The 55,154-nt window shown below is 65.2% G+C and carries 60 protein-coding genes (2 of these 60 cut by a window edge); 19 read left to right on the plus strand and 41 right to left on the minus strand.

All coding sequences use genetic code 11. From position 1 onward, the window contains the following. Nucleotides 1-1,275: the 5' portion of an outer membrane beta-barrel protein gene (locus tag E4K64_RS26830; RefSeq protein WP_135166162.1), read on the minus strand. It extends 480 nt beyond the left edge of the window; only the first 1,275 of its 1,755 coding nucleotides appear in the window; its start codon is at nt 1,273-1,275; its stop codon lies off the left edge, out of view. Nucleotides 1,276-1,468: 193 nt separating this feature from the next. On the opposite strand from E4K64_RS26830, the gene E4K64_RS26835 reads away from it, so the two are divergent. Further along, the gene (locus tag E4K64_RS26835) at nt 1,469-2,476 is read left to right on the plus strand and encodes a KpsF/GutQ family sugar-phosphate isomerase (RefSeq protein ID WP_135166163.1); all 1,008 of its coding nucleotides are present in this window, start codon (nt 1,469-1,471) and stop codon (nt 2,474-2,476) included. 136 nt (nt 2,477-2,612) lie between these two features. Here E4K64_RS26835 and E4K64_RS26840 read toward each other — a convergent pair whose 3' ends face one another. Continuing rightward, nucleotides 2,613-3,164, minus strand: a complete 552-nt coding sequence (locus tag E4K64_RS26840) for a carboxymuconolactone decarboxylase family protein (protein ID WP_135166164.1) — start codon at nt 3,162-3,164, stop codon at nt 2,613-2,615. A 73-nt stretch (nt 3,165-3,237) separates the two neighbouring features. Here E4K64_RS26840 and E4K64_RS26845 point away from each other — a divergent pair, with 73 nt between their 5' ends. After that, the gene (locus E4K64_RS26845) at nt 3,238-3,600 is read left to right on the plus strand and encodes a winged helix-turn-helix transcriptional regulator (protein ID WP_135166165.1); all 363 of its coding nucleotides are present in this window, start codon (nt 3,238-3,240) and stop codon (nt 3,598-3,600) included. Nucleotides 3,601-3,714: 114 nt separating this feature from the next. Here the strand turns inward: E4K64_RS26845 and E4K64_RS26850 are convergent, their stop codons facing one another. The 3 genes from E4K64_RS26850 to hemH form a co-directional block, all read right to left on the minus strand. Next, entirely contained in the window at nt 3,715-4,158 is a 444-nt protein-coding gene (locus tag E4K64_RS26850) for an NfeD family protein (RefSeq protein WP_135166166.1), read from the minus strand. A gap of 54 nt (nt 4,159-4,212) precedes the next feature. Further along, nucleotides 4,213-5,217, minus strand: a complete 1,005-nt coding sequence (locus E4K64_RS26855; protein WP_135166167.1) for an SPFH domain-containing protein — start codon at nt 5,215-5,217, stop codon at nt 4,213-4,215. Between the two features lie 214 nt (nt 5,218-5,431). Further along, nucleotides 5,432-6,469, minus strand: coding sequence for a ferrochelatase (hemH, locus tag E4K64_RS26860; protein WP_135166168.1), 1,038 nt, complete (start codon nt 6,467-6,469; stop codon nt 5,432-5,434). A gap of 82 nt (nt 6,470-6,551) precedes the next feature. Here hemH and E4K64_RS26865 point away from each other — a divergent pair, with 82 nt between their 5' ends. Beyond that, nucleotides 6,552-6,950 (plus strand): MAPEG family protein, encoded by a 399-nt coding sequence (locus E4K64_RS26865; RefSeq protein WP_135166169.1) that lies wholly within the window; start codon nt 6,552-6,554, stop codon nt 6,948-6,950. Between the two features lie 33 nt (nt 6,951-6,983). Here the strand turns inward: E4K64_RS26865 and E4K64_RS26870 are convergent, their stop codons facing one another. Genes E4K64_RS26870 through E4K64_RS26880 form a run of 3 tightly spaced genes read right to left on the minus strand, consistent with a single transcriptional unit; the run spans nt 6,984 to nt 10,836 of the window. Further along, nucleotides 6,984-8,117: a nickel/cobalt transporter gene (locus E4K64_RS26870; protein WP_209311990.1), complete on the minus strand. Its 1,134-nt coding sequence runs from the start codon at nt 8,115-8,117 to the stop codon at nt 6,984-6,986. Beyond that, on the minus strand, nt 8,114-8,755 hold the full coding sequence (locus E4K64_RS26875) for a DUF1007 family protein (protein WP_135166171.1): 642 nt from the start codon (nt 8,753-8,755) through the stop codon (nt 8,114-8,116). Before E4K64_RS26875 ends, E4K64_RS26870 begins: the two co-directional genes overlap by 4 nt. Then, on the minus strand, nt 8,755-10,836 hold the full coding sequence (locus E4K64_RS26880) for a M3 family metallopeptidase (protein WP_135166172.1): 2,082 nt from the start codon (nt 10,834-10,836) through the stop codon (nt 8,755-8,757). The genes E4K64_RS26875 and E4K64_RS26880 overlap by 1 nt, the downstream gene beginning before the upstream one ends. A 140-nt stretch (nt 10,837-10,976) precedes the next feature. Here E4K64_RS26880 and E4K64_RS26885 point away from each other — a divergent pair, with 140 nt between their 5' ends. The 5 genes from E4K64_RS26885 (at nt 10,977) to E4K64_RS26910 (ending at nt 15,826) form a co-directional block, all read left to right on the plus strand. Next, on the plus strand, nt 10,977-11,231 hold the full coding sequence (locus E4K64_RS26885; RefSeq protein WP_045004054.1) for a hypothetical protein: 255 nt from the start codon (nt 10,977-10,979) through the stop codon (nt 11,229-11,231). A gap of 690 nt (nt 11,232-11,921) precedes the next feature. Then, entirely contained in the window at nt 11,922-13,064 is a 1,143-nt protein-coding gene (locus E4K64_RS26895; protein WP_126259440.1) for a type III PLP-dependent enzyme, read from the plus strand. A gap of 132 nt (nt 13,065-13,196) precedes the next feature. Beyond that, the gene (locus E4K64_RS26900; protein WP_135166173.1) at nt 13,197-13,784 is read left to right on the plus strand and encodes a GNAT family N-acetyltransferase; all 588 of its coding nucleotides are present in this window, start codon (nt 13,197-13,199) and stop codon (nt 13,782-13,784) included. 145 nt (nt 13,785-13,929) lie between these two features. Beyond that, nucleotides 13,930-14,319: a RidA family protein gene (locus E4K64_RS26905; protein ID WP_135166174.1), complete on the plus strand. Its 390-nt coding sequence runs from the start codon at nt 13,930-13,932 to the stop codon at nt 14,317-14,319. 64 nt (nt 14,320-14,383) lie between these two features. After that, nucleotides 14,384-15,826 carry a homospermidine synthase gene (locus E4K64_RS26910; RefSeq protein ID WP_135166175.1) on the plus strand — a complete coding sequence of 481 codons (1,443 nt, stop codon included), beginning with the start codon at nt 14,384-14,386 and terminating at the stop codon, nt 15,824-15,826. A 133-nt stretch (nt 15,827-15,959) separates the two neighbouring features. Here the strand turns inward: E4K64_RS26910 and E4K64_RS40585 are convergent, their stop codons facing one another. From E4K64_RS40585 to E4K64_RS26965, 11 genes are all read right to left on the minus strand, one after another. Further along, entirely contained in the window at nt 15,960-16,292 is a 333-nt protein-coding gene (locus tag E4K64_RS40585; RefSeq protein ID WP_167772277.1) for a hypothetical protein, read from the minus strand. Nucleotides 16,293-16,393: 101 nt separating this feature from the next. Further along, nucleotides 16,394-17,110, minus strand: a complete 717-nt coding sequence (locus E4K64_RS26920; RefSeq protein WP_135166176.1) for an MgtC/SapB family protein — start codon at nt 17,108-17,110, stop codon at nt 16,394-16,396. Between the two features lie 30 nt (nt 17,111-17,140). Then, nucleotides 17,141-18,160, minus strand: a complete 1,020-nt coding sequence (locus tag E4K64_RS26925) for a WD40 repeat domain-containing protein (RefSeq protein WP_167772278.1) — start codon at nt 18,158-18,160, stop codon at nt 17,141-17,143. Beyond that, a complete protein-coding gene (locus tag E4K64_RS26930; RefSeq protein WP_126259434.1) occupies nt 18,160-19,206 on the minus strand; it encodes a CobW family GTP-binding protein in 1,047 nt (348 codons plus the stop codon). The genes E4K64_RS26925 and E4K64_RS26930 overlap by 1 nt, the downstream gene beginning before the upstream one ends. Before the next feature lie 55 nt (nt 19,207-19,261). Beyond that, complete coding sequence (locus E4K64_RS26935) at nt 19,262-20,125, minus strand: metal ABC transporter solute-binding protein, Zn/Mn family (RefSeq protein WP_135166178.1); 864 nt, start codon at nt 20,123-20,125, stop codon at nt 19,262-19,264. A 2-nt stretch (nt 20,126-20,127) separates the two neighbouring features. Further along, nucleotides 20,128-20,997, minus strand: a complete 870-nt coding sequence (locus E4K64_RS26940; protein WP_135166179.1) for a metal ABC transporter permease — start codon at nt 20,995-20,997, stop codon at nt 20,128-20,130. Between the two features lie 6 nt (nt 20,998-21,003). After that, nucleotides 21,004-21,759 (minus strand): metal ABC transporter ATP-binding protein, encoded by a 756-nt coding sequence (locus tag E4K64_RS26945; protein ID WP_167772279.1) that lies wholly within the window; start codon nt 21,757-21,759, stop codon nt 21,004-21,006. Between the two features lie 2 nt (nt 21,760-21,761). Further along, nucleotides 21,762-21,986, minus strand: a complete 225-nt coding sequence (locus E4K64_RS26950; protein WP_135166181.1) for a hypothetical protein — start codon at nt 21,984-21,986, stop codon at nt 21,762-21,764. Nucleotides 21,987-22,027: 41 nt separating this feature from the next. After that, on the minus strand, nt 22,028-22,528 hold the full coding sequence (locus E4K64_RS26955) for a hypothetical protein (RefSeq protein WP_135166182.1): 501 nt from the start codon (nt 22,526-22,528) through the stop codon (nt 22,028-22,030). Next, complete coding sequence (locus E4K64_RS26960) at nt 22,525-23,136, minus strand: permease (RefSeq protein ID WP_135166183.1); 612 nt, start codon at nt 23,134-23,136, stop codon at nt 22,525-22,527. The genes E4K64_RS26955 and E4K64_RS26960 overlap by 4 nt, the downstream gene beginning before the upstream one ends. Before the next feature lie 273 nt (nt 23,137-23,409). Beyond that, on the minus strand, nt 23,410-24,006 hold the full coding sequence (locus tag E4K64_RS26965; protein ID WP_028134201.1) for a superoxide dismutase: 597 nt from the start codon (nt 24,004-24,006) through the stop codon (nt 23,410-23,412). Between the two features lie 245 nt (nt 24,007-24,251). Between E4K64_RS26965 and E4K64_RS26970 the strand changes: the two genes are divergently transcribed. Further along, a complete protein-coding gene (locus E4K64_RS26970; RefSeq protein WP_135166184.1) occupies nt 24,252-24,779 on the plus strand; it encodes a GNAT family N-acetyltransferase in 528 nt (175 codons plus the stop codon). An 80-nt stretch (nt 24,780-24,859) separates the two neighbouring features. Continuing rightward, on the plus strand, nt 24,860-26,245 hold the full coding sequence (locus tag E4K64_RS26975) for an MATE family efflux transporter (RefSeq protein WP_167772286.1): 1,386 nt from the start codon (nt 24,860-24,862) through the stop codon (nt 26,243-26,245). 86 nt (nt 26,246-26,331) lie between these two features. Here E4K64_RS26975 and E4K64_RS26980 read toward each other — a convergent pair whose 3' ends face one another. After that, nucleotides 26,332-27,477 carry a DUF3095 domain-containing protein gene (locus E4K64_RS26980; protein WP_135166186.1) on the minus strand — a complete coding sequence of 382 codons (1,146 nt, stop codon included), beginning with the start codon at nt 27,475-27,477 and terminating at the stop codon, nt 26,332-26,334. 209 nt (nt 27,478-27,686) lie between these two features. Between E4K64_RS26980 and E4K64_RS26990 the strand changes: the two genes are divergently transcribed. Next, a complete protein-coding gene (locus E4K64_RS26990) occupies nt 27,687-28,085 on the plus strand; it encodes a hypothetical protein (RefSeq protein ID WP_135166187.1) in 399 nt (132 codons plus the stop codon). 104 nt (nt 28,086-28,189) lie between these two features. Here the strand turns inward: E4K64_RS26990 and E4K64_RS26995 are convergent, their stop codons facing one another. The 10 genes from E4K64_RS26995 to E4K64_RS27040 form a co-directional block, all read right to left on the minus strand. After that, nucleotides 28,190-28,393 (minus strand): hypothetical protein, encoded by a 204-nt coding sequence (locus E4K64_RS26995; protein ID WP_135166188.1) that lies wholly within the window; start codon nt 28,391-28,393, stop codon nt 28,190-28,192. Nucleotides 28,394-28,519: 126 nt separating this feature from the next. Further along, nucleotides 28,520-29,242 (minus strand): SDR family NAD(P)-dependent oxidoreductase, encoded by a 723-nt coding sequence (locus E4K64_RS27000; protein ID WP_135166189.1) that lies wholly within the window; start codon nt 29,240-29,242, stop codon nt 28,520-28,522. After that, nucleotides 29,235-30,617: a class I adenylate-forming enzyme family protein gene (locus E4K64_RS27005; RefSeq protein ID WP_167772280.1), complete on the minus strand. Its 1,383-nt coding sequence runs from the start codon at nt 30,615-30,617 to the stop codon at nt 29,235-29,237. Before E4K64_RS27005 ends, E4K64_RS27000 begins: the two co-directional genes overlap by 8 nt. Then, complete coding sequence (locus E4K64_RS27010) at nt 30,604-30,849, minus strand: acyl carrier protein (RefSeq protein WP_028134192.1); 246 nt, start codon at nt 30,847-30,849, stop codon at nt 30,604-30,606. The genes E4K64_RS27005 and E4K64_RS27010 overlap by 14 nt, the downstream gene beginning before the upstream one ends. Before the next feature lie 140 nt (nt 30,850-30,989). After that, nucleotides 30,990-32,795, minus strand: a complete 1,806-nt coding sequence (locus E4K64_RS27015; protein ID WP_135166191.1) for a long-chain-acyl-CoA synthetase — start codon at nt 32,793-32,795, stop codon at nt 30,990-30,992. A 305-nt stretch (nt 32,796-33,100) separates the two neighbouring features. Next, nucleotides 33,101-33,364: a DUF3551 domain-containing protein gene (locus E4K64_RS27020; protein ID WP_135166192.1), complete on the minus strand. Its 264-nt coding sequence runs from the start codon at nt 33,362-33,364 to the stop codon at nt 33,101-33,103. 33 nt (nt 33,365-33,397) lie between these two features. Beyond that, nucleotides 33,398-33,670, minus strand: a complete 273-nt coding sequence (locus E4K64_RS27025; protein WP_135166193.1) for a DUF3551 domain-containing protein — start codon at nt 33,668-33,670, stop codon at nt 33,398-33,400. Between the two features lie 127 nt (nt 33,671-33,797). After that, on the minus strand, nt 33,798-35,675 hold the full coding sequence (htpG, locus tag E4K64_RS27030; protein WP_135166194.1) for a molecular chaperone HtpG: 1,878 nt from the start codon (nt 35,673-35,675) through the stop codon (nt 33,798-33,800). A 123-nt stretch (nt 35,676-35,798) separates the two neighbouring features. Continuing rightward, complete coding sequence (locus tag E4K64_RS27035) at nt 35,799-36,233, minus strand: hypothetical protein (protein WP_135166195.1); 435 nt, start codon at nt 36,231-36,233, stop codon at nt 35,799-35,801. Nucleotides 36,234-36,507: 274 nt separating this feature from the next. After that, nucleotides 36,508-37,122, minus strand: a complete 615-nt coding sequence (locus E4K64_RS27040) for a nuclear transport factor 2 family protein (RefSeq protein WP_167772281.1) — start codon at nt 37,120-37,122, stop codon at nt 36,508-36,510. A 183-nt stretch (nt 37,123-37,305) separates the two neighbouring features. Between E4K64_RS27040 and E4K64_RS27045 the strand changes: the two genes are divergently transcribed. Then, nucleotides 37,306-37,779 carry a TonB family protein gene (locus E4K64_RS27045; RefSeq protein ID WP_167772282.1) on the plus strand — a complete coding sequence of 158 codons (474 nt, stop codon included), beginning with the start codon at nt 37,306-37,308 and terminating at the stop codon, nt 37,777-37,779. Nucleotides 37,780-37,843: 64 nt separating this feature from the next. On the opposite strand, the gene E4K64_RS27050 is transcribed toward E4K64_RS27045, so the two are convergent. Continuing rightward, nucleotides 37,844-38,650 carry a response regulator gene (locus tag E4K64_RS27050; protein ID WP_167772283.1) on the minus strand — a complete coding sequence of 269 codons (807 nt, stop codon included), beginning with the start codon at nt 38,648-38,650 and terminating at the stop codon, nt 37,844-37,846. Nucleotides 38,651-38,858: 208 nt separating this feature from the next. On the opposite strand from E4K64_RS27050, the gene E4K64_RS27055 reads away from it, so the two are divergent. Beyond that, nucleotides 38,859-39,092, plus strand: coding sequence for a NepR family anti-sigma factor (locus tag E4K64_RS27055; protein WP_164718820.1), 234 nt, complete (start codon nt 38,859-38,861; stop codon nt 39,090-39,092). Beyond that, nucleotides 39,092-39,640: a sigma-70 family RNA polymerase sigma factor gene (locus E4K64_RS27060; protein ID WP_018316216.1), complete on the plus strand. Its 549-nt coding sequence runs from the start codon at nt 39,092-39,094 to the stop codon at nt 39,638-39,640. The genes E4K64_RS27055 and E4K64_RS27060 overlap by 1 nt, the downstream gene beginning before the upstream one ends. A gap of 91 nt (nt 39,641-39,731) precedes the next feature. Here E4K64_RS27060 and E4K64_RS27065 read toward each other — a convergent pair whose 3' ends face one another. From E4K64_RS27065 to E4K64_RS27100, 8 genes are all read right to left on the minus strand, one after another. Beyond that, entirely contained in the window at nt 39,732-40,433 is a 702-nt protein-coding gene (locus tag E4K64_RS27065) for a nitroreductase (RefSeq protein WP_135166199.1), read from the minus strand. Between the two features lie 134 nt (nt 40,434-40,567). After that, entirely contained in the window at nt 40,568-41,812 is a 1,245-nt protein-coding gene (locus E4K64_RS27070) for an acyl-CoA dehydrogenase (protein ID WP_135166200.1), read from the minus strand. Nucleotides 41,813-41,926: 114 nt separating this feature from the next. Beyond that, nucleotides 41,927-43,171, minus strand: coding sequence for an acyl-CoA dehydrogenase (locus E4K64_RS27075; RefSeq protein WP_135166201.1), 1,245 nt, complete (start codon nt 43,169-43,171; stop codon nt 41,927-41,929). Between the two features lie 121 nt (nt 43,172-43,292). After that, the gene (locus E4K64_RS27080) at nt 43,293-44,420 is read right to left on the minus strand and encodes an acyl-CoA dehydrogenase family protein (protein WP_135166202.1); all 1,128 of its coding nucleotides are present in this window, start codon (nt 44,418-44,420) and stop codon (nt 43,293-43,295) included. Between the two features lie 155 nt (nt 44,421-44,575). After that, entirely contained in the window at nt 44,576-46,447 is a 1,872-nt protein-coding gene (locus E4K64_RS27085; RefSeq protein ID WP_135166203.1) for an AMP-binding protein, read from the minus strand. Between the two features lie 42 nt (nt 46,448-46,489). After that, complete coding sequence (locus E4K64_RS27090) at nt 46,490-47,296, minus strand: enoyl-CoA hydratase/isomerase family protein (protein WP_135166204.1); 807 nt, start codon at nt 47,294-47,296, stop codon at nt 46,490-46,492. 211 nt (nt 47,297-47,507) lie between these two features. Then, nucleotides 47,508-48,266, minus strand: a complete 759-nt coding sequence (locus tag E4K64_RS27095; protein ID WP_135166205.1) for an SDR family NAD(P)-dependent oxidoreductase — start codon at nt 48,264-48,266, stop codon at nt 47,508-47,510. A 65-nt stretch (nt 48,267-48,331) separates the two neighbouring features. Further along, entirely contained in the window at nt 48,332-48,934 is a 603-nt protein-coding gene (locus E4K64_RS27100; protein ID WP_135166227.1) for a TetR family transcriptional regulator, read from the minus strand. Between the two features lie 209 nt (nt 48,935-49,143). Here E4K64_RS27100 and E4K64_RS27105 point away from each other — a divergent pair, with 209 nt between their 5' ends. Both E4K64_RS27105 and E4K64_RS27110 read left to right on the plus strand, forming a co-directional pair. Beyond that, on the plus strand, nt 49,144-50,316 hold the full coding sequence (locus tag E4K64_RS27105; RefSeq protein ID WP_135166206.1) for an acetyl-CoA C-acetyltransferase: 1,173 nt from the start codon (nt 49,144-49,146) through the stop codon (nt 50,314-50,316). Between the two features lie 155 nt (nt 50,317-50,471). Beyond that, complete coding sequence (locus E4K64_RS27110; protein ID WP_135166207.1) at nt 50,472-52,016, plus strand: acyl-CoA synthetase; 1,545 nt, start codon at nt 50,472-50,474, stop codon at nt 52,014-52,016. Nucleotides 52,017-52,128: 112 nt separating this feature from the next. Here E4K64_RS27110 and E4K64_RS27115 read toward each other — a convergent pair whose 3' ends face one another. Continuing rightward, entirely contained in the window at nt 52,129-52,671 is a 543-nt protein-coding gene (locus E4K64_RS27115; protein ID WP_135166208.1) for a methylated-DNA--[protein]-cysteine S-methyltransferase, read from the minus strand. A 136-nt stretch (nt 52,672-52,807) separates the two neighbouring features. Here E4K64_RS27115 and E4K64_RS27120 point away from each other — a divergent pair, with 136 nt between their 5' ends. Further along, nucleotides 52,808-53,626, plus strand: a complete 819-nt coding sequence (locus E4K64_RS27120) for an alpha/beta fold hydrolase (protein ID WP_135166209.1) — start codon at nt 52,808-52,810, stop codon at nt 53,624-53,626. A 2-nt stretch (nt 53,627-53,628) separates the two neighbouring features. Continuing rightward, nucleotides 53,629-54,441 (plus strand): alpha/beta fold hydrolase, encoded by an 813-nt coding sequence (locus E4K64_RS27125; protein ID WP_135166210.1) that lies wholly within the window; start codon nt 53,629-53,631, stop codon nt 54,439-54,441. A gap of 69 nt (nt 54,442-54,510) precedes the next feature. Here the strand turns inward: E4K64_RS27125 and E4K64_RS27130 are convergent, their stop codons facing one another. Next, complete coding sequence (locus E4K64_RS27130; protein ID WP_135166228.1) at nt 54,511-54,966, minus strand: carboxymuconolactone decarboxylase family protein; 456 nt, start codon at nt 54,964-54,966, stop codon at nt 54,511-54,513. A 99-nt stretch (nt 54,967-55,065) separates the two neighbouring features. Between E4K64_RS27130 and E4K64_RS27135 the strand changes: the two genes are divergently transcribed. Continuing rightward, on the plus strand, nt 55,066-55,154 hold the 5' end (the start) of the coding sequence (locus E4K64_RS27135; RefSeq protein ID WP_135166211.1) for a sigma-70 family RNA polymerase sigma factor. 769 nt of this gene lie beyond the right edge of the window; the window shows 89 of its 858 coding nt (coding positions 1-89); its start codon is at nt 55,066-55,068; the stop codon falls past the right edge of the window.

The following is a 55,154-nucleotide window of genomic DNA, read 5'->3' on the forward strand; positions in this document are numbered from 1 at the left end:
ATAGCCGCCGTTCGAATCGCGGAAGTAACCGTTGCGATCGGCGGCCTGATCGTGGACGCGGGTGTCGCCCTGGATCTCGACGAACGGCTTCAGCCCGGGCTTCAGATCGTAAGAGAAGCGCCCGACGCCGCCATACTGGTTGAAGTTACGGTCGTCGTTGCTGAAGGTCGCCCCGTCGGTAAGTTTCGAGTCCGTGTAGGTGGTGCGATCGACGGTGGCGCCGGCGGCGACCTGGAAGCGATTGAAGGTCTGGTCGAAGCCGACGGTGGTGCCATAGGCGGCGTAAACAGGATATTTCTGCAATCCGGTCTGCACGTTCGGGCTGCCGGGATTGTCGGTGGCGAGGCGCAGGCGCAGCTGCGAGGTCAGCTTGAGATCACGGGTGACGTCGAGCCGGCCGTCGACATGGCCGGTAAAGTCAGGACGATTGATCTCGACCGGCGACGGCGAGGCAGAACCGTCGATCGTCGCCGGCATATTGTTGGTGTAGCCCGAGAACGAGCCGCGCAGGTCGGCGACCAGCGCGTGGCGCTCCCAGTCGGATACGACGAGGAGGTCGGGCGCGACCACGACGACCGGCGAGCCGACCGGCTTGTTGAGACGCGCCGGATTGGTGTCGTAGCCGGTGGAGAGCTCGAGCCCGCCCTTGATCAGGAAGCTGCCGGCGTAGTCGCCGACGGCGCCGAACGGATCGTCATCCGCCTTGAGGCGGCGGCGCAGCGGCTGGCCGGGCACGTTGCCCGCCATCGCCGCGGGCACGGGTGACTTGTTCGCGGAGGCGGATGGCGGCGGTGCAATCTTCGGCAGGCCGAGTGTGGACGGCGGCGCCGTGGTCGGCACCGGCGAGCCGGGACCGGCCGCGCGCTTCGGCTTCGGCTGGCCGGGATAGAGCTTGGGTTGCTGTCGCTTGCGGTTGAGCGAGTCGTAGCCGGCGCCGCTCGCGCCGGTGGCCGCGGGAAGGCCATAGGTCGGGACCTGCCCGATGCGGGAGGCCGCCGGCCTCTCGCGGGCCTTGCGCGGATCGGCACTGGGATCGGGCAGCGCCGGCAACGCGTCCGACGGCGCCTGCGGCACGCCCGCCGTGCGGCGGGTCGGCAGCGTCTCGGGCGAGGCGAAGCCGCCGCGGTTGGGATTGAACAGATCGGGCGTGAGGCTCTGGGCGGCCGCGGGGGCATTTCCGAGGGCGGTCAGCGCAAGGCAGGGGACAAGACACGGCAAAGCCGCGCGCAGGAATTGCGCGCGTTTGCTCCGGCCGGTGCCAGGAGACCACCCCACGATGGAATAACTCCAACGAAATCAAACACTTTCACGATCGCGCCCACCGGCTGGCGGGAACCATCGTTAATGGAGTTAAAACAATTATGGTTAATGACCCGTTGAGGGCCCTGGCGCGCGCGTCGCCTCCAGAGCCGCGGCGTGCTAATGAGGCGCCGACCGGGCAAACGCCCCCTCCTCCCTGGACCAGATTATGCCGAGCTCGAAACCGCTGATGACCGCATCATCCGGCCCCATCCCTGACAGCGTCGAATCCGCGCTCCGCACCCTGGAGACGGAGAGCGGCGGCATCAACGCGCTCGCAGCCGCCCTGCGCGGCCCACTGGGCGAGACGTTTGCCAAAGCGGTCGAGCTGATTCGCAATGCCAAGGGCCGCGTCATCGTCACCGGGCTCGGCAAGTCCGGCCATATGGGGCGCAAGATCGCCGCAACGCTGGCCTCGACCGGCACGCCCGCCTTCTTCGTGCATGCCGCCGAGGCCGGCCATGGCGATCTCGGCATGATCACCACCGACGACGTCATCATGGCGCTGTCCTGGTCCGGCGAGCAGCCGGAGATGAAGAACCTCGTGAACTATTCGGCGCGCTTCGCCATTCCGATGATCGCGGTGACGTCGAATGCGTCGTCGTCGCTGGGCCAAGCCGCCGACATCGTGATCGAACTGCCGAAAGCGCGCGAGGCCTGCCCGCACAATCTGGCGCCGACTACCTCGACGCTGATGCAGGCGGCGATCGGCGACGCACTCGCGATCGCGCTGCTCGAAGGCCGCGGCTTCACTGCGCTCGAGTTCGCGCATTTCCACCCGGGCGGCAAGCTGGGCGCGATGCTGAAATTCGTCCGCGACTACATGCGCACGGGCGCGGAAATCCCGGTCAAACGCCTGGGCACCGAGATGTCAGAAGCCGTGGTCGAGATGTCGGCCAAGGGCCTCGGCTGCGTCTGCATCGTCAACGCTGCGGGCGAGGCCGTCGGCATCATCACCGACGGCGACCTGCGCCGCAACATGCGGCCCGACCTGCTCTCGGCATCGGTCGACGACATCATGACCAAACAGCCGAAGACGGTGCCGCCCTCGATGCTCGCCACCGAGATGATCGAGGTGCTGAACACCCGCAAGATCACGACGCTGGTCGTCACCGAGGCGGGCAAGGTGGTGGGCATCGTGCATCTGCACGATCTGCTGCGGGCGGGCGTGGCTTAAGGCGCGGTCTCTCCCCGCGCCGTCATTCCGGGGCGCGCCCGCTTGGGCGCGAGCCCGGAATCCATTCATCTCCGAGGGCGCTGCACGATGGATTCCGGGCTCACGCTTCGCTTGCCCCGGAATGACGGCAAGGGATTCATTGCGGAAACCGCGCGGCCTTCTCCTCCAGCGACAACCGCAGCCCGTTCGCCAGATACGACACCGTGCGATAGAATCCGCACAGCAAAATGATCTCCAGGATCTGCGCCTCGTCGTAATGCGCCGAGAGCGCGGCGAATTCCTCGTCGGTGAACGTCGCACGGGCGTGCAGCGCGTCGACGGCCGCGATCAGGGCCTGCTCCGCCGCTGACCAGCAGGCCGACATCGCATCGCCTTGCACGGTCGCACGCACCTCGTCCTCGGCGAGCTTCGCCGGCCCGGCGAAAACAGCGACATGCACGCCCCATTCATATTCGCATCTGTTCAGCGCACAGGTGCGGTCGATGACGATCTCGCGCTGGCGCAGCGAGAGCGGGCCGGGATCGAGCAAGCCGCCGGCACGAAACTTGTCCCAGGCGCGGCCGTGACCTGCCATCACCCGGAACAGCAGCAGCGGCGGCGCGCCGCGCATGATGCGGTCGAACTGTGCCTGGATCTCCGGGGGATAAGGCGGGATGAGCGGCGCAATGCGCGGCGTGGATGGGGACACGAGCCGTCTCTCGTTGCTACAATTACCGTAGCATAACGCTACATTATCTGTAGCAAACCGCAAGAGGGTGACGATGGCCAAGAAGCCCGGCACGACGACGCCTCGGGTGCGGGCATCGCGCAGCGGACGGCCGATCATGGCGCTGCTCGATCTGCTCGGGCGGCGCTGGAGCCTGCGGATATTGTGGGAGTTGCGCGGCGAGCCCCTCACCTCCCGCGCGTTGCGCAGCGCCTGCGACGAGGCCTCGCCGACGGTGCTGCAGGCACGGCTGACGGAGCTGCGCGAGGCGGGGTTCGTCGAGCTTGGCGAAGGCGGAGGTTATGGGCTGACGGCGCTGGGACGGGACCTGTGCGAGACGTTCATGCCGCTGCACCGGTTTGCGGAGAGGTGGAAGGCCCTTTCCCCCTCTCCCCGCTTGCGGGGGAGGTCGGGGTGAGGGGGAGCCTCCGCGGAGACGGTGAGAGACGGACTCGCTGAGAGTCCCCCTCACCCGGATTGCATCTGCGATGCAATCCGGCCTCTCCCCGCAAGCGGGGAGAGGCGAAGAGAGCTACGCCGCCGCGACCGTCAGATTGGCACCGTCCACCTGCACCACCTTCACCCGCGTTCCGGCGGGCGTGTCGGGGCCCGCCACGCGCCAAACCGTGTCGCCGATGCGCATAGTGCCGCTGCCGTCGATGATCGGCTTCTCCAGCGTGAACTCACGCCCGAGCAAGGCCTCGGCGCGCTTGTTGAGGAAGGGGCTGGCGCTCGCATCCGGCTTCGGCCGGGCCAGGCGGCGCCACACCGGCACGGCGGCGGCGGCGAACACCGCGAACATCACCAGCTGCAGCTGCCAGGACGTGGTCACGGCGAACGCGATCAAACCCACCAGCAGCGCGGCGAGCCCAAGCCAGAACAGGAATATGCCCGGCGCCAGCACCTCCAGCGCCATCAGGACGAAGCCGAAGATCAGCCAGTTCCAGGTGCCGAGCGATACGAACATGTCGGTCATGACGCGATCTTCCATCATTGGCGCAAGCCCTAGCGAAGGGTCATGCGCCGGTGACTATCCCTGCCGCGGCGGCACCGCCGGCGGCATGCTGCCGGTCGGGGGCACTGAGCCGGGGCGGCGAGCGGCGGCGGACCCAGAGGCCGCGCTCTCGCCGAACGTCGCCTTGGCGATCTCGCCGATGCCGGCGAGCGAACCGAGCATGCTCGTGGCCTCGATCGGCAGCATGATGATCTTCTGGTTCGGCGCCTCCGCGAACTGGCCGAACGCCTTGATATATTTGTCCGCGATGAAATAGTTCAACGCGGCGACGTCGCCCTTGGCAATGGCCTCGCTCACCATCTGCGTGGCCTTCGCTTCCGCCTCCGCCGAACGCTCGCGTGCCTCGGCGTCGCGGAACGCGGCTTCCTTGCGGCCTTCGGCCTGCAGGATCTGACCCTGCTTGGCGCCCTCGGCGCGCAGGATCTCCGACTGGCGCTGGCCTTCGGCGGCCAAGATGTCGGCGCGCTTGACGCGCTCGGCCTTCATCTGCCGGCCCATGGCCTCGACGAGGTCGGCGGGCGGCACGATATCCTTGATCTCGATGCGGTTGACCTTGAGGCCCCAGGGCGAGACCGCGGCATCGACAACGCGCAAAAGGCGCTCGTTGATCTCGTCGCGATGCGACAGCACCTGGTCGAGATCCATCGCGCCCATCACCGAACGGATGTTGGTCATGGTCAGGACGGTGATGGCCTGCGTCAGGTTGGAAACCTCGTAGCTTGCTTTCGCGGCGTCGAACACCTGGTAGAAGGCGACGCCGTCCACCGTCACGGTGGCGTTGTCCTTGGTGATGACCTCCTGCTCGGGAATGTCGATCACCTGCTCCATCATGTTGATCTTGCGCCCGACGCGATCGAAATAGGGCACGATCAAATTGAGGCCGGGGCTCAGCGTCTGCGTGTATTTGCCGAACCGCTCGATGGTCCAGTCATAGCCCTGCGGCACCGTCTTCACGCCGGCCACCAGCGTGACGATGACGAGCAAGACGAGAACAATCGCGAAAATGTCGAAACCGCTCATATTTCCTCCAAGTCAGGAAAGGCCTTTCCCGCGCTGTCATTGGTCGGGAACACGACCTTACCGGTTCAGCGGTCGCGCGTAACGTCGGCATCAGTGCAAATCTGCACAAGGCGGACGGAGCGGAATCGCGACGATTATGTATTTGGAGGGAGGCTCTTGAAGGATGCGGGAGCGAACCTAGCGGCAAAGGTTAATATTGCGGTGCAGGCGCCTGTCATATCCAGCCCTGCAGCTCGCGCAACACCAGGCTGCGGATCACGTCCATGCCGGGCTGGCTGTCGTTGAGGCAGGGAATCGCGGAAAACTGCTCACCGCCATTGTGCTTGAAGATCTCGGCGTTCTCCTGCGCAATCTCCTCCAGCGTTTCCAGGCAGTCGGCGGAAAAGCCCGGCGTCACCACCGCGATGCGGCGCACGCCTTCCTTCGCGAGCCGCTCCATGGTCTTGTCGGTATAGGGCTGAAGCCACTCGGCATTGCCGAAGCGCGACTGGAAGGTCAGCAGCAGCTTCGTCTCGTCCATGCCGAGCCGGCGGCGCAGCGCCTCGGTGGTGGCGATGCAGTGCTGCTGATAGGGATCGCCCTTCTCGACATAGGATTTCGGCATGCCGTGGAAGGACGCAACGATCAGCTCGGGCTTGAACGGCAGGCTCGCCAGATGCGTCTCGATCGAGCTCGCGAGCGCCTCGATATAGGCCGCGTCCTCATAGTAAGGCGGCGTCACCCGCAGCGTCGGCTGGTTGCGCAGGCGCGCCAGCACACGGAACACTTCGTCGCAGACGGTCGCCGAGGTCGAGGCGGAGTATTGCGGATAGAGCGGCACCGCGAGGATACGCTCGCAGCCCTTCGCGATCAGCGCGTCGATGCCGGACTTGATCGAAGGATTGCCGTAGCGCATCGCCCAGTCCACCATAACGTGGGCACGGTCCGACAGTGCCGCGGCGAGCTTGTCGGCTTGCGACCGCGTGATGGTCTTCAGCGGCGATTCATTCTTCTCGGTGTTCCAGATCTTCTGGTAATCGAGCGCCTTGGTGCGGGGACGGCTGCGCAGGATGATGCCGTTCAGCACGGCTTTCCAGATCAGGCCCTGGTCCTCGATGACGCGGGCGTCACTGAGGAACTCCTTCAGATAGACCCGCACGCCCGGCGCGTCGGCGGTGTCGGGCGTGCCGAGATTGACCAGGAGCACGCCGACGCGCGGCAAGGCGGATTGGGCGGCTGGTTTTCCGGTCTCGATGGGGACGACACTGGTCATGCCTGTGTGGGTCGCGCGTTGGTCCGAACTTGTCAAGATGAGGCCGATTTCGTTAGGGTCGCACCCAGGCCGAGGAACGACGATGACACTCGCGGAATGGTGCGTCTTTGGAGCGCTGCTGCTCTATCTGTCTACGATCGCCGCGGTCAAATGGATCAGGTTTCGGCGCTTCGACAATTCCCGGCCGCGGGACCCCGCCTTCTATGAGGACGCGCTGTCGCAGCGTGCGCTCGGCGCGCACCAGAATGGCATCGAGACCTTCCCGTTCTTCGCCTTTGCGGTGCTGCTCGCCGAATACCGGGATTCGCCGCAGCGCCTCGTCGACGAACTCGCGGCCCTCTTCCTCATCGTCCGCCTCGCCTATGTGCTGACCTATCTCGGCAACCGACCGACGCTGCGCTCGATCCTCTGGAGCGTCGGCTTTGCGATCAATCTCGGGATCTTCTTCATGCCGGCCTTGAAGCGGTTCCTGCCGGTGTGAGGTAATCTGTCGTGTCCCCGGACGACAGTTCGGCTAAAAACACGTGGTCCGCTCAGCCGCGATGTAGCCGAACAGCAGGCCCGCACCGAACAGCAGCACGACGCCGGCGGCGGCGAATTCGATGCCGCGCATGAACAGCGCGCCGCCGCCGTCGCGCCCGGCGCTGAGGCGCGCGGCGATGTCCTTGGCGGAGACGGCGACGACCGCGATCGCCGCGACCGTGATCGCGGTGCCAAGCCCCATCAGCAAGGTCGCGGCGATGCCGGCCCAGAACAGGCCCTGGGCCAGCGCGAACACCAGCACCAGGATGGCGCCCGAACAGGGACGGATGCCGACGGTGAGGATCGCGGCAAAACCACGCCGCCATCCGCCGGGGCCGGAGAGCTCGCTCGGCGTGGGGCCGTGGGAATGGCCGCAATGCTCGTCATGGACATGGTCATGCCCGTGATGGGCATGGGCGTGCCCATGGCCGTGATCGTGGTGATGGTGATGGTGATGGTGATCATGGCCGTGACCGTGATGATCGTGAGCATCATGATGATGGTGATGATCATGATGGTGCGGCACGCCGGCGATCGCGGGCACCGGCTGGGCCGCCTGCAGCGCCCGGATGAAGGTGCGGCCCTTGACCCAGACGAGGCGCAGCCCGAACAGCGCGATCAGGGCGTAGCTCGCGATCTCGATCACCCCTTCCGCCTTGCACATAGTCTTCGCGGTCGCATTCAGAACCCAGGCCGAGATGCCGACGATGAGGATCGCCACCAGCGACTGCATCAGCGCCGAGGCAAACGACAGCGCGATGCCACGCCGCGCGGTCTCGCGGTTGGCGACGAGATAGGAGGCGATCACCGCCTTGCCGTGGCCGGGGCCGGCGGCGTGGAAGATGCCGTAGGCGAACGAGATGAAGAGCAGCGTCCATACCGCCGAGCCGTCGGATTTCGCGGCGCGGATCGTCGACGACATCTGCCGATAGAATTCCGATTGCTTTGCCAGCAGCCAGCCGATGAGGCCGCTGGCTTCGGGCTCGGCCGCCTGCGCCGGGCGCGGCGCGCCGAACGGATTCTGCGCAAGGAGATCGTGGAGCGCGGCATCGGCCACGCTGACCGCCAGCACGACGGCCGCGCCGGCGAGCAGCCCGCGCGCGAGCGGAGGGAGTTGCGGCTTCAAGGGCAATCCACCGTGATCTTGTTGGCGAACATCATGCCGAAATTGGTGTTCTCGCCGTTCATGAAGGTCTGCTCGTTGAGCTTCTGCGCGGTCGCGGTGCCGTCGCTCGGCCGGTCAAGCTTCATCTGGCAGCCGGCGGGCGCGCCGACCAGCTTGACCGGATGGTCCTTGGCCATCTGGAAATCGATGAAGAACGAGCGGTCGAACACTTCGAGCACCAGCTGCCTGGGCTTGACCGGATTCTTCAGCGGCAGCGTGAAGTGCAGGGTCAGCACGGTGTCCTTGTAGTCGAGGAAGTAGTCGACCGGCTCCTGGAAACGTTCCTTCTTGCCGTCGGCTCGCGCGAAGGTGAAGTAGGCATATTCCTTCAGCGACTCGACATTGGTCTGCGCCAGCGGCACGAGCTCCTCGCGGGTATAGGCGCCCTTGGTTTTGCTCTCGAGCCCCTGCACCGCATAGGCCGAGAACATGTCGTCAAAGGTCCAGGCGTGACGGACGCCGGTGATCGTGCCGTCCGCAGCATAAAGCAGCTCGCTGGTGGCGGTGATCCAGACATGCGGATGCGCGCTCGCCGCGCCCGCGGCGAGCGACAGGCCAGCGGCGAGCAGCAGTCCAAACAGACGGCGCATCGTGCCCATCAGGCAGCCTCGGCGTTGTCGAGCAGGCCCCGCCGGCGCAGCAGCGCATCGGGTTCCGGCGGGCGGCCGCGGAAGGCCTCATAGGCGGCTTCCGGATCGACCGATCCGCCCGAGGCGTAGATGTCATCGTGGAGGCGTTTTGCCACGGCGGGATCGAAGATGTCCCCGGCCTCCTCAAACGCGCCGAAGGCGTCGGCGTCCATCACCTCCGACCACATGTAGCTGTAATAGCCGGCGGCATAATGGTCGCCGGTGAAGATGTGGCCGAACTGCGTGGGACGGTGACGCAGCGCGATCTCTTCGGGCATGCCGATCTTCGCCAGCTCCTGCTTTTCGAAAGCACGGACATCCTGCGCGGCAGCGGCCGGCTGGGTGTGGAATTCGAGGTCGATCAGCGCCGAGGAGACGAACTCGACGGTGGCAAAGCCCTGGTTGAATTTGCGCGCGGCAAGGAAACGCTGGAGCAGGTCGTCCGGCAGCGGCTCGCCGGTCCGGTAGTGGCGGGCGAACTTCTGCAGCACCTCGGGCCGCTCCTGCCAGTGCTCGTAGAGCTGGGACGGCAACTCGACGAAGTCGGTGAACACGGATGTGCCCGACAGCGACGGATAGGTCACGTTGGAGAGCATGCCGTGCAGGCCGTGGCCGAACTCGTGGAACAGGGTGCGGGCATCGTCGGGCGACAGCAGCGAGGGCTCGCCGTCGGCGCCCTTGGCGAAGTTGCAGATGTTGAGAACCAGCGGCGCGACGTCGCCGTCGAGCTTCTGCTGGTCGCGCAGCGAGGTCATCCAGGCGCCGGAGCGCTTCGACGGGCGCGCGAAGTAGTCGCCGTAGAACAGCGCCTTGTGCTTGCCGTCCCTGTCCTTCATCTCCCAGACCCGGACGTCGGGGTGCCAGACCGGAACGTCCTTGCGCTCCTCGAAGGTGACGCCGAACAGCCGCGTGGCGCAGTCGAAGGCGGCGGCGATCATGTTGTCGAGCGCGAGGTATGGCTTGATCGCGGAATCGTCGAAATTGGCGCGCTGAAGGCGCAGCTTTTCGGCATAGAAGCGCCAGTCCCAGGGGGCGAGCTTGAAATTGCCGCCCTCCGCCGTGATCAGCGCCTGCATCTCGTCGCGATCGGCAAGCGCCCGGGCACGCGCCGGCTTCCAGACCCGCTCCAACAGGCCCCGCACCGCGTCCGGCGTCTTGGCCATGGAATCCTCGAGCCGGTAGGCAGCATAGGTCGGATAGCCCAGGAGGTTCGCGCTCTCCTCGCGCAGCTTCAGGATCTCGACGATGGTTTCGTTGTTGTCGTTAGCATTGCCATTGTCGCCGCGGGCGATGAAGGCCTTGTAGACCTTCTCGCGCAGGTCGCGCCGGGCCGAGCTCTTCAGGAACTGCTCGACCGAGGAACGCGACAGCGTGACGATGGCCTTGCCGTCCATCCCGCGCTCTTCCGCCGCAGCCTTGGCGGCGGCGACAAAGCTCTCCGGCAGGCCCTGGCGGTCGGCCTCGCCCAACTCCATGACCCAGTCCTGCTCGTCGCCGAGCAGATGATGGCTGAAGCCGGTGCCAAGCTGGGCGAGCCTCTCGTTGATCTCGGCCATCCGGGTCTTGGCCTCCTCGGACAGGCCGGCGCCGGCGCGGTGGAAGCGGGTATAGGTGCGCTCCAAGAGGCGGAGCTGCTCGGGCGAAAGACCGAGATCGGCGCGGTTCTCGTGCAGCTGGGCGATGCGACCAAACAGCACGGCGTTCATCATGATCGGATTCCAGTGCCGCGCCATCCGCAAGGAGACATCCTTGTCGATCTCCAGGATGGCCGGATTGGAATTCGCCGAGACCAGATCGTAGAACACCGCCGCGACCTTGCTCAGCAGCTTGCCCGAGCGCTCCAGCGCCGTGATGGTGTTGGCGAAGTCGGGCGCGGCGGGATCATTGGTGATCGCCGCGATCTCGGCGGAGTGGTCGGCGAAGGCCTGCTCGAACGCCGGCAGGAAGTGCTCCGGCTTGATCTCGTCGAAGGGCGGGGTCGCAAACGGCGTCACCCAGGCCTTCAGCAGCGGATTGGTCTCGGAGTCCGTAATTTGGCGGGGGTCTGACATTGCAAGTCCCGGTTTTCATGGCTCGATTGTTGCGGCCAGCTATAGCACGCGATGGGGCTTTTTTGGGCCATTTGGCCTTGCTCCCGGCCGCCTTTTCGGGGAGATTGCGGCCCTCGATGGACCACGGACCCCCTAAGCTCATGAACGCGCCTTCCTCGTCTTCCCGTCAGATCGTCTGGCCCAGCGTCATCACCGTCATCAGCGCCGCCATCCTGATCGGCGCCGAAGTGTTCGGCGCGGCGTTCGCCGGCGGATGGGCGCTCGCGATCCTGTTCGGGCTCGGCGACCAGGGCGCGCACATCCTCCAGGCCGTGCTGTTTGCACTCGGCGTGCTCGTGATGACCGCCTTCATCCGCGCGGCTCAGCGCGTCGAGCCCTTCACGAAGCGCGGCTGACGCCTCTCGCGCGCGCGAGAGACGCGCGCGCTGCCACAGAAACTTAACGCCCGTTCATCTTCCGCGTCGCTCGCGCAACACCGCGCAAGCAGATGTTAGGCAATTCTGTCCGCAGCCTAAAAAAATTCTTGCGAAGGCGAGTCAAAACACTTATGTGCGGACTTGCCCAATTTCGCACGTGCCTGTGGTCGTGTGTCAGTCGGTAGGTATCCGGACAAGAGGCCGGACAGCCGCCAAGGGGTGAAGAAGCCGAGGGGCTCTTCGGAAGTGCGGAAGTCGGAAGGCCAAGGTCGCAAGGCTCGAAGGTCAGACGACAAAGCAAACCCGGAGTGCCCAGCATCTCTCTCAAAGAGATGCCTTGTCGAAGGTGACTTCGCTCTTTGCAACCGTGACTGGCAGCCGGAGGCGAACCGGCGCACCCCGCTCTCAACGGGGGACGCGACTTAAAGCAACGACGGATCGGGCTTTTTTGGTCTCTACCGGCAGTCCAACGCCGGCGCGGGCTACTGAAAAGGCTTGTCCTTCATTGCCAGGTGTGCGGGCGGGAACACTCCCAACCAATCCACGGCAGCACAGTCTGGTTTGAGTCTTTTGGCTTCGTCGCGCCTCCATCGCGCGATCCGGCCAGAGCACTCTTATCCGACGTCATGTTTTGAACGGGCCCGTCGCTGGGCCGTTTGGGAGAGTGCCATGACCGAACGTATCCAGGAATTCCTGCGCAACCGGCGCAAGGATGGCCTCGACACCGAGCCGTGCCTCGTCGTCGACCTCGAGGTCGTGCGCGACAATTACCAGAGCTTCGCCAAGGCGCTGCCCGACAGCCGCGTGTTCTATGCCGTCAAGGCAAACCCGGCGCCGGAAGTGCTGGCCCTGCTCGCCTCCATGGGCTCCTGCTTTGACACCGCGACGGTTGCCGAGATCGAGATGGCGCTGGCCGCGGGTGCGACGCCCGACCGCATCTCCTTCGGCAACACGATCAAGAAGGAGCGCGACATCGCGCGCGCCTTCGCGCTCGGCATTCGCCTGTTCGCGGTCGATTGCGCCGCCGAGGTCGAGAAGGTCGCCCGTGCCGCACCCGGCGCGAAGGTGTTCTGCCGCATCCTCTATGACTGCGCCGGCGCCGAATGGCCGCTGTCGCGCAAGTTCGGCTGCGACCCGGAGATGGCGGTCGAGGTGCTCGACCTCGCCAAGCGCCTCCGGCTGGAGCCGTGCGGCATCTCCTTCCATGTCGGCTCGCAGCAGCGCAAAGTGAAGGCGTGGGACCGTGCGCTGGCGATGGCCTCGCAGGTGTTCCGCGACTGCGCCGAGCGCGGCATCAACCTGACCATGGTCAACATGGGCGGCGGTTTCCCGACCAAGTACCTGAAGGACGTGCCGCCGGTCGTGACCTACGGCCGCTCGATCTTCCGCGCGCTGCGCAAGCACTTCGGCAACCAGATTCCGGAGACCATCATCGAGCCGGGCCGCGGCATGGTGGGCAATGCCGGCATCATCGAGTCCGAGGTCGTGCTCATCTCGAAGAAGAGCGACGAGGACGAGGTGCGCTGGGTGTATCTCGACATCGGCAAGTTCGGCGGTCTCGCCGAGACCATGGACGAGTCGATCCGCTACGCCATCCGCACCCGTCACGACGGCGCGGACATGACGCCTTGCGTGCTGGCGGGGCCGACCTGCGACAGCGCCGACGTGCTGTACGAGAAGAACCCCTATCCGCTCCCGGTCACGCTCGAGATCGGCGACAAGGTTCTGATCGAGGGCACCGGGGCCTATACGTCGACCTACTCGTCGGTGGCCTTCAACGGCATCCCGCCGCTGAAGACGTACCACATCTGATCCGCCTCTTTGTCTGAGGCCTGACGAACCCGGGAGCCGGCTTGCCGGCTCCCTCCTCAACATCTCGATTTCTGACGACGTCTTGGACCGGCGTGCTGCCCGCACGTCCGTTCAAGCGGGGACTGGTGCGCCATGACTGCTTTTCGGAAGCCACAGATCGCCCTCACCTCGAAAGCCGCTCCGTTTGCGATCCGCAGCGAGCGTGCTGTCGACGTCGCCGCCCGTGAGGCGCTGCTCGATGCCAGCTTTGGCGAGGACCGCCATGGCCGCACCTGCCAGCGCCTGCGCGACGGACGCGCGCCTGCCGCAGGCCTCGCCCTGTCGGCCGTGCGCGAGGGCAAGCTCGTGGGAACCGTGCGGCTGTGGCACGTCAGCGCCGGAGGCAGGCCCGCTCTGGTCCTCGGACCGCTGGCGGTCGATCCTGCCTGCCGCGAGCTCGGGATTGGCGCCGCGCTGATGCATCAAGCGCTGGCCGCCGCCCGGGCGCGCGGGCATGAAGCCGTGATCCTGCTCGGCGATGCCTCCTATTACGCCCGCTTCGGCTTCTCGGCGGAGAAGACGGCTGGGCTTTCGCTGCCCGGCCCGTTCGAACGCGACCGCCTGCTGGCGATCGAATTCACCGATGGCGCCCTGGACGGCGCCGAGGGGATGATCGTCCCGACCGGTTCGGCCCTGCCCAAACGGAGGTCGGTTCGCGCACCTGCGGCGCGCGCGGCCTGAGGGATCGCTTTCATCGCGGCGACCCGAGCCGCACTGAGCGGCAACGCCCGGCCGCGCCTGCGTCACGCCCGCTCCTTTGGGGTTGCGCAGGCGCCAGAAACGCCCTTTAACCCCGCGAAACATCCTTCAGTCGAGGCCCCAAACCATGCCCCGTCGCCTGATCTCCACCGGCTCTCCGCTCGAGAAGACCGTCGGCTACAGCCGCGCCGTGATCGACGGCGATTTCGCCTTCGTCGCGGGAACCACCGGCTATGACTACAGCACGATGACGATGCCGGCCGACGTCACGAGCCAGTCACGCAACTGCTTCAAGACCATCGCAGCCGCCCTGAAGGAGGGCGGTTTCGAGATGGCAGATATCGTCCGTGCGACCTACTACGTCACCAACACCAACTACATCGATGCCCACTTCGCCGTCTGCGGCGAGGTCCTCGGCGACATCAGGCCGGCCGCGACCTTGCTGGTCGTCAGCGCCCTCGCCAAGCCCGAGATGAAGGTCGAGATCGAAGTCACCGCCAAGCGCCACAGCGCCTGACAAGCGCTGCAGCGCCTGATCCACCCACCCTTTGCCTGCCAGCACGTTCCGGAGAAACCGTCCTATGAGCCCTCCCTCGCAGATCTACGCGAAGATCACCGGTCCCATCGTCATGGTCGGCTTCGGCTCCATCGGCAAAGGCACGCTGCCGCTGATCGAGCGGCATCTCGATTACGACAAGTCGCGCGTCACCGTGATCGATCCCAAGGACGAGGGCCGCAAGGCGCATTGCGAGAAGCACAATGTCCGCTTCATCCAGAAGGCCGTGACGAAAGACAATTATCGCGAATTGCTGTCTCCGCTGCTCACCGAAGGCGGCGGTCAGGGCTTTTGCGTCAATCTCTCGGTCGACACCGGCTCGACCGACATCATGGAGCTCTGCAACGAGCTCGGCGCGCTCTACATCGATACCGTCAACGAGCCCTGGCTCGGCTTCTATTTCGATTCGTCGAAGGGCCCGGAGGCGCGCTCCAACTACGCCCTTCGCGAAGTGACGCTGGCCGCCAAGAAGGCCCGCCCCGCAGGCTCGACCACGGCCGTCTCCTGCTGCGGCGCCAATCCCGGCATGGTCTCCTTCTTCGTCAAGCAGGCGCTGCTCAACGTCGCCGCGGATCTGAAGCTCAATGCCCCCAAGCCGAAGACCAAGGGCGAATGGGCGGATTTGATGCGGCAGGCCGGCATCAAGGGCATCCACATCGCCGAGCGCGACACCCAGCGCTCCAAGAAGCCGAAAGAGCCCGACGTCTTCGTCAACACCTGGTCGGTGGAAGGCTTCCTCTCGGAGGGCATGCAACCGTCGGAGCTCGGCTGGGGTACCCATGAGAAATGGATGCCCGAGAATGCGCATACCCACGAAGCCGGCTGCGGCGCTGCCATCTACCTGATGCAGCCCGGCGCCAATACGCGCGTGCGCACCTGGTGCCCGACCCGCGGCGCGCAATACGGCTTCCTCGTCACCCACAACGAGTCGATCTCGATCGCCGATTACTTCACGGTGCGCGACGCATCAGGCACGGCGATCTATCGGCCGACCTGCCACTACGCCTATCATCCGGCCGACGACGCCGTGCTGTCGCTGCATGAGCTGTTCGGCCGCGCCGGCAAGATGCAGGAGAAGCACCACATCCTCGAAGAGGACGAAATCGTCGACGGCATCGACGAGCTCGGCGTGCTGCTGTTCGGCCACGACAAGAATGCGTATTGGTATGGCTCGCAGCTCTCCATCGAGGAGACCCGCGAACTCGCGCCTTACCAGAACGCCACCGCTCTGCAAGTGACCTCCGCCGTGCTCGGCGGCATGGTGTGGGCGCTGGAAAACCCGAACGAGGGCATCGTCGAAGCCGACGAGATGGATTTCGATCGTCTCCTTGAAATCCAGCTGCCCTATCTCGGCCCGGTGAAGGGCTTCTACACCGACTGGACCCCGCTGACGGACCGCCCGGGACTGTTCCCAGAGGACATCGACACCAGCGATCCCTGGCAGTTCAAGAACATTCTGGTGCGGTGAGGGGCCCGCCTCTCTCTGCCCGTCATTCCGGGGCGCGCCACTTGGCGCGAGCCCGGAATCCATCGGGCGACAGAATCTGCGGATCAATGGATTCCGGGCTCGCGCTTCGCGCGCCCCGGAATGACGGAGAGACCTACTTCTCCTTGATCGGCGGCGCGATCTTTTCCGCCGGTGCCGGCGGCAGTGCCGGCCTGGTCGCCGCGCCTTGCGTCTGCGGATCGGGGCGCGCGGGCTCAGGGGCCGGCGTGGTCGGCCGGTCGCCGCCGGGCTTGGCCTCCGCTGGCACCTTGCTTTGCTCGTCGGACGGAGTTCCCTGAAGCGGCTGCGTCGCCTGCGCCAGCTGCATCCGGCTCTCGGCGCGGATCTGGGCGAGCGACATCACCGACACCACGAGTCCCGCCGCGAACAGCGAGGCAGCGATTGTCAGGTCGAGACTCAGTCTGTGCTTGTCATGTTGGCCGGGCATGTCGATCACCGCCTTTATCCGCGGGATCAACGAAATCGACCGACCAGGGTTCCATCCTCGGCAAGGCGGCATCTGCCCGTCTGCGCGCCAAAACGACGCGCCTACTCGGTCGTGCTGGCTTCCCAGGTGGCATGGCGCACGCCGGGCAGATGCTGCAGATCGGTCGCCACCGCGTTCAGCTCGTTCGGGTCGATCGCGCTCGCGACCAGCTTGGCGACGATCTCCAGCATGTCCTCGCCGATCTCGACGACCTCGACACCCGCCACGGGATATTGCGCACCCTCGAGCTTCTCGACGAGGCGGTCGCGCATGTCAGGCAAGGCATCGGCCGCGACCGCGAGCTTGAAATAGTAGGTCGCCTCCAGCGCCTTCTCGTTCAGGGGGATGCGGTTGATGGCGTTGACCAGCGGGCGCAGCATGATGTTGCCGGCGATGACGAAGACCGTCAAAGCGGCCGCCTGCGCGATCATGTCGGCACCGGCGCAGGAGCCGACTGCGGCCGAAGCCCATAGCGTCGCTGCGGTGTTGAGCCCGCGCACGTCCATGCCCTGCTTCATGATGACGCCGGCGCCCAGGAAGCCGATGCCCGAGACGACATAGGCGATCACCCGCACCGCACCGTCGGCGCCGTCCAGCTGCATGGCGAGATCGACGAAGGCGGCGGCGCCGACTGCGACCAGAACATTGGTGCGCAGGCCCGCGGTGCGCTGGCGATATTGCCGCTCGGCGCCGATCAGAGTGCCCAGCACGAAGGCCGTGGTCAGGCTGACCAGCGTGTCCGCGAAATCGGCGAGCTGGAAAGTCGTGAGAAATCGCATGGCCCCCTATACGGATGGAACCATGACAGATCAAAGCTCGAGCAGGCCGCCGTCCCCATTTTCGTCGGCAAACACCAGCAGCGTGCCCTTGGCGTTCCAGCCGATGGCGGCGACGGGCGGCGTGCCGTTGCGGCGGACCAGGATCTCGGCGCCGTCCTCCAGGCGCACCATCAGCACGGTGCCGTCGCTGTAGCCGGCGGCGAGGATGTCGTTCTTCGGATGGCAGGCGACGACCGAGACGCGGGCCTGCAGCGGCGCCAGCATCGCGGGCTCCTTGCCCATCGGGCCGTCCTTGCTGCCGAACGGCCAGACGATGACGGTGTCGGCGCCCGAGGTGGCGAGGCCCTTGCCGCCCGCGCTCCACGACATCGAGCGGACGCGGCCGGGATAGCCGGTCATGCGCATGTGCCTGTTGTCGGCGAGCCGCCAGCCGTGCAGCGCCGGCTCGTGCATCGCGGTCACCAGGAACTTGTTGTCCGGGCTGAAGGTGACGGCGTGATGCGAGCCCGCCCAGGGCAGGAATTCGGCGGACCCTTCCATGTTGGGAAACCACAGCGTCACGCCGTTGTAATGCGCGATCGCGAGCCGCAGGCCCTTGGGCGCGAAGGCGAGACCGCCGACGGTCGAGGGCACCTCGAGCGACTTCTCCTCGGCCTTGCCGCTCTTGACGGTGGCCGTCTTGCCGGCCGACCAGGCGAACGCGCCATCGGCGTGCAGCGCCACCGCATCGATCCAGCGCCGCTTCGGGTCGGTCGCGAGCAGCGTCACCTCGCCCTTGGCATCGAGCGCGACGACCTTGCCGTCGTCGCCGCCCATTGCGAGGCGCTTGCCGTCGAAGGCAGTGGAGAGAATACCGCCACTGTGCACGGCGACCTTGGTGATCTCGCCCTTGGCGTCGACGAAGGCAACGTTCTCCTCGCCGCCGACGAAGGCGGCACGATCCCCGAGGAAATGCACCGAGGTCACGGCCATGCCGAGCGTGACAGGCTTGACGCGGTCGGTGACGGAGACGATCGAGGCGGAATCGGGAGGCGGCGTAAACTCTTTCATCACGAGACGATGCAGCTCTCGAAACCCTTGCGGATCGCCTCTTCCGGCAATTCGCGACCGATGAAGACGAGGCGGCTCTCGCGCGGCTCGCCTTCCTTCCACTTCCGCTGGTGGTTGCCCTCCAGCATCATGTGGACGCCCTGGAAGACATAGCGGTCGTCGTCGTCGTGGAACGCGAGGATGCCCTTGGAGCGCAGGATCTTGCCGCCCTCGACCTGCACCAGGTTCTGCAGCCAGGGCATGAACATATTGGGATCGAGCGGCTTGTCGGTCTTCAGCGACAGCGACTGCATGTCCTCGTCGTGGTAGTGCTTCAGGCCGTGGCCGTGATCATGATGATGATCGTGGCCGTGATGGTGGTGGTGATCATGGTCGTGGTCATGATCGTCGGCCTCCAGGAAATCCGGCTCGATATCGAGGATGCGGTCGAGATCGAACGCGCCGCGGTCGAGCACGTCGGCCAAGGCCACCGAGCAGCGCTCGGTGCGGTGCAGCTTCGCATAGGGGTTGATGGCGCGGATGCGGGCCTCGACCTCGGCAAGCTCGCCCTTGCTGACGAGGTCGGTCTTGTTCAGAACGATGACATCGGCGAAGGCGATCTGGTTCTTGGCCTCGGGCGCGTCCTTGAGCCGGTCGGACAGCCATTTGGCGTCGGCGACCGTCACCACCGCGTCGAGACGCGCGTTCTTCTGCACGTCCTCGTCGACAAAGAAGGTCTGGGCGACCGGCGCGGGATCGGCAAGGCCGGTGGTCTCGACGATGATGGCGTCGAACTTGCCCTTGCGCTTCATCAGGCCGTCCATGATGCGAACGAGGTCACCGCGCACCGTGCAGCAGATGCAGCCGTTGTTCATCTCGAACACTTCCTCATCGGCGCCGATAATGAGGTCGTTGTCGATGCCGATCTCGCCGAATTCGTTGACGATGACGGCGTATTTCTTGCCGTGGTTTTCCGACAGGATGCGGTTGAGCAGCGTGGTCTTGCCGGCACCGAGATAGCCGGTCAGGACGGTCACGGGAATTTTTTGGGAGGTCGCTTCAGACATAACAACTCCGGCTTCGGGCGATTTCCGCGCGACGCGAGGCGGGGTGGCCCCTGCCCTAATGGTCAAGCGCGCTGGTCAGGGCCTTTATATTGTGCCTGACCATGTCAATGTAAGTGGGTGCAGGCCCCTTTTCGCCGGTCAAACCGTCTGAAATCAGGGTCCCGCCGACCTTTGCCCCGGTCTCCGCCGCGATCCGCCGGATCAGCCGGTCGTCGCTGATATTTTCCAGGAAGACAGCCGGGATTTTCTGGGCCTTGATCTGGCCGATGATGGCCGCGATGTCCCGGGCGCTGGGCTCGGTTTCGGTGGAGACACCAAGGGGGGCGACGAACCGGATACCATATTCGGCGGCGAAATAGCCGAAGGCATCGTGGGTGGAGATCACCTTGCGCCGCTCGGTTGGGATTTTGGCAACGGCCTCGCGGACCTCGCGGTCGAGCGCTTCGAGCTTTTCCAGATAGGCCTTGGCCTGGGTGCGAAAGAAGTCGGCTGCGTCAGGATCGGCCGCGGCCAGCGCATTGGCGATATCAGCCACGTAAACCTTGGCGTTGGGGACGGACTGCCAGGCATGGGGGTCGGCGCTTGAGCCAAGCTTGAGCGGCGTGATGCCGGCGCTGGCGGTGACGACCTGCGCCTTGCTGCCGGAAGACTGCACGAGACGCGGCAGCCAGCCCTCCAGCCCAAGCCCGTTGACGATGACGAGCTTCGCCTCCGCGACGCGCTTCGCATCGGCGGGCGGCGGCGTGTAGACGTGGACGTCGCTGTCGGCGCCGACCAGCGTGGCCAAATTGATCCTGTTACCGCCGACATTACGAACGAAATCGGCGAGGATCGAGAAGCTCGCGACGACGTTCAGCCGCTCCGCGGCCTGAAGTGGCGAGGCGATCAGCAGGAGCACGCAAAGCAGGAAGGGCCGCATCGTCACGCTTCCAGATGCCGGCCGGGAAACATCTGCCGGACGATGCCGCCGACGCGGCCGAACAGGACGGAGACCACGTAGATCACGGTCGCGACCAGGATGATCGCGGGGCCCGACGGCACGCGGGTCTGGAACGACAGCACGAGGCCGGCATAGCCGGAAATTGCGGCGGCGACGACCGCGATGCAGATCATCGCGGTCAGATCTCGCGACCAGAACCGGGCGATGCCCGCCGGCAGGATCATCAGGCCGACCGCAAGCAGCGTGCCGAGCGCCTGGAAGCCGTTGACGAGGTTGATCACGACCAGCGCGAGGAAGGCGAGATGCGCGGGGCCACCGGCGCGGCTGACCGTGCGCAGGAACAAGGGATCGACGCTCTCGATCACAAGGGGGCGGTAGATCACGGCGAGCACGAGCAGCGTCACGGTGGCGTTGAAGGCCACCACCAGCAGGGTCTGGTCGTCCATGGCGAGGATGTTGCCGAACAACACGTGCAAGAGGTCGATATTGGTGCCCTTGATCGAGACGATGGTGACGCCGAGCGCCAGCGAGGCGAGATAGAAGGTGGCGAGCGAGGCGTCCTCCTTCAAGCCGGTCGAGCGCGCGACCACGCCGGCGAGGATCGCGACCGCAAAGCCTGCGATCAGGCCGCCGGCCGTCATCGCGAACAGATTAAGACCGGAGAGCAGGAAGCCCACCGCGGCGCCGGGCAGGATCGCGTGCGCCATGGCGTCACCGACGAGGCTCATCCGCCGCAGCATCAGGAATACACCGATCGGCGCGCCGGCCAGCGCCAGCGCGATCACGGCGGCGAGCGCGCGCCGCATGAACTCGAATTCGGTGAACGGGCCGATCAGCGCGTCATAGAGCATCGGATATCAGGCCGCCCGCGAGCTGATATCATCGGCGGCGCAGGCCGCGGCGCTGTCGTCGAAGGCCTCGCACATCCGCATCGCGACCAGCAGGTTTTCCGGCGTCAGCACGTCCGCGGTCGGTCCCCACGCCACCGGGCCACGCGCCAGCACCAGCGTCTCGCTGAAATGGTTGCGCACCATCTCCATGTCGTGCAGCGCGGCGAGCACGGTGCGGCCCTCGTTGTGCCATTGCTTGACCAGCGCGAGCAGGTCGGCGGTGGTCTTGGCATCGATGGCGTTGAAGGGCTCGTCCAGCACGATCAGGCTGGCGTCCTGGAGCAGCACGCGCGCGAACAGCACGCGCTGCATCTGGCCGCCGGAGAGCGTGCCGATCGGGCGATTCTCGAAGCCGTTGAGGCCGACGGACGCGATCGCACGGAGAATCTTTCCGCGCGCAGCCTTGCCAATGCCGCCGAACAGGGAGGTAGCCCGCCACAATCCGGTGCCGACAAAATCGAATACCGAGATCGGGAAGCTGCGGTCGATCTCGGCGCTCTGCGGCAGATAGGCGATGTCCCTGGCGTCGAGGCCGCCGAGATGGATGCTGCCGTCGAGCGGCTTGAGAATGCCGACGATGCCGCGCAGCAGGGTCGACTTGCCCGCGCCATTCGGGCCGATCACGGCGACCAGCGCACCTCGCGCGACTTCGCCGCTCAGATGGTGCACGGCGGGATGCCGGTCATAGCCGAGCGTCACGTTGTGAAAGTGCAGCGCCGCCATCGTCACCTCATCGCCAGCAAGACCACGCCCCAGAGCACGGCACAGACGGCGAGCGCAGCCGCGAGGCGCGCGGCCATGGTCATGCGCAGGATCGACCAGGGCGCCGCCTGGGCGGGATGCGGCGAGGCGGCATCGTGGACATGGGCGTGGCTGTGGTCGTGCCCGTGCGCATGGGAATGGCCGTGGGCATGGTCGTGATGATGGACGGGGGACGCGGCGGGAACCATGCCGGGACGTTATATTATAACATTACGCCTGTCCACGCCGGTCACGGCTTGCCGATCACCATCGCGATGGCGGCGGCCACGAACGGGAATGGCACCGAGACGGCACAGCGGAACCAGACGAAGCGGGCCGGCATGAACGGGATTTCCCACAAGATCACCCGCTGGAAGGCAAACAGGGCCCAGGCGACGACATAGGCCACCACCTGCGGCATCCCACCGCCCGACTTCAGCGCCACGGTGCCGATGGAGAAGCCGATCACGGGGCCGCCCGGCGTCGCCGCGCCGGCGACCACGGCGGTCGCAACGCCGAGCCAGCCGCTGTCCGGCCCGAGCCAGCCGGTGATCATCTCCTGTGGGATGATGGCAGCGATGTAGCCGGAGCCGATCACCCCTAACGCGATCCGCGGCACGATGTTGATGAAGTCCATCGAGCCTTCGCGCAACGAGGCTTTGAACACCGGCGGGCCGCGGCGAAAGGCGATCAGCCCGACGCCAAGCACCGAGCCCCACAGCAGGATGTCGATCAGAAGCGCGGCGCTCATGCCGCGTCCTCGTCGCTGGCGCGCTTCGGATAGAGCCGGACATAGACGAAGCGACCGAGCGCACCAGCGAGCACCGGCAAAGGCAGCGAGATCACGATCCGCCACAATGTAAAGTCGGTGCCCATGATCGGGATCTCCCAGGCCACCGCCCGGCCATAGCCGATCAGGGTCCAGCTCACGACCATGGCGATGGTGGCGCCGAAATCGGCTCCGACCGCCAGCAAAGCGCTCGCCACGGGATAGGCGGTGAAGGGCCCGCCCGGCAGGATCGCGCCGAAGGCGGTGCCGATCAGAAGCCCCATCAAACCGGATTTCGGCCCGAGCGAACGCGAGACTTTCTCGTGCGGCAGGATCTCGGAGATGAAGGCCCCGAGCAGGCAGCCCGCGAGCACGCGCGGCAGGATGCCTGAGAACAGCGAGAGATCGTGGGTCAGGATGTCGAGAACGCCGTCGGTGCCGTCACGCCGCCAGACCAGCGCCGCGCTCACCGCGACCAGAACTGCGATGATGATGGTCGACCAGCCGATCGGCTTGCGCACCCGCCCAGGCCGCGGCTCGGACTCCGCGTCCTCGGCCGGCGCCGGGATTTTCGGGGAACGTTCTGACAACGGGCTCGGGTCGGATCGAGGGGATGCCCGTACTGATTAGAAGCGCCGGCCGGGCGATGCAAACGGAACGATCACAGGCCGATACGCGCCCCGTGCAGGGCAATTCCGCACAGCAAAAAGGCGGCCGCTCATGCGACCGCCTTTTTGTCATTCCGGGGCGGCGCATCAGCGCCGAGCCCGGAATCCATCGAGCCTCACCCCGAACGGATAAACGGATTCTCAGATGCGCAATTGCGCATCATAGTTCGCGCTTCGCGCGCCCCGGAATGACACTCAGGCCTTCTCGAACAGGGACTCCACGTATTCCCAGTTCACGAGGTTCTCGACGAACGCCTTGAGATAATCGGGACGGCGGTTGCGATAGTCGATGTAGTAGGAGTGCTCCCAGACGTCGCAGCCGAGGATCGGGGTGGCGCCGTGCACCAGCGGATTCTCGCCGTTCGGGGTCTTGGAGATCTCGAGCTTGCCGTTCTTGACCTGGAGCCAGCACCAGCCGGAGCCGAACTGGCCGACGCCGGCCGCCTGGAAGTCGGTCTTGAACTTCTCGAAGCCGCCGAGGTCCTCGTTGATCTTCTTCTCGAGCTTGCCCGGCAGCTTGGTGCCGCCGCCATTGGGCTTCATCCAGCTCCAGAAGTGGATGTGGTTGTAGTGCTGGCCGGCATTGTTGAACACCGCGGGGTTCTTGCCGAACGAGCCCTTGACGATCTCCTCAAGGGACTTGCCTTCCCATTCGGTTCCCTTGAGCGCGTTGTTGCCGTTGGTGACGTAGGCCTGATGATGCTTGTCGTGGTGGAATTCCAGCGTCTCCTTCGACATGTACTGGCCGAGGGCGTCATAGGCGTAAGGGAGTGGGGGCAGCGTAAAGGTCATGGGTTCTTGTCCGCAACTGGTGGGGAACGAGTTCTAACGGTCACCCCTTATAGAAGGTTCCGTCGCCGTTAAATACCTCAGAATTTCGAAAACACGTGACGGGGACGCTTGGCTCGATTGCATAAAATCGTCGCAGCACGCGAAGACCTCCGCCGTGCTGGTGGCTCGATGCAAAATATCATTGCCTTTGAGGCGCTTATGGCAGAACGAATGCCCCACGCACGGACCTTGCGAAAGACAGAGCCATGAGCATTGAGATCGACATTCTGAACGGCGACGCCTCGTGGCCGATTGCGGAGCCGCTGCATCAGGCGGTCTGGGGACCACATACGATCGCGGACAAGCCCTGGGCTCACGTCAAATGGGCCAATGCCGATCTGCGCGTCCTGATCGAGACCCCCGAGGACGGCCTGGTCTGCCATGCCGGCATCTACTTCCGCACCGTCACTTGGAATGGGCAGAAGGTCCATATCGGCGGCATCGGCGGGGTCTGCACCCGCGAGGACCGCCGCGGCCGCGGCTATGCGACCGTGGCGATCGACGCGGCGGTGCACACTATGCGCGCCAACGAGGCCGTTCGCTTCGCGCTGCTGTTCTGCGAGCCCCACAATTTCTCGTTCTACGAGACCCGGAGCTGGCTGCCCTTCAAGGGTGAGGTCTATTGCGAACAGCCGGAGGGACGGATCCGCTTCACCCACATGGCGCCCTACGTCTTCAACATCGTCCGAGCCCCGACGCTGGGCACCATCGACCTATGCGGCCTGCCCTGGTGAGCCCTGCGTGAGCGAGGGCTGGGCCGGCCGCCCCGCGCGCTATAATATGTCAATCATCATTTAAAATTCCGCCGGTGAACATGACGATCGACGCTCCCCTAGACGCCGTCCCGCCGCGGGGGCCGATCGCCTCCCCCATTGCGAGCCTGCTGACGGCGCCGATCCTGCCGACGCTGCTCCGGCTCGCGATCCCCAACATGATCGCGATGGTCGGCAGCACGCTGGTCGCGATCGCCGAGACCTCCTATATCGGCCGGCTCGGCACCATCCCGCTCGCCGCGATCGCGCTGGTGTTTCCGTTCGCGATGCTGACGCAGATGATGAGCGCGGGCGCGATGGGCGGCGGCGTATCCTCCGCGATCAGCCGCGCCCTCGGCGCCGGGGATCGTGACCGCGCCGCCACGCTGGCGCTGCATGCGGCCATCATCGGCCTCTGCGGCGGGCTGTTCTTCACGGTGATGATGCTCGGCTTCGGCCGCTGGTTCTTCACCCTGCTCGGCGGCCGCGACCGCGTCCTGGAGGAAGCCAGCGGCTATTCCCAGGTGCTGTTCTCCGGCGCGGTTGCGATCTGGCTCGTCAACACGCTGGCCTCGGTGATCCGCGGCACCGGCGACATGCGCCTGCCCTCGATGACGCTGATCGGAGCGAGCGTGCTCCAGGTCGTGCTCGGCGGCACGCTGGGTCTCGGCCTGTTCGGCGTGACGCAATTCGGCATGCCCGGCGTCGCCAGCGGCCAGTTGATCGCGTTCAGTTGCGCGGCGGTCTTCTTCCTTTGGTATCTATGGTCCGGCCGCAGCCGGCTGCAGCTCGACTTCCGCGCCTTCCATTTCGAGCGCGCGATGTTCCTGGACATTCTCAAGGTCGGCGCGGTGGCCTGCCTGTCGCCGCTCCAAACCGTGCTCACGATCCTGATCTTCACGAAGATCCTGGCGACCTTCGGCACCGAGATGCTGGCCGGTTACGGCATCGGCTCGCGGCTAGAATTCCTGCTGATCCCGATCACCTTCGCCTTCGGCATCGCCTCGGTGCCGATGGTCGGCCTGGCGATGGGCGCCGGACATTTGAAGCGGGCACGGCGTGTCGCCTGGACCGCGGCGGCGGCCTCCGGACTCACGGTCGGCCTGATCGGGCTCGTCATCGCGCTCGATCCCGCGCTGTGGGTTGCGCTCTTTACGCAAGACCCCGGCGTCACGGCCGCGGCGCACAGCTATTTCCACTGGGCGGGTCCGGCGTTCGTGTTCTTCGGCATAGGCGTGTCGCTCTACTTCTCGTCCCAAGGCGCGGCGCGCGTCGGCGGACCGGTGCTCGCCTCCACCGCGCGGCTTCTCATCGTCGCGATCGGCGGCATCGGCCTCATGACGGCGCATGCGCCGGCCTGGACCTTGTTCGCGCTGGTCGGCGGCGCCATGGTCGTGTTCGGCCTGTCGACCGCGGCCTCGGTCGCGTTCGCGCGCTGGGGTAAATGAGCGCGGGCAAGTCAGCGCAGGAATGTGCCACCGACAGCAAGAACTCACATCCCGCGCTCGCCAAGCGTCCGGGACACGGGAATCGGCTACGCCGTCATCGCCTTCAGCGCCGTCGCTGCCGAGGCATAGCCGCCCCGGGCGCCGTCGATGAAGTGCACGTGGTCGCTACGCAGCGCCGAGGGCGTGAAGCAGGTCATCATCGCAGCGTCCTGCTGATGGATGCCGTAACGCACGATGCCGTCGCGCGCGGCGGCCGCCAAACGATCGCTCAACGCGCGCTCGAGCTGCGGGGTGCAGTCGAGAATCATGCGCAGGCCGTCGTCATACTTCCTGAAGTCCGAGTTCTCGACGACCTGGCGCTTGTAGAGGCTGGGCACGAAACCGCCGACCTTGATGTCGAAGCGCATGATCAGATAGGCGAACAGCGTATAGGCCAGCACGCTGGCTCGGCGCGCAAGCAGCGGGCCGCCGCGCCTGGTGCGGGCTTCGTAGTCCAGCCCCTGCGGCGGCCATTTCAGCGGCGGTCCCTGCGGCGGCACCGGACGGGCGCCGTCCGGGCTGCGCTCGACGAGATGGATGACGTCCTCGATCACCTTGCGGAAGGCATGCGAATCGGCGCCGCGCGCCGGCATCACCAGCACCGACAGGATCAGCCCGCGCGAGGCGGGCATCATCTCGAAGCGGCAGGACAGTCCGGACAGGTCGGGCTGCGTGCCCGCCGGCGCCTCGGCGAGCGCGAACTCGCCGCGCTTCATCGCCGCGTCGGCAAAGGCGAGTCCGCCGCCGGAGAACATCGCATAGGACAGGTTCGCCGACGGACCAAAGCGCGCGACACGCACGTCGAGACCCTGCGCGCGGATGGCGCTCACCGGCACCAGCGCGATCCGCATCCTCAGGTCGAGATCCTCCCGCACCCAGGTGGCGGTCGCGGCAAGCGCGTCGCGCGCCGCATCGAGATCGCCGGGCGCGACCGCAAAGCTGGCGCCGTCGCCGCCGAACACGAAGGGGAATTCGCGACCCTCCAAGGCATTCGTCACTGCCGCGATCACGGCCGCGCCGGCCATGTTGACCGCCTTGTAGCGCTGCGCCGCGATCGCCTTGGTGGAATCGACGATGTCGGCAATGCCGATGCTCCAGTCCTCCGGAAGCGGCGCATAGAGCGCAGGATCCATCAGGCTGGTGAAGCCGCGGAAGACGGGAATGCCACCATAGAAGGATTCGCCTGAGGTCATCGGGGATGCCGGATGGTTGGAATGCGCGACAGATACGTGGCAGGATCGATCCGGGTTCGCCGGCCGGCGGCCCCTTTCAATCATTTGGCCGAAATGGGCCGGAACGACAAGATGCGGCCGCTGGCAATGCCGCGGGGGTCATTGATCGGCATCAAACGGCCCGCCGGGAAGTGCGGCTATCCTCGTTCAGCTCCACGGCCTTGCATGGGATGATCGAGGTGTCCGACTTCGGCGATAGGGACTCCACCTCTCCGGTCCGGCGGCGCACGGGCGTCGACCCGATCAGCGCGGTCAAGATGCCCGAGAGATTGACGGAAGCCGTCGATGCCTGGGCTGAAGCCCATCGCCTGACCCGCTCGGATGCCATCTGCAAACTGATCGAGCTGGGCCTGAAGACCGCGCCGCCGGTGCTCACGTCGGTGCATTCGGTCGCCTCGGACGCCACTCGGATCGAGGAGATCGCAATCCACGAGATCGAAGCGCTGCTCGATCCCGCGTTGCCGGAGGACGAGCGCGAGCGCCGCATCCGCCGCCTCACCGAAGGGCCGCCCGAATTTTCACACGAACGAATTGACCTGCCGAAGGACCCGCCGAAGCACGGGACGTGACGGCTAAAGCATGATCCGGAAAAATGCGCAGCGGTTTTCCGAAAAGATCATCCTTAAACATCAGCCTAAAGCGCGATGACGATTCATCCAAATCGCATCGCGCTTTAGTGCATCTTCTCATCCTGACGCTTGCGGGAGGTGTCGAGAGACGCGTCATGGCAGCCGACCAGACGCACGAATTGCTGCGGGTACATCTCATAGCCGTGAGCGCCGGAATTCTGATGCGCCATCGGCGGGCAATGGACAACGTCCGGCTGGGCTTGCTCCGTCCGGCCCCGGATTGAAGCGGTCGTGTTTGGCATGGCCATGGACTGCTCCCCTGTCGATTAGGGCAGATCGATTGACGTAACCCAATCGATTGCGAGGCATCTTACGACCAAATCGGGCGGAATGTCATTGCTCCCGATCAACGCAATCATGCCGGCCGAGTTCCGCTATGCCGTGTTGCCCGCATCGACGGTGAACACGGTCCCGGTGACGTTGCGGCCGCCATCCCCCAGCAGATATTCCACCATGCGCGCGACGTCGTCCGTCTCCGGCAGGCGGCGCAGCGCGCTGCGTCCGGCGATGCGCTTGCGCCCCTCGTCGGACAGATTGTGGGTGAGCTCGGTGTCGATGAAGCCCGGTGCGATCGCATTCACGGTGATGCCGACCTTGCCGACCTCGCGCGCCAGCGAGCGGGTAAAGCCGGTGGCAGCCGCCTTGGTTGCACCATAGACGGACAGGCCATTGTAGCCGGTCGTCGCGATGATCGAGGAGATGTTGATGATGCGGCCGGCGCCGTCCGCCATCATCTGCCGCGCCACGTATTTGGTGAGGATGATCGGCGACAGCACGTTGAGCTGCACCAGCGCCTCGATCTCGGAATTGTGCATGGTGGCGAGCAGGCCTTCGGTACCAAGGCCGGCATTGTTGACGAGGCCGTAGACCGGGCCGAACTCGTCGCGCACGAGCTTTGCGAAGGCCGGGATCGCGTCGATCACGGCAAGGTCGCAGGCGCGGAAATGCAGGCGCCCCTCGGATTCGGCGATTGCGCCCTCGAGCTCCTCGCTCGCGCGCCGTGCCACTGCGATCACGTTGTAGCCGGCATCGACCAGGCGTCTGCCGATCGCCAGACCAATGCCGCGGCTGCCGCCAGTGACGAGAACGTTATGCATCGGTGCGCGCCAGCTTGCCGGCCGGGGTGACATCGAGCGCCTCGACGAAGCGGATCACCGCCGGCACCTTGTGCGACGCCAGCTGCGCACGACACTGAGCCAGGATCTGGTCGCGGATCTCCTTCGCGCGCGCCTGGTCGGTGCCGTCGGCCAGGATCACGTCGGCGACGACGATGCCGCCGGTAATCGGACTCTTGCGCGATTTCGCCCGCGACATCCGCACGTCGGGATGACGGTTGATCACCGCCTCGATCTCCTCGGGGTTGACCTTCAGCCCGCCGATATTGATGATGCCACCACGGCGGCCGACGAAATAATAGCGGTCGCCGCGCAGCTCGACGATGTCGCCGCTGTCGACGAAGCCGTCGTCATCGGTGAGCGCCGCGGCGCTGCGGCCGACATAGGCATGCGCGGTGCGCGTCGAACGGATCCGCAGCGAGCCGTCGACCACCTTCATCTCGACGCCGTTGCGATTGCCGAGGTAGTCGGCCGGAAAGCCTTCCAGCCCGTCATTCACGGCGAAGCCGACCCCAGCCTCGGTCGAGGCATAGGCGTGACCGACGGAGGAATTGGGGAATGCCGCCTTCAATCCGTCGAGCACCGCCTGGTCTGCGATTTCACCGGAAAGGCGGACGTAAGCCGGGGCGAATTGCGTGGCCGAACCGCTCATCAGGAGCTTGCGCCAGTGCGACGGCGTGCCGGAGATGTGCGAGACGCCACGCGCCTTCAGCCGCGCGACGTGATCGCCGAGCGCCTCATGCGGGTCAGACAGCACCATCGAACCGCCGGAGAGGATGGCGCGAAGGAAGATCTGCAGGCCGCCATAGCGGCGGATGTCGTAGAACGTCGCCCAGACCGGCGCAGGTCCGCGCGCGGGGCCTTCGGCGACGATGGCGCCGGTCAGCGCTTCCAGCGTGTGACCGACGATCTTCGGCACGCCGGACGTGCCCGAGGTCAACATCAGCCATTCCGTGGCGCGCTCGGTCTTGGCCGGCGCGGTCGCTTCAAGCGGCAATTGCGCGGTCACGACGAGCGATACGCCGGAATCGGCCCAACGACCGGGTTCGTCGGTGACGACGGCATCGATCCCGGCATCCGCCATCAGTGCATCGAGATGTGCCGGGTTGAGATCGGGCGGGCACAGCAGCATGCGGCTCGCGATGCCGTCGAGCTCGATCATGGCAAGGCCCGACCGGAGCTGGTCGGCCAGTTTGAGCAGCACGGAGCGGCCCGACAATTCGCGCAGGCGGCCGCCCAGGACCGTCTGCGACAGGATGTCGGTCAGCGAGACGCTGGTCCGCGGATCGGACAGCGTGCGGCCTTTCAACTCCGCGCCGAGATGGTCGCGGAGTGCAAAGATCTCACGCGGGGACATTTTCGTAGGCCCGCACGAAATCGCCCACGGTGGCGGGGAACGCTGCGTCCTCGGAAATGGTGAAGGGATCGACGCCGGTGTCATCCTCGAGACGGGCCACCAGGATGGCAAAGGCGAGCGAGTCGAAGCCCGTCTCGTGCAGCGACAGATCGTCCGACAGCTCCGGAAGCGTGACGTTTTGCTCCTTGGCGATCTGCCGGATCGCCTCGATGACCTTTGACCTTACCGACATGGCTGGCTCGCTTTGTTATCGTTGGTGTTGCGGCGGCTCTTGCTGGCCGCCTCCCCATGGCGGCCTGTTTACCCGAGAGAAGTAAATGGCTTCTTGGACAATTCAGATAAAATTGGACCTATCTGCCGATTTTGGCGGGGTTACAGCCTGATCGAGCCGCCCAGGATTGCCGCATAGGCCTCGGCATCGAGCGGGACATAGGCTCCGAATTTCGAGTCCGCCATGAACAGCGGGTCGGGGATCGCGGCGGGATCGAAGCCTTCCCGCGACAGATCGCCCTTCTTCTGCTTGAACGTCTCCGTCGCATCGATCTGGCGGGAGATGCGTACGAAGACCGGGCGCGCATAGGCCGGCAGGCGTTGCGCGAGATGTGCGGGCAGTGCCGCAATGTCAAACCCTTCGTTCACCACGATCGCGCTCATGCCGGCGCGGCCATCGGCGCCGGGGATGCTGACGCCGTAGGTGGTGGCGTCGACCACGCCGGTGAAATCGCGCATCACCTCGTTCACCTCAGAGGTCGCGACGTTCTCGCCCTTCCAGCGGAACGTATCGCCGATCCGATCGACGAAATGGAAGAACCCCTTGTCGTCGATCCGCATCAGATCGCCGGTACGAAACCAGGCATCGCCCCTGGCAAACACATCGCGCAGGATCTTCTTCTCGGTTTCGCCGGCGTCGGTGTAGCCCTCGAAGCGGCCCCCGCCCTCGTCGGCGGTACCGATGCGGCCGATCGCTTCGCCGGCCTCACCGCGGGCGCAGGCGATGCAAAAGCCCTCCTCGTTGCGCAGCGGCGCGCCGCTGTCGGGATCGAGCCTGACGAGATTGGCAGGGAAGCGATGCGCCAGCAGCGGCGGGATGCGGCCGATCGCGCCCGGCTGTCCCTCGACGTTGAACAGCGAGAAATTGCCCTCCGTCGCCGCATAGAATTCGAGGATACGGGGAATGGCGAAACGCGCCTGAAAGTCTTCCCAGATATCGCCGCGCAGGCCGTTGCCGCAAACGAGGCGGAGACGATGGCGGTTCTCGTATTCCGAGGGCGGAGCCCTGAGCAGGTAACGGCAGAGCTCGCCGATATATTGAAACAACGTGCAGTCATGACGGACGATGTCGGACCAGAAATGCGAAGCCGAGAATTTCTCGGCGATCACCACCGAGCCGCCGGCGGCGAGCATGCTGCACGGCGCCACGATGCCGCCGACCGAGTGGAACAGCGGCAGGCAATCATAGAGCCGGTCTTGCGGGCTCGCGCCGGTGAGACCGGCGAACCAAAAACCCCAATTGAGGATACGGCGATGGCTGATGCTGGCGGCCTTCGGCAGGCCTGTCGTGCCCGAGGTGTAGATCAGCAGCGCGCGGTCGTCGATGGTGACCTCGCCGTGCTCCTCCGGCGACAGCGGCGCGTCGTCCAGCGCCGCAAGCGCGACATCGATGGTGCGGTCGCCGCGGGCATCGCCATGCGTCCACACCTTGGCCTGAATTCTCAGATGCGGCGCGGCTCCCTGCAACATCTCCGTCAGCTCATGCGCCACGATGATGTGGGAGGGCTTGGCGACGTCGATGCAATGCGCGAGCGACGGCCCGACCAGCTTGGTGTTGAGAAGCGCAACCGCGCCGCCGACCCGGCTGATGCCGAGCCACGCTGCGAGATAGTCGATGCCGTTCGGCATGATCAAAGCGACGATATCGCCCTTGGCCACGCCGACCGAGCGCGCCCAGCGCGCGTAGCGATTGATGCGTTTCGACAGGCCCGCATAGTCGAGACTTGCTTCATCCGTCAGCAGCGCGACGCGATCGGGCTGACGCTGCGCCCAATCGTCGATGACGTCGGCGAACAGGCGTCCCGGCAGCGTCTCGATCCGCGCGGTGAGCTCGATCGCCTTGAGCCAGATCTTTGAGGCCGAAGGGGTGCGCCGGGCTTTCGGTTGCTCGATGACAGCGCTCGTCATTGCCGTTCATTCTTTCGGAAGGTGTCTGCTGGCTCCCCAAGCTTAGCCCGCGCGCCCTGCCCAGGTGTTAAAGGACAAGGTAAAACCCGGTTAGTGCGAGATTAACGCTAGCCATCCTTTACCAAGGCCGACGATTTCGGCAGCCGTCAGCGCAGGCCGATCGCCGGCGACAAGATGGGCGGAGCTGTCGGGACTGCAAGGATTGGCTGCCTGCGAGCGCGCAATCCCAACCCAGGGATGCGGCTGGTCCTCACGTCATCTTCGCAAGCGGATTGCGTTTGGCTTGATGGCGGACGTAGTGGCCGCTAGCCGCTGCGCTTGTGACGCGAGCGCTGCGAAGGTGCATTGAACTGATAATACGGATTGAGATCGCAGGTCGCGGCGCGGCCTGAGGCTGTGGCGCGGCATTGCGGCATCGAGGTGAAAGAGCAATCATACCAATTCAGGCCGGCGCGACCGGCATAGACGTGCATGCAGACGGGATAGCGCGGATCGTAGGTCTGCGCATGCGAGGAGGTGACCGCGAGCAATGTCGCGATGGCCACGATGGGGTACAACCAGAGACGCATGAAGGGTGCTCCTGCACCGCACATCGACGATCGCTAATGCGGCTTCTTGTGGCGCCGGCGCGGCGGCTCCTCGGGCGCGTAATAGGGATTGACGTCACAGCTCGCCGCACGCCCCGACGCCGTGGCCCGGCATTGCGGCATCGAGGTGAAAGAGCAATCGAAATAATCACCGCCACCGCCGCCGATACCACCGTCGGTGTAAACATGCATGCACACGGGATAGCGCGGGTCGTATCTCTGGGCATTGACCGGTGCCGCGACGAACAACGTGGCAATCGCGGTGAGGGTCAAAATCGACAGGCGCATGGACTTAATCCCGAATCGACGGCGTCGGCCGGTCTGATGCCGACGACCTGCTATGGCATAACACGAGGCCGGCGGCGACTGTTCCTAGCGACCGATGACGGCAAGGTGAGCGCTGCGGGCTGCGGCGCTAGGCGCCGAGCCCCTGCAACACCAGCCGGTTCAGCCGCGCGGCAAACGCCGCCGGGTCCTCCGGCAATTCGCCGTCCAGGATCTGCGCCTGTTCGAGCAGGAGCAGGCTGAGATCGTCGACGGTTTTCGAGCCGGCTTGCGCCTTGGTGATCGCCGTCACCAGCGGATGCCGCAGGTTGATCTCGAGGATCGGCTTGGTGCGCAGGCCCCGGTTCTGCTGCGACAGGATGCGCTCGAGCTCGCGGCTCGGCCCCTGGCTGTCGGCGACGAGGCAGGAGGCCGAGCTGGTGAGGCGCGTCGAGGCCTTGACGTCGCTGACGCGCTCGCCGAGCGCTGCCTTGATCACGGCGACGGTGGCGGCCTCATCCGCGGCCGGCTCCTCCGTCTTCGTCGCATCCGCCTCGTCGACGCGCGGGATCAGGTCGAGATTGAGATCGCCCTGGCTCAGCGACTTCAGCGGCTTGCCCTCGAACTCCGACGGCATCGAGGTCCAGAAGGCGTCGACGGGGTCGGACAGCAGCAGCACCTCGATGCCGCGCGCGGTTGCCGCCTCGAGCCGCGGATTGGACTTCAGCCGCTCGATGCTGTCGCCGACGAGATAATAGATCTCGGTCTGGTTCGGCTTGAAATCGGCGATGACCTGCTTCAGCGAACGCTTCTCGCCCGACGTCGTGGTGAAGCGCGACAATGCCAGCAGCTTTTCGCGCCGCTCGAAATCCTCGTAAATGCCTTCCTTGAGCACCGCCCCGAACGCATCCCAAATCCTGGCAAAATTGTCTGGATCCTTGTCGGCGAGGCTTTCGAGCTCCGACACGACCCGGGTCGCCACCGCCTTGCGGATCTGCGTCAGCTGCGGATTGTTCTGCAGCATCTCGCGGGAAATGTTGAGCGGGAGATCCTCGCTGTCGACGACGCCGCGGATGAAGCGCAAATAGCCCGGCAACAGATCGGCATCGTCGGTGATGAAGACCCGGCGGACGTAAAGCTTCACGCGGCCCTTGCGGTTTGGCTCGAACAGGTCGAACGGCTTGGTCGAGGGCGCGAACAGCAGCACGGCGTAGGAATAGCGCCCCTCGGCGCGGTAATGCAGCGTCATCGCGGGATCGTCGAAGGCGGACGCGATCTGCTGATAAGCCTTCTTGTAGTCCTCGGGCGTCAGCTCGGATTTCGAACGCTGCCACAGCGCGCTCGCCGAATTGATCTGGCGCGGCTCGCCTTCTTCCGGCACGAGCTCGATGGGGAACAGGATGTTGTCGGAATAGGCATGAACGATGCGCTCGATCTCGAAGGCCTCGAGATATTTCCTGGCATCGTCCTTCAGGTGCAGGACGATCTCGGTGCCGCGGGTCACGCGCGCCGCCTCCTCGTCGCTGGCGCGGGCGATCTCGAAGCCGGAGCCTCCGGAGGAGGTCCAGGTCCAGACATCGCTCTCGCCGGCGCGGCGGCTGATCACGACGATCTTCTCGGCGACCATGAAGGCGGAATAGAAGCCGACGCCGAACTGGCCGATCAGGCCGAGGCCGTCCTTGGCCTCCTTCAGCTTGGACACGAACGCCTTGGTGCCGGAGCGGGCGATGGTGCCGAGATGATCGATCAGCTCCTGCCGTTCCATGCCGATGCCGTTGTCGGCGATCGTGAGCGTCTTGGCCTGCTTGTTGGGAATGATGCGGATCTTGAGCGCGTCGGCCTCGCCGAGCAGCGCCGGGCTGGCAATCGCCTCGTAGCGGAGCTTGTCGCAGGCGTCGGAGGCGTTGGAGACGAGCTCGCGCAGGAAGATGTCGGTCTCGGAATAGACGGAATGCACCATGAGGTGCAGCAGCTCGGAAACCTCGGCCTGGAAGGGCTGCGTATGCACAGCCGTGTCTGACGTCGTCATGCGTTTACCCGGTCAAAACGAAAGGGAAGAAACCCGGGATATAACGCGAGGCGACAGGGGATCAAGTGGACGTGAAAAATCGCCCTCCCGGCGGGAGGACGATCTGTTCGCTCGCTCGGCGGATCAGGTCACGCAACGACCGGGCTGGAGCAGCTTTGCGACCTCGGTCAGCGAGCTGACCATCGGCTCGCAGGCGATCGTCGGCTTGGTGCGCACCTTCTTCTGGTTCTGGAGCAGTGCTGGCGGCTTGGCATTGCCGGTCTCGATCGCCGCCGGGACCCGCAGCAGCACCGACGTGGCGGCGAGGTCGTTCAGCCGCATCGAGACGGTGCGGGTGGGAACCGCGGCCGGCTTGAGTTCGGCAAGGCGATCGGCTTTGCCGGCGCGATTGACATTGTGACTTGGGGCGTGACCTGGGGCGAAGCTCGCGCTGTGGCTGGGCACATCGGCGACCGCCTGCCAGCGGTCGGCCAGATCGTGACCGGAGGCCAATTGCACCGCGCCGAGCGTTGCGACAATCGCGATTGCGCTTAAAAATACCTTATGAATCTGTGACATGGCTGTCGGTCCCTCGCCCCATGGCGATCGCGGGAACAACGCGAGGGGAGGACCGGGGGTTCTTGGCCGCCACGATCACTTAACCGTGTCCGACAAACTCAGCAGCGTGCAAAAATTTCGCAAAATATTTCGGAAGGCGTGGAACGACTCGCCTGGACAGGAGTCGTCTCTGCAGCCGGCTATTCCCCCCTGCCCCATAAGCCGGCGACGTAGGGCGCGACTGTGGTGATGCCAGTCGCGCCTTACTTTTGTCTGCGGCCCACTTTGGTTCGAGTTACTGGGGCTTGCCCGCGAGCCAATCCCGCCCCTCACCGTAGAGCTTCTCGACCTCGGGCCCGGTCAGGCCCGGCATGTCGCGCTTGACCTTGTAGCCGATCAGCTCCTGCATGTAGGCGAGGTGGCGATAGCCTTCGGGCAGCGCGGCGAGCGCGGTCTGGTCGAGGCGGAGCGTCGCGGCGGGATCGACCGGGTCGATCCGGTCCTTCTCGTAGATCGGCTGGCGCCGGACGATGCCCCATTTTCCAATTCCTGATTGGTCTTGCCGCTTTTCTAGGAAATCATAGAAGCGTCCGGTGCAGACGACGTCGCAGAGCACGTCGTGCACCGGGGCGCGCTGCGAGATCGTCATCTTGGTCTGGGCGATCGCCCGCGCGCCGGCAAGATCGATGCTGGAGCCGCCGAGGAAATGCAGGATGCGCACACCCTTGGCAAAGCCCTCCTGGCTGACGCGCATGAAATCCCGCGCCGGCCCCTGAAACCAGGTGGCGGACATCCAGCCCTCCTCGTGCCAGACCGTGGCAAACCGCTCCCAGTCACCGGCATCGCGCCACACCGCCCAGTTCTCGACGAGGTCGCGGATGGCGAGACGATCGAGCAGTTGCTGGTCCATGGTCCGTATCTCCCGGCGGCTTGAGGCTGCGATGGACGTCATCGGCCCGACGTATCAATGGAGCAATTGGGTTGCCGTCAAGCAGGTGATGCTACACGGCCTTGCGAATTGCCCACAGCCAAGCAAACGCGACACGCGCAGCGGCTCTTGAAATCAACCAGACCGCGATTAATAATCGCAGCGATGCAGATGAAATTCTCCTTGCTGGCCGCGCTTCTCGGATTGCTCGCGACGCTCCCCGCATATGCGCAGACTGTGGCGTCAGACACCCAAGAAAGCTCTATCAACGCCTGGAAGAGGCAAGTTTCCAATCGGTTGGTCAGCAAGAGGATCTATCCGCGCAATTCGCCTACCGAAGGCGGTACGGCGAAAGTCCTGTTTGTTCTCGATCGGACGGGCAATTTGATCTCGAGCGCGCTGGCCGAAAGCACGGGCTCCGGCGAACTCGACGCCGCGGCCTTGGCTATGGTGGAAGCGGCTGCGGCATTTCCAGAGCCGCCCGCCGAGATTGACGAGGATGGTCTTCGCCTCACGGCGCCCATCGTCTTCAGGGCGAAAACGACGCTACCGTGGTCGGGCAGCCTACCGCCAGCAGAGTCGGCTGCAGAACAAGCCAAGGTCGATGCCAAGATGCGCAGCATCTGCCGGCGCTGCTGAAAAGGGTATGCAAAGAAACGGCGCGCCTTGCGACGCGCCGTCCTCTGGTTCGATACAGGTCTTCTTACGCCGCCGGCGCCTTCGGCGCGCGGTTGCGCGAGTTGCGCTGGAAGAACAGGGCCTGGCTCGCCACCGCCGATACCATCGCTGGCTGGAACGGTTTCGAGATCAGGAACGCCGGCTCGGGACGCTCGCCGGTGAGGAAGCGCTCCGGATAGGCGGTGATGAACACCACCGGCACCTCGAAGGTGCGCAGCAGCTCGTTGACGGCGTCGAGGCCCGAGGAGCCGTCGGCGAGCTGGATGTCGGCGAGGATGAGGCCGGGCCGCTTGTTCTTGGCCAGCGCCACCGCATCGGCATGGGTACGCGCGACGCCGACGACGTTGTGGCCGAGATTCTTCACCAGGCTCTCGAGGTCCATGGCGATGAAGGTCTCGTCCTCGATGATCAGCACGTCGGTTGCGATCTCGGCCGCCATCTCGCGTCCGGCGGTATCCGCCAGCCGCCGCGTCTCCGCAACGTCGGTGCCGAGGATGAAGGCGACTTCCTCCTCCGAGAATCCCTCCAGCGAGAGCAGCAGGAAGGCCTGCCGCGGCAGCGGCGTGATGTTCGACAGCCGCCGCTCCGGCGGCATCGGCAGGGTCGTCACCTCCGAATCGTCGTTGACGGAGACCGAATTCCAGATCTGGGTGAACAGCCGGAACAGCCCGACGCGGGGTCCATGGCTCTCGTCGAGCACCGACGGATCTCCGAGCATGGCTTCCAGCATGGCTGCGACATAGGCGTCGCCGGATGCCTGGCTGCCCGTCAGGGCGCGCGCGTACCGGCGCAACAACGGCAAGTGTTCGGCAACGAGCTGTGAACGGGACATCCCCACTCCATTCATCTTCGGGCCAAACCTGGCAACGCGGGGGGCCCGGGTTCCCCTGCTGGCTGTTTACGCCTCACGCCAAGAAAAGTTCCGCCAGAGGGGGAACTTTTTCTCGAACCTGGAATTGTGCCTATCCAGGGAACGGCTCCCGGTTGAGAAAACTTCTCGATTTTACAGTAACTTAACTCGGGGAAACGTGGAACAGGTCATGAAAGATCTCAAGTCTCAAGCAACCAGAAGCACGACCCCCGGCAAGGGAGGGCTCACTCCGGAGATTCAATCCCGGATCGGGCATCAGCTCCGCGCCATGTATGACGACGTGGTGCGGCAGGGGGTTCCGGATCGGTTCGCAGAACTGATCAAGAAGCTTGATGCCCAGGGAGCCACACCCCAAGTGGAAAATGACGGGGGATCTAACGACAACAACAATGGGAGGGATTAATGCCTCTCACAGACTCCCTGCGTAACGACATCCTGGCGGCCGTGCCCAGTCTGCGCGCGTTTGCCATCTCGCTGAGCGGCAATGCCGACCGCGCCGACGATCTGGTGCAGGAGACGCTGCTCCGCGCGCTCGCCAACATCGACTCGTTCCAGCCCGGCTCCAACCTGCCGGCGTGGCTGTTCACGATCCTGCGCAACCTGTTCCGCTCGGACTATCGCAAGCGGCGGCGCGAGGTCGAGGATGCCGAAGGCAACTACGCCAAGACGCTGAAGACACAGCCGTCGCAGAACGCGCATCTCGAATTCGAGGAGTTCCGTACGGCGCTCGACAAGCTTCCGCAGGACCAGCGCGAAGCGTTGATCCTGGTCGGCGCCTCCGGCTTCTCCTACGAGGACGCGGCTTCGATCTGCGGCTGCGCAGTCGGCACCATCAAGAGCCGCGTCAACCGCGCGCGCTCGAAGCTCGCCGCGCTGCTCTATGTCGACGGCGCCGAGGACTTCGGGCCGGACGAGACCGTGCGGGCCGTGATCGGCGGCAGCGGCGGCTGACCGCCGGCGTCGTCAAGTTCGAGACACCAGGAAGGCGGCCGCTTCTGCGGCCGCCTTTGCATGAGTGCGAGAGCCACGCCGCCCGCGCCGATCACTCCTCCACGAAGGTCACGGTCTCGGCCACGCTTGCACGCGAGGTGCGGTAGCTGTTGACCTTGTGGGCGTGGTCGGCATAGCCGAACGAAATGCCGCAGACGACGCGGCGATCGTCGGGCAGGTTGAAGTGGCGGCGGATCAATCCGGAGTGCCGCGCAAGCGCGGCTTGCGGAATGGTGCCGAGCCCGAGCGCCTGCGCGGCCAGCATGAAATTGGAGACATAGGCGCCGCAATCGATCGCACCGTAAATGCCGAGCGGCTCGTTGGTGTGGATGATCGCAACATGCGGTGCGCCGAAAAAATTGTAGTTCTCCAGCGCCTGCTTGGCGTAAGCGCTTCTGTCGCCGCGGGCGATGCCGAGCGTGTTGTAGAGCTGAAAACCGCTTTCGCGGCGGCGCTCGAGGTAGACGCCGACATATTCGCGCGGGGGCGTGAAGTCGTAATCGTCGCCGAGGCCCCTTGAAGCTTCCGCGTAGATCGCCTGGCGAAAACGCTCCTTGGCTTCGCCGCTGGCGATGACGACCTGCCAGGGCTGGCTGTTGCACCAGGACGCGGTGCGCTGCGCGGTGGTCAGCACATGCTCGATGGTCGCGCGATCGACGTCCTTCGGAAGAAACGCGCGGACGGAGTAGCGCTCGTTGAGCAGCTCTTCGAGCACGCCGATGCGGTCTTGGGTCTGGCTCACTTTTGCATCCATGAATTGGCTCGCGCTCTCGTAGGGTGGGCAAATACGCGCAAGCGTCGTACCCACCGACAGACTTCCCCGAAGCATCTGCAAATGGTGGGCACGCTTCGCTTTGCCCACCCTACGAGATACCGCGAGACGTGAGGTCACCGCCCCTTGGTCGGGATCTTGTTATATGGCACGTCCTTGTCGACGCGGATGTCGCCGGGCAGGCCCAGCACGCGCTCGGCGATGATGTTGCGCAGGATCTCGTCGGTGCCGCCGGCGATGCGCATCGAGGGCGAGGACAGCAGCATCTGCTGGAACTGGCCCTGCACGGTTTCCTCGTCGCTGCCGGTGAGAACGCCGGCCGCACCCTGCAGGTCCATGGCGTAGGTCGCGATGTCCTGCAGCATCATGCCCGAGACCAGCTTGCCGATCGAGTTCTCCGGGCCCGGCCGCTCGCCCTTCGACAGCGCCGAGATCGTGCGGTAGCTGGTATATTTCAGCGCGTTCGACTTCGCCGCCCAGCTCGCCAGCTTCGAGCGCACGGCGGGATCGTCGATGGCCAGGCCATCCTCGAGCATGAGGTTGGAGCAGAACTCGAACATCTCAGGCACGCCGGTCGCAAGCCGCGCGCCGATCGACATGCGCTCGTTCATCAGCGTCGTCAGCGACACGCTCCAGCCCTCGCCGACCGCCCCGAGCCGCTGGCTGTCCGGGATCACGACATCGGTGAAATAGACCTCGTTGAACTCCTGCATGCCGTTGGCCTGCTTGATCGGGCGAACCTCGACGCCGGGGCTCTTCATGTCCAGGAAGAACATGGTGAGCCCCTTGTGCTTGGGCACATTGGGATCAGTCCGCGCGATCAAAAGGCCATAGTCGGAATAATGCGCGCCCGAGGTCCAGATCTTCTGGCCGTTGACGACCCAGTCGTCGCCCTTCTTCTCGGCACGCGTCCGCAAGCCGGCCACGTCCGAACCGGCGGACGGTTCGGAGAACAGCTGGCACCAGATCTCCTCGCCCGAGGCGAGCTTCGGCAAGTACCGGCGCTTGGCGTCCTCGCTGCCGAACGCCATCACCGTCGGGCCGCACATGCCCTCGCCGATCTGGAACGGCTGCGTCAGCTTGCCGTAGACGCCCTCCTCCTGCTGCCAGATCACCTTCTCGATCGGTGTGGCACCGCGGCCGCCATACTCCCTAGGCCAGTGCAGGCAGGCCCAGCCCGCATCAGCCTTCTTCTTCTGCCAGGCCTTGCCGACCTCGACGATGTCGCGGCCGGCAAGACGAATGCGGCCGAGCGAGGATTTTGACAGCTCGGCATGCAGCTCCTTCGGCGCATTGGCGTCGATCCATTTGCGCGCGGTCTCGCGGAACGCGGCTTCCTGCGGGGTGTCGTCGAAATTCATGGCACTTCCCTTTCTTGTCATTCCGGGGCGCGCAACGCGCGAACCCGGAATCTAGAGCTTGCAATTCACTTCGAGATTCCGGGTTCGGCTCCTCGAGCCGCCCCGGAATGACGGCTAATTCCTTCCCTTCGTCGGGATCTTGTTGAACGGCACATCCTTGTCGACACGGATATCGCCGGGCAGGCCCAGCACCCGCTCGGCGATGATGTTGCGCATGATCTCGTCGGTGCCGCCTTCGACGCGCGTTCCGGGCGCGCGCAGCAGCATGGCCTGGAAACGGCCGGCCAGCTCGGCATCCTCGCCGCTGATCACGCCGTTCGCGCCTTGCAAGTCCAGTGCGTAGGTCGCGACGTCCTGGATCATCGAGCCCGCCACCAGCTTGCCGATGGAGTTTTCCGGCCCCGGCCGCTCGCCTTTCGACAGCGCCGAGATCGCGCGCATGCTGGTGTATTTCAGCCCGCTCGCCTTCACCGCCCAGTTCGCCAGCTTCGAGCGCACCGCGCGGTCCTCGATCGCGGGGCCGTCGTCGAGCATCAGGCTGGAGCAGTACTCGAACAATTCAGGGAAGCCGGTCGAGACCGCCGCGCCGATCGCGCTGCGCTCGTTCATCAGCGTGGTCAGCGAGACGTTCCAGCCGTCGCCGACCTCGCCGAGGCGCTGGTGGTCGGGAATGCGGACATTGGTGAAATAGACCTCGTTGAAGTCGGACGCCCCGCTCGCCTGCTTGATCGGCCGCACCTCGACGCCGGGGCTCTTCATGTCCAGGAAGAACATGGTGAGACCCTTGTGCTTGGGCACGGTCGGATCGGTGCGGGTGAGCAAAATGCCGTAGTCGGAATAATGCGCGCCCGAGGTCCAGATCTTCTGTCCGTTGACGATCCAGTCGTCACCGTCCTTCTCCGCGCGCGTACGCAGGCCTGCCACGTCGGAGCCACCGGCCGGCTCGGAGAACAGCTGGCACCAGACCTTCTCGCCGGAGGCGAGCGGCGGCAGATAGGTGCGCTTGTGCTCTTCGCGCGCGAACGCCATCATGGTCGGCCCGCACATGCCGTGGCCGATGATGAACATGCGGGACAACTGGCCGAACGGCCCCTCTTCCTGCTGCCAGATCACGCGCTCGATCGGCGACGACCCACGGCCGCCATATTCCTTCGGCCAGTGCAGGCAGGCCCAGCCGGCATCGGCCTTCTTCTTCTGCCAGGCCTTTGCGACGTCCAGGATGTTGGCGTTCTTGAGCACGGTGCGGCCGAGCGAGGATTTGCGCAGCTCCTCCTCGTATTGCTTGGGCGCATTCGCCGCGATCCAGGCGCGCGCGGTGGCGCGAAATTCGGCTTCCTGCGGGGTGTCGTCGAAGTTCATGGTTCAGCCCTCAGCCGCGCATTCATCTCGTAGGATGGGTAGAGCGCAGCGAAACCCATCTCTTTCAATCTTCGCGTGGCGATGGGTTTCGCTTCGCTCTACCCATCCTACAAATCGGTGCTTACGCCGCGTTCTTCTTGCGCATGCGGTCGATCAACTGGTCCTCCCAATAGCTGAGGCTGCCGAGCCCGAGCGCCATGGCGTTGGCGCGGCGGTAGTACATGTGGCAGTCGAACTCCCAGGTGAAACCCATGCCGCCGTGAACCTGGATGTTGTTCTTGGCGCAGTGCTGGAAGGCCTGCGTCGCGCTGATGCGCGCGGCGGCCGCGGCCTCCGACAGCTCGGCGGCGTTGGTCGAGAGCGCCCAGGCGCCGTAATAGCTGTTGGAGCGCGCCAGCGTCGCCGAGACGTACATGTCGGCGAGCATGTGCTTGACCGCCTGGAACGAGCCGATCTGGCGACCGAAGGCGATGCGATCGAGCGCGTAGTCGCGGCCCATCTCCAGCGCCCGGTCGGCGCCGCCGACCTGTTCGAACGCGCAGAGCACCGCGGCGCGGTCGAGCACCTCTGTGAGGATGCTCCAGCCTTCGCCGGCGGAGCCGAGTGGCTCCGCCTTGGCGTCCTTGAAGGTGATCTCGGCCTGCCCGCGGGTCGGATCTAGATTGGTGAGGCTTTTCACCTCAACACCGCCAGCCTTCAGATCGACCAGGAACAGCGAAATGTCGCTGTCGCGCCCGCTCGATCCGGTGCGCGCGGCAACGACCGCAAAGTCTGCAATGGCACCATCGGGGACGGGCTTCTTGACGCCGTTGAGCGCGCCGTTCGCGGCCGTCAGCTTGACATTCTTCGGCGACGGATTGCCCTTGCCCTCGAACAGCGCCAGCGTGCCGATGGCTTCGCCCGAGGCGATCGCAGGCAGCCATTTCTTCTTCTGCGCCTCGCTGCCGGCGATCAACAGCGCTTCGGCGGCAAGGTAGACGGTCGAGGAGAACGGCACCGGCGCATTGGCCCGGCCCATCTCCTCCGCGATCACGCAGAGCTCGAGATGGCCGGCCCCGGCGCCGCCGAACTCTTCCGGAATCGCGACGCCGAGGAAGCCCATCTCGGCGAGGCCCTTCCACAGCTCCCTGTCGTAAGGCGCCTTGCCGTCGAGCACCACGCGCACCGCCTTGGGCGAGCACTTTTCAGCGAGGAATTTGCGCGCCTGGTCGCGGAGCTGCTTCTGGTCGTCGGAGAAATCGAAGTTCATGGCGGGCTACCCTTTGTTATTCGTTGTCAATGATTGGCACCGTCATTCCGGGGCGCGCGTACGCGAGCCCGGAATCCATAACCACCAGCCGGGGTTATGGATTCCGGGCCTGGCCCTTCGGGCCATCCCGGAATGACGAGGAGAGAGTTGCGCGCTCATCGCAGCACGATCACCTCGTCATCCGGCGTGTCCGCATAGAGCCGCTCCACCAGCGCGGCGCGGCGCTCGAGGCCGGCGCGCTGGTTGATATAGCCCTTGTCGGTGAGCTCGTTGCCGTCGATCGAGGGCGGCTCGACCATCAGCATGGCGCGCGCGATGATGCGGCTGCTGGCGCCCTCGCATTCCTTGTTATGCGCTTCCAGCCCGCGCCTGAAGCAGGCGATCACCTCGGGGTGCCTCACGGCATCGGCAAAGCTCAGATCGGGATTGCCGGCGAGCTGCCGGCAGGCGTGAAGGTTCGGCCAGGCGAGCAAGCCGATGAACGGGCGGTCCTGACCCGCGACCAGCGCGTCGTGCACCACCGGCGTCGCCGCCGCTATCGCATCGGTGCGGAGCGAGCCGACATGCACGAAGGTGCCTGTGGTGAGCTTGAAATCTTCGACCACCCGCCCGGCAAAGATGATGCCCTTCACCGGATCGGTATCGTCCACGAAAACACCGGCATCGCCGATGCAGTAGAAGCCTTCTTCGTCGAACATCTTCTTCGTCAGCTCCGGCTGGCCGAAATAGCCGGGCGTGACGTTGACGCCGCGCAGGCGCAGCTCGTATTTCGAGCCGCACGGCACCATCTTCAATTCGACCCCGGGGAACGGCAGGCCGATCAGGCCGACGCGCTCGGTGTCCCAATAGGTGCCGGTCGAGGTCGGCGCGGTCTCGGTCGAGCCCCAGCCGGTGTAGAACACGATGCGCTCGCCGGTGGTCTTCACGGCGAGAGCCTGCATGCGGTCATAGAGATCGTCAGGCAGCCGCGCGCCGCCATAGGCCATGATCGACAGATTCTTGAAGAACGAGCGGCACAGCGCGTCATCCTTTTCCATGGCGGCTGCAAGCGCCGCATAGCCGGCCGGCACGTTGGCGTAATAGGTCGGCGAGATCTCGCGCAGGTTCCGCAGCGTCTCCTCGAACTGGCCCGGCATCGGCCGGCCGTCGTCGATATAGAGCGTGCCGCCATCGATCAGGATCGGGTGGAATGCCGCGTTGCCGCCCATGGTGTGATTCCACGGCATCCAGTCCAGCATGGTCGCAACAGGGCCGTCAGGCGAGCGTGGCCGCACCTGCATCATCATCGCGGCATTGGCGCACATCATCTCCTGCGTGTTGATGACCGCTTTTGGCATGCCGGTCGAGCCCGACGTGAACAGCAGCTTGCCGACGGTTTGCGGCGTAATTCCTGCGATCGAATCCTCGACGTCCTTCGTGACCGGCGTGGCCGCCAACTCGGCAAAGCTGACGCTTGTGATGCCCTCACAAGGCCGCGCGACGTGAACCACGGTGACGCCGGCGAGATTGAGCGCCTTCAGCGCCTTCTCGAAGGTCGGACCGTCCTGCACCATCACCACGGCCGGCTTGATCAGGTCGAACAGGTACTTCAGCTTGACGTGATCGTGGCTCATCAGCGAGTAGGCCGGCGACACCGGCGCCGCCGGTGAGCGAGCCTGCATCGCCGCCTGCGTCATCAGCGCATGCTCGATCGAATTGCCGGAGAGGATCGCAACGGGGCGACCATCGAGCCCGAGATTGAGCAGGCCTTGCGTCAGCGCATCCACGGTGCGCTTGGCTTCGGCATAGGAGACCTTGCGCCATTCGCGGTTCGGGCCGCCGCGCTGCGCCAGCCAGATGCGCTCGGGCGCTTCCTTCGACCACTTCGCCAGCGACGCCGGAATGTGCTTCTCGTAAGCTTGCAGGGGAATGCGCGACTTCAGCACCACCGTGCCGTCGGCGCGGCGCTCGACGTCGATGTCGCGCTTGAGCCACTCCACTTTGCGAAAGGCGGGCTTCGTCATTACCGCCGCCGCGCTTCCACCCATTTTGCGTCTCCCGGAATTATGTCCTTCGCGGATCTTCGTGGTTCAGCGCTTGATATAGACAGGCTTTCGCTTCTCAAGGAAGGCCCTGATCCCTTCCGAAAATTCCTCCGAGCGGCTGCAGAGGACCTGGTTGCGATCCTCCATCGCGATCGCGGCCTCCAGCGAACCGGCATCGACGCTCATGTTGAGGCATTCCTTTGAGAGCCTCAGCCCCACGGGCGAAGCCGTCATCATCGCCTCGACATAGGGCTCGGCCGCTTCGTCGAGCTTGTCCTCGTCCACGACCTCCACGACCAGGCCGACCGCAAGCGCCCGCTCGGCGCCGATGAAGCGCCCGGTGAGGATCAATTCAGATGCTACGGAGACGCCGACGAGGCGCGGCAGGAAATAGCTGGTGCCGATATCGCAGCCGCCGAGGCCGAGCTTGATGAAGGCGCAATTCATCCGCGCCGATTTCGTCGCGATGCGGATGTCGGAGGCGAGTGCCAGCGCAAAGCCGCCGCCCGCGGCCGCGCCCTGCACCAGCGACAGGATCGGCTGCGGACAACGCCGCATCAGCATCACGATGTCGGCGATGCGGCGTTGCGAATCCAGCGACTCCGTGACGCCAGGCGGCTCTTGCTGCCCGGCACGGCGCGCCATCGCCGCCTTGAGATCGAGTCCCGCGCAAAAATTCTTGCCGGCGCCCTTGAGCACCACGACACGCGTGTCGCGGTTGCGCTGCAGGCCCTGGAAATAGACGTTGAGCGCGTCGATCAGCGCAGGATCGAGCGCGTTGAGGTGTTCAGGCCGGTTCAGCGTCACCCGGTCGACGCCGTCGTCATGCTCGATCAGCAACGGTTGGGACATGGGCGACTTTCCTCCATCCTCAACGATGGTGCCGATTGCTGCGCCCTCTCCCTTGTGGGAGAGGGCATGTACGCCGCTCGACAAGAGCTCGCTCGGGTGAGGGGTCTGTCTCCGCGGAGAGAACCCCTCATCCGGCGCTTCGCTCCACCTTCTCCCACATCCGCCTTCGCCTGAAGGCTTCGGCGGACAAGAGGGGAGCGGAAAAAGGAGCTTACCGCGGCGCCATGCGGATGGCGCCGTCGAGACGGATGGTCTCGCCATTCAGCATCGGGTTCTCGACGATGTGCACGGCGAGCGAGCCGTATTCGGCGGCATCGCCGAGACGCGAGGGATGCGGCACCTGGGCGCCGAGGCTCTTGCGGGCCTCTTCGTTCAGACCCATCAGCAGCGGCGTGAAGAACAGGCCGGGCGCGATGGTGTTGACGCGGATCTTCTGGCTGGCGAGATCGCGCGCGGCCGGCAAGGTCAGGCCGACCACGCCGCCCTTCGACGCCGAATAGGCGATCTGGCCGATCTGGCCTTCGTAAGCCGCGACCGACGCCGTGTTGATGATGACGCCGCGCTCTTCACCGACGGGCTCGATCGTGACGAGGCGCTCGGCGAACAGGCGCAGGCAGTTGAAGGTGCCGATCAGATTGACGTTAATGATGCGCGCGAACTTTTCGAGCGGATAGACGCCGTCGCGGCCGACGATGCGCTGCGAGCCGCCGATGCCGGCGCAGTTCATCAGCACGCGAGCGACGCCATGCGCGGCTTCGGCTTTCGCGATTGCCGCCTTGATCTGCTCTTCGCTGGTGACATCGGCATGCAGCGCGACGCCCTTCACTTCGGCGGCAACCTTCTCGGCGTTGTCCTTGTTCTGGTCGATCACGCCGATCTTGGCGCCTTTGGACGCCATGGCGCGGGCGGTCGCCTCACCGAGGCCTGAGCCGCCGCCAGTGATGAGAACGGCTACGTCTTTCAACTGCATCGCTTGTACCTTTCCTCTACCTTTTCCTTGGGCGTTTCTTCTCTAGACTCTAAGAGTTCGGCCGATTATCCGGCCGCGGCAGCTTCCTCGACTTGCGTGAGGATGCCGCCGCAGATCAGCGTTTCCATGTGCTTGATATATTGCCGGCAGACATCATCGGTGACCGGGCCGACGCCGGTCGCGCGGGACATCGCGTGCCGGCCGAAGAACAAATGATCGCAGGCACCGATCAGGCTGGTGTAGAACAACACCGGATCGGTCGGGCGGAATTCGCCGCGGTTGACGCCTTCGGCCAGCAGGCGGCGGTGGAAATCCAGCAGCGGGGCGACGAAGAACTTCGAGACCTCATCGGCCGAGCCCGCGCTGGTTTCGTGCAGGAGATAGTGGATCAGCCGGTTCATATAGGGGAACCGGTGATAGGCGCGGATGATGCCGGCGATATGCAGCTTGAGCTTCGCCGTCGCCGTGATCGGCTGCGCCAGCAGATATTCGAGGTTGGACATCTCGGTCGCAGCATCCCGTGCAAGCAGCGCCAGCAAGAGGCCGTCCTTGTTGCCGAAGTGATATTTGACCAGGGCGGCGTTGGCGCCCGACTTCTGCGCGATGTCGGACAGCGAGATCTCGATCGAGGAGCGTTCGATCATCAGCTCGCTCGCGGCCACCAGCAATTTCTCCGCCGTGGAATTCTTCCCGCTGGGGAGCCTGTTCGGTACGCTGGTAGCCACGGAAGATCCCTGTTCGCCGCTCGGAGCGGGCGCAGATAAGCCCAAGCAGCGCCTCATCACAAGAGTTAATTGATCGATTGACTAAACGATCTCCCGTCCCTTAAATCCGTCCCCGACAACCAACCCAAGCAAGAATTCAGGGAGAAACCGACATGGCCGAGGCTTACATCGTCGCCGCCGCGCGCACCGCCGGCGGGCGCAAGGGGGGCCGCCTCGCCGGCTGGCATCCGGCCGATCTCGCCGCGAAGGTGCTGGACGAGCTGGTCGATCGCACCAAGGTCGATCCCGCACTGGTCGAGGACGTGATCATGGGCTGCGTGATGCAGGTCGGAGAGCAGTCCAACAACGTCGCGCGCAACGCGGTCATGGCCTCGAAGCTGCCGGAGAGCGTGCCGGGCACCTCGATCGACCGCCAGTGCGGCTCCTCGCAGCAGGCGCTGCACTTCGCAGCGCAAGCCGTGATGTCGGGCGCCATGGACGTGGTGATCGCGGCCGGCGTGGAATCGATGACCCGGGTTCCGATGGGCCTGTCCTCGCAGCTTCCCGCCAAGAACGGCTTTGGCAATTACAAGAGCCCGGGCATCGAGAAGAAGTACCCGAACATCGTGTTCAGCCAGTTCACCGGCGCGGAGATGATGGCCGAGAAGTACGGCCTCTCCAAGGATGACCTCGACCAATATTCCTACGACAGCCATCAGCGCGCGATCGCGGCGACGCAAGGAGGCCACTTCAAGAAGGAGATCGTGCCGCTCGAGATCACCCGCGCCGACGGCTCGAAGGACACCCACCACATCGACGAGGGCATCCGCTTCGACGTCACGCTCGACGGCATCAGGGGCGTCAAGCTGATCGCCGAGAACGGCAAGCTCACCGCGGCCAGCGCCAGCCAGATCTGCGACGGCGCCTCCGGCGTCATGGTGGTGAACGAGAAGGGCCTGAAGCAGCTCGGCGTCAAGCCGCTCGCGCGCGTCCATCACATGACCATGACCGGCGGCGATCCCGTCATCATGCTGGATGCGCCGCTGCACGCGACCAAGCGCGCGCTGGAGAAGGCCGGCATGAAGATCGGCGACATCGACCTGTTCGAGGTCAACGAGGCCTTCGCTTCGGTGCCGACCGCATGGCTGAAGAGCACCGGCGCCGATCCCGAGCGTCTCAACGTCAACGGCGGCGCCATCGCGCTCGGCCATCCCCTCGGCGGCTCCGGCACCAAGCTGATGACGACGCTGGTCCACGCCCTGCATCAGCGCGGCAAGCGCTACGGCCTGCAGACCATGTGCGAAGGCGGCGGCATGGCCAACGTGACGATCGTGGAGCGGCTGTAAGTCCTCCTCGTGTCCCGGACGCGCTGCGGCGTGAAACGCCGCGGCGCAGAGCCGGGACCCATGCCTCACAGTGGACCCCGGATCTGCAGCGCACCGCTACGCGCTGCGCTGCGTCCGGGGAACGTCACATCCATTCGCCGGTATCAAAGCAGCCCATGACCCACCCCTCCATCCACGCCCGCACCACGCCCGACAAGATCGCCTACCAGATGGCCGGGACCGGCAAGGCGATCACCTATCGCGAGCTCGACGAGCTCTCGAACCAGGGCGCGCAGCTGTTTCGCTCGCTCGGGCTGAAGGCCGGCGACCACATCGCGCTATTGATGGAGAACCGTCTCGCCTTCATGGAGCTGTGCTGGGCTGCGCAGCGCAGCGGGCTCTATTACACCGCGATCAGCCGCTATTTGAAGCAGGACGAGATCGACTACATCATCGCCGATTGCGGCGCCAAGGTCGTGATCACCACCCCGAAATGCGCCGACCAGATCAAGGGCCTGAACAAGGGCGCCGCCGGCGAGCCGATCTTCTACATGATGGACGAGCCGCTGCCCGGCTTCCGCTCCTACGACAAGGAAGCCGCCGCGCAGCCGACGACGCCGATTGCCGATGAGGTCGCCGGCTACGACATGCTGTATTCGTCCGGCACCACCGGGCGGCCCAAGGGCGTCAAGAAGGGGTTTGAAGGCAAGCCCATCGACGAGCCGAATCCGCTTCTGCGCGTGCTCTGCGCCGACATGTGCGGCATGAACACCGACAGCATCTATCTGTCACCGGCGCCGCTCTATCACGCTGCTCCCTTGCGCTTCAACATGATGGCGATCGTGCTCGGCGGCACCTCCATCATCATGGAGCACTTTGACGCCGAAGAGTTCTTGAAGCTGGTCGAGAAGTACAGGGTCACCCAATCGCAGCTCGTGCCGACCATGTTCGTGCGCATGCTGAAGCTGCCGGACGAGGTCCGCACCAAATATGACGTCTCCACGCTCAAAGGCGCCATTCACGCCGCCGCTCCCTGCCCGGTCGACGTCAAGGCAAGGATGATCGAATGGTGGGGCCCGATCCTGATCGAGTATTACGCGGGTTCGGAAGGCAACGGCGTCACCGTCTGCAGCTCGCAGCAATGGTTGGAGCATCGCGGCAGCGTCGGCCGTGCCGTGGTCGGCAAGGTCAAGATTCTGGACGAGAACGACGAGGAGCAGCCGGTGGGCGAGATCGGAACGGTCTATTTCGCCGATGCCCCTGCCTTCACCTATCACAACGACCCCGAGAAGACGAAGAAAGCCTATAATGCCAGGGGCTGGTCGACGCTCGGCGATGTCGGCTACCTCGACAAGGACGGCTTCCTCTATCTCACCGACCGCAAGTCCTACATGATCATCTCCGGCGGCGTGAACATCTATCCGCAGGAGACCGAGGACGTGCTGATCACCCACCCTGACGTCGCCGACGTCGCGGTGTTCGGCGTCCCGAACGAGGAAATGGGCGAAGAGGTCAAGGCGGTGGTGCAGCCGCACGACATGACGCGTGCCGGCAAGGCGTTCGAGGCCGATCTGATCGCCTATTGCAAGGGCCGCCTCTCCGCCATCAAGTGCCCGCGCTCGATCGATTTCGAGCCCGAGCTGCCACGCACGCCGACCGGCAAGCTGGTGAAACGGCATCTGCGCGATCGGTATTGGCCGAAGACGGCAGCGAAGATTTAAGGGAGAATTCGTAGGGTGGATTAGCGAAGCGTAATCCACCTCTTCTCGTGCAGCGCCATAAGGTGGATTACGCCTTCGGCTAATCCACCCTACGCTTCTCGCGCCCGCCGTCTCAATCAAACAAGCTCGGCGTGTGGTTCACCAGCGCGCCTTCGATCTCGAGCATCTTCAGCTTGGTCACCACGCCGCCGTTGGCCGAGAAGCCTCCGGGCTTGTTGCCGGCGGCAAGCACGCGATGGCAGGGGACCACGATCGGGCACGGGTTGCGGCCGAGCGCCTGGCCGACATCGCGCGACAGCTGAACGCCGCCTAGCTGCTTGGCGATATCGCCATAGGTGATGGTCTTGCCCGGCGGAATCGCGCGGGCGATCTCATAGACGCCGCGGTTGAACTCGGGCACGCCGTCGAGGTCGAGCGGAATGTCGGTGAGGTCATCCGGCTCGCCCGCGAGCAGTCTTGTCATGCGGTCGATCGCCTCTCGCACCTCGGCGGTCGGCTCGGCTTCGGTGGCCTCGGCGTGGCGCTGGCTGATGCGGGTGCGGATCTTCTGCTCGCCACCCATGGGCAATTGCGTGCCGTTGATGCCGCGCGGGCCCCAGGCGATGGCGCAAAGGCCGATCCTGGTATCGAACAGGGCAAAATGCTGGTCGGTCATGACTTGGTTCCTGGCTTGCGTCCTCGTCGCATGCCCCCATCGTGATCTCGGAGCAAATCTAGGCTTGGAAATAGTTGCGATCCACCCGGTTTCCGGGAATCTTGCACAGGAGTTCCGCCTGCCTCGCGAGTCCAGAATGCAAAGCCTCCACGTCAACGGTTACGACATGCCCTATCTCGACGTGGGCGAGGACAGGGGCCGGCCGCCGCTGGTCTGCGTGCACGGCTCGCTCAACGACTTCCGCGTCTGGGGCTGCGTGCTCGGACCGCTGACGCAGCAGCGCCGCGCAATCGTTGTCAGCCTGCGGCATTTCTTTCCCGACCGCTGGGACGGCATCGGCGACACCTATTCGATCGCCCAGCATGTCCAGGACGTCATCGCCTTCATCGAGAAGCTCGACCTTGGCCCCGTTGACCTGATGGGCCATTCCCGCGGCGGGCACATCTGCTTTCGCGTAGCTCAGCAACGCCCCGATCTGCTGCGACGGCTCGTCCTGGCGGAGCCCGGCGGCGAGCTCGATGCCAGCCTCGATCCCGATTATGTCGGCGGCCCCTCGCCGCTCCTGGCGCGCTTCACGGCTTCGGCCGAGAAGATCGCCGCCGGCGATGTCGACGGCGGCCTCGCCGTCTTCGTCGACACGCTGGAAGGCGCCGGCACCTGGCCGCGGCTGCCGGCGATGGTGAAGCAGAACCTTCGCGACAACGCCTATACGCTGATCGGCCAGGTCCGCGACAACCGCCCGCCCTTCTCGAAGGCGGATGCGGAGTCCATCAAGATGCCGACACTGTTCATCCTGGGGGCGCGGACCAAGGGCCTGCTGCCGAAGGTGCTGCACGCGCTCGCAGCGCATGTGCCCTATTCCAAGACCGCAATCATCCCGAACGCGACGCATCCGATGTTCGAGCAGGCGCCGCAAAAATTCTCCGAAGTGGTCCTGGATTTCCTGGCGGGCTGATCATGCAGACATTTCGCATCAACGATTACGACATGGCCTATCTCGAAGTCGGGAGCGGCCCGCCGCTGGTCTGCGTGCACGGCACGCTCGGGGATTTCCGCACCTGGTATTCGGTGCTCGGTCCGCTGTCGAAGGCCCATCGCGTGATCGCGGTCAGCCTGCGGCATTTCTTCCCCGAGCATTGGGAAGCCGTCGGCGACGACTACAAGATGGCGCAGCACGTCGCCGACGTGATCGCGTTCATCGAGCAGGTGAAGCCCGCGCCCGTGGACCTGATGGGCCATTCGCGCGGCGGCCACATCGCGTTTCGCGTGGCGCAGGCGCGGCCGGATCTGCTGCGAAAACTGGTGCTGGCCGAGCCGGGCGGCGATCTCGACGCCAGCCTGCCCGTGCCCGAAGGCACGCCAGCGCATCCGCCGCTGGCGGCGCGCACGGCGCGCTCGGTCGAGATGATCCGCGCCGGCGATCTCGAGGGCGCGTTGCAGAATTTCTACGAAGGCATCGAAGGCGACGGCGCCTGGCGGCGCGTGCCGGCGGCGGCGAAGCAGCAGCTGCGCGACAACGCGCTCACCTTCCTCGGCCAGATCAACGAGCAGCGCAGGCCCTACACGCTCGAGGACGCGCAGGCGATCAGGACGCCGACGCTGCTGATCGGCGGCAGCGCGACGACAGGAAGCCTGTCGGTGTTGTGGCGGGTGCTGGCCGCGCACATCGCGGGAGCTGAGACGGCGGTGATTCCGAACGCCGGCCATTGGATGTTCGAGCAGGCGCCGCTGGAGTTCGGCGAGGTGGTGAACCGGTTCTTGGCGGAGTAGGCGTTGTAAGGAGCGCACCGTCGTTGATCTCCCTCTCCCCGCTTGCGGGGAGAGGTGAAAAACAAGACCTCACGCTTTCCACACGCCGACCGGCATCTTGATCGCTGCGTTCAGCCGGTTCCAGACATTGATGGTCGCGATCGACAGGATCAGCGTTGCGAGCTCGCGTTCGTCGAAATGCTTGTCGGCCTCGCTCCAGACCGCATCCGGCACCGGATCCTCGCGATCGGCGAGACGGGTGACGGCCTCGGTCAACGCCAACGCGGCGCGCTCGGCCTCGGTGAAATAGGGTGCATCGCGCCAGGCGGACACGGCGAACAGGCGCTCGTCGGTCTCACCCAGCTTGCGGGCGATCTTGGGATGCATGTCGACACAGACGCTGCAACCGTTGATCTGGCTGGCGCGCAGGTGCACCAGTTCCAGGAGCCTTTCCGGCAGGCCCTGCTTGGTCAGGTTGCCGAGGGACTGAAGGATATTCATGGCCTCGGGGAGGACCATGACGGGGTGATTCATGCGGGCGTGCATCATTTTCGTCTCCATCGCTCGAATTTCGAAGGTTCCGGTCACATCGGCCGGATCGGCTTCGTCATGGGCATGACGGATCGCGACGAGGGAATGTGACCGATGACCGAGCAAAATTTTCTCACTGAACAGTTCGAGGCCAGCAGGGACCATTTGCGCGCGGTCGCCTACCGGATGCTGAGCTCCCGCGC

Source organism: Bradyrhizobium frederickii (assembly GCF_004570865.1).
GTDB classification, from domain to species: Bacteria; Pseudomonadota; Alphaproteobacteria; order Rhizobiales; family Xanthobacteraceae; genus Bradyrhizobium; species Bradyrhizobium frederickii.

Coding starts and splice junctions, on each gene's coding strand:
- E4K64_RS26835 (WP_135166163.1), top strand. CDS start 1,469: ATGCCGAGCTCGAAACCGCTGATGACCGCATCATCCGGCCCCATCCCT.
- E4K64_RS26845 (WP_135166165.1), top strand. CDS start 3,238: ATGGCCAAGAAGCCCGGCACGACGACGCCTCGGGTGCGGGCATCGCGC.
- E4K64_RS26850 (WP_135166166.1), bottom strand. CDS start 4,158: ATGACCGACATGTTCGTATCGCTCGGCACCTGGAACTGGCTGATCTTC.
- E4K64_RS26855 (WP_135166167.1), bottom strand. CDS start 5,217: ATGAGCGGTTTCGACATTTTCGCGATTGTTCTCGTCTTGCTCGTCATC.
- hemH (WP_135166168.1), bottom strand. CDS start 6,469: ATGACCAGTGTCGTCCCCATCGAGACCGGAAAACCAGCCGCCCAATCC.
- E4K64_RS26865 (WP_135166169.1), top strand. CDS start 6,552: ATGACACTCGCGGAATGGTGCGTCTTTGGAGCGCTGCTGCTCTATCTG.
- E4K64_RS26875 (WP_135166171.1), bottom strand. CDS start 8,755: ATGGGCACGATGCGCCGTCTGTTTGGACTGCTGCTCGCCGCTGGCCTG.
- E4K64_RS26880 (WP_135166172.1), bottom strand. CDS start 10,836: ATGTCAGACCCCCGCCAAATTACGGACTCCGAGACCAATCCGCTGCTG.
- E4K64_RS26885 (WP_045004054.1), top strand. CDS start 10,977: ATGAACGCGCCTTCCTCGTCTTCCCGTCAGATCGTCTGGCCCAGCGTC.
- E4K64_RS26895 (WP_126259440.1), top strand. CDS start 11,922: ATGACCGAACGTATCCAGGAATTCCTGCGCAACCGGCGCAAGGATGGC.
- E4K64_RS26900 (WP_135166173.1), top strand. CDS start 13,197: ATGACTGCTTTTCGGAAGCCACAGATCGCCCTCACCTCGAAAGCCGCT.
- E4K64_RS26905 (WP_135166174.1), top strand. CDS start 13,930: ATGCCCCGTCGCCTGATCTCCACCGGCTCTCCGCTCGAGAAGACCGTC.
- E4K64_RS26910 (WP_135166175.1), top strand. CDS start 14,384: ATGAGCCCTCCCTCGCAGATCTACGCGAAGATCACCGGTCCCATCGTC.
- E4K64_RS40585 (WP_167772277.1), bottom strand. CDS start 16,292: ATGCCCGGCCAACATGACAAGCACAGACTGAGTCTCGACCTGACAATC.
- E4K64_RS26920 (WP_135166176.1), bottom strand. CDS start 17,110: ATGCGATTTCTCACGACTTTCCAGCTCGCCGATTTCGCGGACACGCTG.
- E4K64_RS26925 (WP_167772278.1), bottom strand. CDS start 18,160: ATGAAAGAGTTTACGCCGCCTCCCGATTCCGCCTCGATCGTCTCCGTC.
- E4K64_RS26930 (WP_126259434.1), bottom strand. CDS start 19,206: ATGTCTGAAGCGACCTCCCAAAAAATTCCCGTGACCGTCCTGACCGGC.
- E4K64_RS26935 (WP_135166178.1), bottom strand. CDS start 20,125: ATGCGGCCCTTCCTGCTTTGCGTGCTCCTGCTGATCGCCTCGCCACTT.
- E4K64_RS26940 (WP_135166179.1), bottom strand. CDS start 20,997: ATGCTCTATGACGCGCTGATCGGCCCGTTCACCGAATTCGAGTTCATG.
- E4K64_RS26945 (WP_167772279.1), bottom strand. CDS start 21,759: ATGGCGGCGCTGCACTTTCACAACGTGACGCTCGGCTATGACCGGCAT.
- E4K64_RS26950 (WP_135166181.1), bottom strand. CDS start 21,986: ATGGTTCCCGCCGCGTCCCCCGTCCATCATCACGACCATGCCCACGGC.
- E4K64_RS26955 (WP_135166182.1), bottom strand. CDS start 22,528: ATGAGCGCCGCGCTTCTGATCGACATCCTGCTGTGGGGCTCGGTGCTT.
- E4K64_RS26965 (WP_028134201.1), bottom strand. CDS start 24,006: ATGACCTTTACGCTGCCCCCACTCCCTTACGCCTATGACGCCCTCGGC.
- E4K64_RS26970 (WP_135166184.1), top strand. CDS start 24,252: ATGAGCATTGAGATCGACATTCTGAACGGCGACGCCTCGTGGCCGATT.
- E4K64_RS26975 (WP_167772286.1), top strand. CDS start 24,860: ATGACGATCGACGCTCCCCTAGACGCCGTCCCGCCGCGGGGGCCGATC.
- E4K64_RS26980 (WP_135166186.1), bottom strand. CDS start 27,477: ATGACCTCAGGCGAATCCTTCTATGGTGGCATTCCCGTCTTCCGCGGC.
- E4K64_RS26990 (WP_135166187.1), top strand. CDS start 27,687: ATGATCGAGGTGTCCGACTTCGGCGATAGGGACTCCACCTCTCCGGTC.
- E4K64_RS26995 (WP_135166188.1), bottom strand. CDS start 28,393: ATGGCCATGCCAAACACGACCGCTTCAATCCGGGGCCGGACGGAGCAA.
- E4K64_RS27000 (WP_135166189.1), bottom strand. CDS start 29,242: ATGCATAACGTTCTCGTCACTGGCGGCAGCCGCGGCATTGGTCTGGCG.
- E4K64_RS27005 (WP_167772280.1), bottom strand. CDS start 30,617: ATGTCCCCGCGTGAGATCTTTGCACTCCGCGACCATCTCGGCGCGGAG.
- E4K64_RS27010 (WP_028134192.1), bottom strand. CDS start 30,849: ATGTCGGTAAGGTCAAAGGTCATCGAGGCGATCCGGCAGATCGCCAAG.
- E4K64_RS27015 (WP_135166191.1), bottom strand. CDS start 32,795: ATGACGAGCGCTGTCATCGAGCAACCGAAAGCCCGGCGCACCCCTTCG.
- E4K64_RS27020 (WP_135166192.1), bottom strand. CDS start 33,364: ATGCGTCTCTGGTTGTACCCCATCGTGGCCATCGCGACATTGCTCGCG.
- E4K64_RS27025 (WP_135166193.1), bottom strand. CDS start 33,670: ATGCGCCTGTCGATTTTGACCCTCACCGCGATTGCCACGTTGTTCGTC.
- htpG (WP_135166194.1), bottom strand. CDS start 35,675: ATGACGACGTCAGACACGGCTGTGCATACGCAGCCCTTCCAGGCCGAG.
- E4K64_RS27035 (WP_135166195.1), bottom strand. CDS start 36,233: ATGTCACAGATTCATAAGGTATTTTTAAGCGCAATCGCGATTGTCGCA.
- E4K64_RS27040 (WP_167772281.1), bottom strand. CDS start 37,122: ATGGACCAGCAACTGCTCGATCGTCTCGCCATCCGCGACCTCGTCGAG.
- E4K64_RS27045 (WP_167772282.1), top strand. CDS start 37,306: ATGCAGATGAAATTCTCCTTGCTGGCCGCGCTTCTCGGATTGCTCGCG.
- E4K64_RS27050 (WP_167772283.1), bottom strand. CDS start 38,650: ATGTCCCGTTCACAGCTCGTTGCCGAACACTTGCCGTTGTTGCGCCGG.
- E4K64_RS27055 (WP_164718820.1), top strand. CDS start 38,859: ATGAAAGATCTCAAGTCTCAAGCAACCAGAAGCACGACCCCCGGCAAG.
- E4K64_RS27060 (WP_018316216.1), top strand. CDS start 39,092: ATGCCTCTCACAGACTCCCTGCGTAACGACATCCTGGCGGCCGTGCCC.
- E4K64_RS27065 (WP_135166199.1), bottom strand. CDS start 40,433: ATGGATGCAAAAGTGAGCCAGACCCAAGACCGCATCGGCGTGCTCGAA.
- E4K64_RS27070 (WP_135166200.1), bottom strand. CDS start 41,812: ATGAATTTCGACGACACCCCGCAGGAAGCCGCGTTCCGCGAGACCGCG.
- E4K64_RS27075 (WP_135166201.1), bottom strand. CDS start 43,171: ATGAACTTCGACGACACCCCGCAGGAAGCCGAATTTCGCGCCACCGCG.
- E4K64_RS27080 (WP_135166202.1), bottom strand. CDS start 44,420: ATGAACTTCGATTTCTCCGACGACCAGAAGCAGCTCCGCGACCAGGCG.
- E4K64_RS27085 (WP_135166203.1), bottom strand. CDS start 46,447: ATGGGTGGAAGCGCGGCGGCGGTAATGACGAAGCCCGCCTTTCGCAAA.
- E4K64_RS27090 (WP_135166204.1), bottom strand. CDS start 47,296: ATGTCCCAACCGTTGCTGATCGAGCATGACGACGGCGTCGACCGGGTG.
- E4K64_RS27095 (WP_135166205.1), bottom strand. CDS start 48,266: ATGCAGTTGAAAGACGTAGCCGTTCTCATCACTGGCGGCGGCTCAGGC.
- E4K64_RS27105 (WP_135166206.1), top strand. CDS start 49,144: ATGGCCGAGGCTTACATCGTCGCCGCCGCGCGCACCGCCGGCGGGCGC.
- E4K64_RS27110 (WP_135166207.1), top strand. CDS start 50,472: ATGACCCACCCCTCCATCCACGCCCGCACCACGCCCGACAAGATCGCC.
- E4K64_RS27115 (WP_135166208.1), bottom strand. CDS start 52,671: ATGACCGACCAGCATTTTGCCCTGTTCGATACCAGGATCGGCCTTTGC.
- E4K64_RS27120 (WP_135166209.1), top strand. CDS start 52,808: ATGCAAAGCCTCCACGTCAACGGTTACGACATGCCCTATCTCGACGTG.
- E4K64_RS27125 (WP_135166210.1), top strand. CDS start 53,629: ATGCAGACATTTCGCATCAACGATTACGACATGGCCTATCTCGAAGTC.
- E4K64_RS27130 (WP_135166228.1), bottom strand. CDS start 54,966: ATGCACGCCCGCATGAATCACCCCGTCATGGTCCTCCCCGAGGCCATG.